Annotated in this window: 53 protein-coding genes (2 of these 53 cut by a window edge); 20 read left to right on the top strand and 33 right to left on the bottom strand. The window is 51.3% G+C overall.

What is annotated here, in order from left to right; all coding sequences use genetic code 11:
- Positions 1-409, bottom strand: partial view of a DNA polymerase III subunit beta gene (dnaN, locus tag WCT94_RS15060; RefSeq protein WP_012772749.1) — the 5' end (the start) only. It extends 692 nt beyond the left edge of the window; 409 of the gene's 1,101 nt are visible here — the first part of the coding sequence; its start codon is at positions 407-409; the stop codon falls past the left edge of the window.
- Positions 410-413: 4 nt separating this feature from the next.
- Complete coding sequence (gene dnaA, locus WCT94_RS15065; protein ID WP_336870200.1) at positions 414-1,811, bottom strand: chromosomal replication initiator protein DnaA; 1,398 nt, start codon at positions 1,809-1,811, stop codon at positions 414-416.
- A 672-nt stretch (positions 1,812-2,483) separates the two neighbouring features.
- On the opposite strand from dnaA, the gene rpmH reads away from it, so the two are divergent.
- The 11 genes from rpmH to WCT94_RS15120 all read left to right on the top strand — a co-directional run bounded on the left by rpmH (position 2,484) and on the right by WCT94_RS15120 (position 16,512).
- Positions 2,484-2,624, top strand: coding sequence for a 50S ribosomal protein L34 (gene rpmH / locus WCT94_RS15070; protein ID WP_005976668.1), 141 nt, complete (start codon positions 2,484-2,486; stop codon positions 2,622-2,624).
- Positions 2,625-2,642: 18 nt separating this feature from the next.
- On the top strand, positions 2,643-3,002 hold the full coding sequence (rnpA, locus tag WCT94_RS15075) for a ribonuclease P protein component (protein WP_071821045.1): 360 nt from the start codon (positions 2,643-2,645) through the stop codon (positions 3,000-3,002).
- On the top strand, positions 2,966-3,223 hold the full coding sequence (gene yidD / locus WCT94_RS15080; RefSeq protein ID WP_071821043.1) for a membrane protein insertion efficiency factor YidD: 258 nt from the start codon (positions 2,966-2,968) through the stop codon (positions 3,221-3,223). The genes rnpA and yidD overlap by 37 nt, the downstream gene beginning before the upstream one ends.
- Positions 3,224-3,225: 2 nt before the next feature.
- A complete protein-coding gene (yidC, locus tag WCT94_RS15085) occupies positions 3,226-4,860 on the top strand; it encodes a membrane protein insertase YidC (RefSeq protein ID WP_336870201.1) in 1,635 nt (544 codons plus the stop codon).
- A gap of 129 nt (positions 4,861-4,989) precedes the next feature.
- Complete coding sequence (gene mnmE / locus WCT94_RS15090) at positions 4,990-6,354, top strand: tRNA uridine-5-carboxymethylaminomethyl(34) synthesis GTPase MnmE (protein ID WP_336870202.1); 1,365 nt, start codon at positions 4,990-4,992, stop codon at positions 6,352-6,354.
- Positions 6,355-6,630: 276 nt separating this feature from the next.
- The gene (locus WCT94_RS15095) at positions 6,631-9,429 is read left to right on the top strand and encodes a type I restriction endonuclease subunit R (protein WP_336870203.1); all 2,799 of its coding nucleotides are present in this window, start codon (positions 6,631-6,633) and stop codon (positions 9,427-9,429) included.
- Between the two features lie 28 nt (positions 9,430-9,457).
- Positions 9,458-10,327: a DNA damage-inducible protein D gene (gene dinD, locus WCT94_RS15100; RefSeq protein ID WP_336870204.1), complete on the top strand. Its 870-nt coding sequence runs from the start codon at positions 9,458-9,460 to the stop codon at positions 10,325-10,327.
- A 17-nt stretch (positions 10,328-10,344) separates the two neighbouring features.
- Positions 10,345-12,015 carry a type I restriction-modification system subunit M gene (locus WCT94_RS15105; RefSeq protein ID WP_336870205.1) on the top strand — a complete coding sequence of 557 codons (1,671 nt, stop codon included), beginning with the start codon at positions 10,345-10,347 and terminating at the stop codon, positions 12,013-12,015.
- Complete coding sequence (locus tag WCT94_RS15110; RefSeq protein ID WP_336870206.1) at positions 12,012-13,649, top strand: restriction endonuclease subunit S; 1,638 nt, start codon at positions 12,012-12,014, stop codon at positions 13,647-13,649. Before WCT94_RS15105 ends, WCT94_RS15110 begins: the two co-directional genes overlap by 4 nt.
- The gene (locus WCT94_RS15115) at positions 13,646-15,445 is read left to right on the top strand and encodes a restriction system-associated AAA family ATPase (RefSeq protein WP_336870207.1); all 1,800 of its coding nucleotides are present in this window, start codon (positions 13,646-13,648) and stop codon (positions 15,443-15,445) included. Before WCT94_RS15110 ends, WCT94_RS15115 begins: the two co-directional genes overlap by 4 nt.
- A gap of 5 nt (positions 15,446-15,450) precedes the next feature.
- Positions 15,451-16,512 (top strand): HNH endonuclease, encoded by a 1,062-nt coding sequence (locus WCT94_RS15120; protein WP_336870208.1) that lies wholly within the window; start codon positions 15,451-15,453, stop codon positions 16,510-16,512.
- A gap of 204 nt (positions 16,513-16,716) precedes the next feature.
- Here the strand turns inward: WCT94_RS15120 and WCT94_RS15125 are convergent, their stop codons facing one another.
- Complete coding sequence (locus WCT94_RS15125; protein WP_336870209.1) at positions 16,717-17,853, bottom strand: alpha/beta hydrolase; 1,137 nt, start codon at positions 17,851-17,853, stop codon at positions 16,717-16,719.
- Between the two features lie 212 nt (positions 17,854-18,065).
- On the opposite strand from WCT94_RS15125, the gene WCT94_RS15130 reads away from it, so the two are divergent.
- Positions 18,066-18,950, top strand: a complete 885-nt coding sequence (locus tag WCT94_RS15130; protein WP_431891895.1) for a LysR substrate-binding domain-containing protein — start codon at positions 18,066-18,068, stop codon at positions 18,948-18,950.
- A gap of 93 nt (positions 18,951-19,043) precedes the next feature.
- Here the strand turns inward: WCT94_RS15130 and WCT94_RS15135 are convergent, their stop codons facing one another.
- Positions 19,044-19,895 (bottom strand): SDR family oxidoreductase, encoded by an 852-nt coding sequence (locus WCT94_RS15135; RefSeq protein ID WP_336870211.1) that lies wholly within the window; start codon positions 19,893-19,895, stop codon positions 19,044-19,046.
- A 128-nt stretch (positions 19,896-20,023) separates the two neighbouring features.
- On the opposite strand from WCT94_RS15135, the gene WCT94_RS15140 reads away from it, so the two are divergent.
- The gene (locus tag WCT94_RS15140) at positions 20,024-20,419 is read left to right on the top strand and encodes a winged helix-turn-helix transcriptional regulator (RefSeq protein ID WP_336870212.1); all 396 of its coding nucleotides are present in this window, start codon (positions 20,024-20,026) and stop codon (positions 20,417-20,419) included.
- Positions 20,420-20,486: 67 nt separating this feature from the next.
- Here WCT94_RS15140 and WCT94_RS15145 read toward each other — a convergent pair whose 3' ends face one another.
- On the bottom strand, positions 20,487-21,038 hold the full coding sequence (locus tag WCT94_RS15145) for a TetR/AcrR family transcriptional regulator (RefSeq protein WP_336870213.1): 552 nt from the start codon (positions 21,036-21,038) through the stop codon (positions 20,487-20,489).
- A gap of 103 nt (positions 21,039-21,141) precedes the next feature.
- On the opposite strand from WCT94_RS15145, the gene WCT94_RS15150 reads away from it, so the two are divergent.
- A complete protein-coding gene (locus WCT94_RS15150) occupies positions 21,142-22,644 on the top strand; it encodes an MFS transporter (protein WP_336870214.1) in 1,503 nt (500 codons plus the stop codon).
- A gap of 122 nt (positions 22,645-22,766) precedes the next feature.
- On the opposite strand, the gene WCT94_RS15155 is transcribed toward WCT94_RS15150, so the two are convergent.
- The 3 genes from WCT94_RS15155 to WCT94_RS15165 are packed head-to-tail and all read right to left on the bottom strand — an operon-like array spanning position 22,767 to position 24,472.
- Positions 22,767-23,426: a DUF799 domain-containing protein gene (locus WCT94_RS15155; protein ID WP_336870215.1), complete on the bottom strand. Its 660-nt coding sequence runs from the start codon at positions 23,424-23,426 to the stop codon at positions 22,767-22,769.
- Positions 23,423-23,782, bottom strand: coding sequence for a DUF4810 domain-containing protein (locus tag WCT94_RS15160; RefSeq protein WP_015842353.1), 360 nt, complete (start codon positions 23,780-23,782; stop codon positions 23,423-23,425). The genes WCT94_RS15155 and WCT94_RS15160 overlap by 4 nt, the downstream gene beginning before the upstream one ends.
- A gap of 18 nt (positions 23,783-23,800) precedes the next feature.
- Complete coding sequence (locus WCT94_RS15165; RefSeq protein WP_336870216.1) at positions 23,801-24,472, bottom strand: CsgG/HfaB family protein; 672 nt, start codon at positions 24,470-24,472, stop codon at positions 23,801-23,803.
- Between the two features lie 427 nt (positions 24,473-24,899).
- Between WCT94_RS15165 and aegA the strand changes: the two genes are divergently transcribed.
- The 3 genes from aegA (at position 24,900) to WCT94_RS15180 (ending at position 28,375) form a co-directional block, all read left to right on the top strand.
- Positions 24,900-26,924: a formate-dependent uric acid utilization protein AegA gene (aegA, locus tag WCT94_RS15170; RefSeq protein ID WP_336870217.1), complete on the top strand. Its 2,025-nt coding sequence runs from the start codon at positions 24,900-24,902 to the stop codon at positions 26,922-26,924.
- Positions 26,921-27,442 (top strand): 4Fe-4S dicluster domain-containing protein, encoded by a 522-nt coding sequence (locus WCT94_RS15175; protein ID WP_336870218.1) that lies wholly within the window; start codon positions 26,921-26,923, stop codon positions 27,440-27,442. Before aegA ends, WCT94_RS15175 begins: the two co-directional genes overlap by 4 nt.
- Before the next feature lie 189 nt (positions 27,443-27,631).
- Positions 27,632-28,375, top strand: a complete 744-nt coding sequence (locus WCT94_RS15180) for a 4'-phosphopantetheinyl transferase family protein (RefSeq protein WP_336870219.1) — start codon at positions 27,632-27,634, stop codon at positions 28,373-28,375.
- Positions 28,376-28,430: 55 nt separating this feature from the next.
- Here the strand turns inward: WCT94_RS15180 and WCT94_RS15185 are convergent, their stop codons facing one another.
- The gene (locus tag WCT94_RS15185; RefSeq protein ID WP_336870220.1) at positions 28,431-29,768 is read right to left on the bottom strand and encodes an NCS2 family permease; all 1,338 of its coding nucleotides are present in this window, start codon (positions 29,766-29,768) and stop codon (positions 28,431-28,433) included.
- A gap of 343 nt (positions 29,769-30,111) precedes the next feature.
- Between WCT94_RS15185 and yieH the strand changes: the two genes are divergently transcribed.
- Complete coding sequence (gene yieH / locus WCT94_RS15190; RefSeq protein ID WP_336870221.1) at positions 30,112-30,780, top strand: 6-phosphogluconate phosphatase; 669 nt, start codon at positions 30,112-30,114, stop codon at positions 30,778-30,780.
- Positions 30,781-31,037: 257 nt separating this feature from the next.
- Here the strand turns inward: yieH and WCT94_RS15195 are convergent, their stop codons facing one another.
- The 5 genes from WCT94_RS15195 to WCT94_RS15215 form a co-directional block, all read right to left on the bottom strand.
- Entirely contained in the window at positions 31,038-31,766 is a 729-nt protein-coding gene (locus tag WCT94_RS15195; protein WP_336870222.1) for an amino acid ABC transporter permease, read from the bottom strand.
- A gap of 1 nt (position 31,767) precedes the next feature.
- Positions 31,768-32,511, bottom strand: coding sequence for an amino acid ABC transporter permease (locus WCT94_RS15200; protein ID WP_336870223.1), 744 nt, complete (start codon positions 32,509-32,511; stop codon positions 31,768-31,770).
- Between the two features lie 94 nt (positions 32,512-32,605).
- A complete protein-coding gene (locus WCT94_RS15205) occupies positions 32,606-33,442 on the bottom strand; it encodes an ABC transporter substrate-binding protein (RefSeq protein WP_180779450.1) in 837 nt (278 codons plus the stop codon).
- A gap of 124 nt (positions 33,443-33,566) precedes the next feature.
- A complete protein-coding gene (locus tag WCT94_RS15210; RefSeq protein WP_336870224.1) occupies positions 33,567-34,562 on the bottom strand; it encodes a VirK/YbjX family protein in 996 nt (331 codons plus the stop codon).
- Positions 34,563-34,805: 243 nt separating this feature from the next.
- Positions 34,806-35,990 carry a benzoate/H(+) symporter BenE family transporter gene (locus WCT94_RS15215; protein WP_336870225.1) on the bottom strand — a complete coding sequence of 395 codons (1,185 nt, stop codon included), beginning with the start codon at positions 35,988-35,990 and terminating at the stop codon, positions 34,806-34,808.
- Positions 35,991-36,080: 90 nt separating this feature from the next.
- On the opposite strand from WCT94_RS15215, the gene WCT94_RS15220 reads away from it, so the two are divergent.
- Complete coding sequence (locus tag WCT94_RS15220) at positions 36,081-36,647, top strand: helix-turn-helix domain-containing protein (RefSeq protein WP_336870226.1); 567 nt, start codon at positions 36,081-36,083, stop codon at positions 36,645-36,647.
- A gap of 61 nt (positions 36,648-36,708) precedes the next feature.
- On the opposite strand, the gene phoU is transcribed toward WCT94_RS15220, so the two are convergent.
- From phoU to glmU, 8 genes are all read right to left on the bottom strand, one after another.
- Positions 36,709-37,440 carry a phosphate signaling complex protein PhoU gene (phoU, locus tag WCT94_RS15225; RefSeq protein WP_225086345.1) on the bottom strand — a complete coding sequence of 244 codons (732 nt, stop codon included), beginning with the start codon at positions 37,438-37,440 and terminating at the stop codon, positions 36,709-36,711.
- A 12-nt stretch (positions 37,441-37,452) separates the two neighbouring features.
- On the bottom strand, positions 37,453-38,226 hold the full coding sequence (gene pstB / locus WCT94_RS15230; protein WP_010681437.1) for a phosphate ABC transporter ATP-binding protein PstB: 774 nt from the start codon (positions 38,224-38,226) through the stop codon (positions 37,453-37,455).
- An 86-nt stretch (positions 38,227-38,312) separates the two neighbouring features.
- Positions 38,313-39,200, bottom strand: coding sequence for a phosphate ABC transporter permease PstA (pstA, locus tag WCT94_RS15235; protein ID WP_319849758.1), 888 nt, complete (start codon positions 39,198-39,200; stop codon positions 38,313-38,315).
- Entirely contained in the window at positions 39,200-40,159 is a 960-nt protein-coding gene (gene pstC / locus WCT94_RS15240; protein ID WP_015842338.1) for a phosphate ABC transporter permease PstC, read from the bottom strand. The genes pstA and pstC overlap by 1 nt, the downstream gene beginning before the upstream one ends.
- 171 nt (positions 40,160-40,330) lie before the next feature.
- Positions 40,331-41,371: a phosphate ABC transporter substrate-binding protein PstS gene (gene pstS / locus WCT94_RS15245; protein ID WP_225086344.1), complete on the bottom strand. Its 1,041-nt coding sequence runs from the start codon at positions 41,369-41,371 to the stop codon at positions 40,331-40,333.
- A 211-nt stretch (positions 41,372-41,582) separates the two neighbouring features.
- Positions 41,583-43,010: a DUF4026 domain-containing protein gene (locus WCT94_RS15250; protein ID WP_336870227.1), complete on the bottom strand. Its 1,428-nt coding sequence runs from the start codon at positions 43,008-43,010 to the stop codon at positions 41,583-41,585.
- 168 nt (positions 43,011-43,178) lie between these two features.
- A complete protein-coding gene (gene glmS / locus WCT94_RS15255; protein WP_181847279.1) occupies positions 43,179-45,011 on the bottom strand; it encodes a glutamine--fructose-6-phosphate transaminase (isomerizing) in 1,833 nt (610 codons plus the stop codon).
- A gap of 197 nt (positions 45,012-45,208) precedes the next feature.
- Positions 45,209-46,579, bottom strand: a complete 1,371-nt coding sequence (gene glmU, locus WCT94_RS15260) for a bifunctional UDP-N-acetylglucosamine diphosphorylase/glucosamine-1-phosphate N-acetyltransferase GlmU (RefSeq protein WP_336870228.1) — start codon at positions 46,577-46,579, stop codon at positions 45,209-45,211.
- Positions 46,580-46,903: 324 nt separating this feature from the next.
- Here glmU and pelX point away from each other — a divergent pair, with 324 nt between their 5' ends.
- A complete protein-coding gene (gene pelX / locus WCT94_RS15265) occupies positions 46,904-49,138 on the top strand; it encodes a pectate disaccharide-lyase PelX (RefSeq protein ID WP_336870229.1) in 2,235 nt (744 codons plus the stop codon).
- Positions 49,139-49,308: 170 nt separating this feature from the next.
- Here the strand turns inward: pelX and WCT94_RS15270 are convergent, their stop codons facing one another.
- The 11 genes from WCT94_RS15270 to mnmG all read right to left on the bottom strand — a co-directional run.
- Positions 49,309-49,728: a F0F1 ATP synthase subunit epsilon gene (locus WCT94_RS15270; RefSeq protein ID WP_263058397.1), complete on the bottom strand. Its 420-nt coding sequence runs from the start codon at positions 49,726-49,728 to the stop codon at positions 49,309-49,311.
- 19 nt (positions 49,729-49,747) lie between these two features.
- Positions 49,748-51,130 carry a F0F1 ATP synthase subunit beta gene (gene atpD, locus WCT94_RS15275; protein ID WP_015842331.1) on the bottom strand — a complete coding sequence of 461 codons (1,383 nt, stop codon included), beginning with the start codon at positions 51,128-51,130 and terminating at the stop codon, positions 49,748-49,750.
- Between the two features lie 47 nt (positions 51,131-51,177).
- Positions 51,178-52,041 (bottom strand): F0F1 ATP synthase subunit gamma, encoded by an 864-nt coding sequence (gene atpG / locus WCT94_RS15280; RefSeq protein WP_015842330.1) that lies wholly within the window; start codon positions 52,039-52,041, stop codon positions 51,178-51,180.
- A 52-nt stretch (positions 52,042-52,093) separates the two neighbouring features.
- Complete coding sequence (gene atpA / locus WCT94_RS15285; RefSeq protein WP_005976551.1) at positions 52,094-53,635, bottom strand: F0F1 ATP synthase subunit alpha; 1,542 nt, start codon at positions 53,633-53,635, stop codon at positions 52,094-52,096.
- A gap of 12 nt (positions 53,636-53,647) precedes the next feature.
- Positions 53,648-54,181 carry a F0F1 ATP synthase subunit delta gene (atpH, locus tag WCT94_RS15290; protein WP_014917153.1) on the bottom strand — a complete coding sequence of 178 codons (534 nt, stop codon included), beginning with the start codon at positions 54,179-54,181 and terminating at the stop codon, positions 53,648-53,650.
- 14 nt (positions 54,182-54,195) lie between these two features.
- Positions 54,196-54,666 (bottom strand): F0F1 ATP synthase subunit B, encoded by a 471-nt coding sequence (atpF, locus tag WCT94_RS15295; RefSeq protein WP_010681466.1) that lies wholly within the window; start codon positions 54,664-54,666, stop codon positions 54,196-54,198.
- Between the two features lie 63 nt (positions 54,667-54,729).
- The gene (gene atpE / locus WCT94_RS15300; RefSeq protein WP_005976545.1) at positions 54,730-54,969 is read right to left on the bottom strand and encodes a F0F1 ATP synthase subunit C; all 240 of its coding nucleotides are present in this window, start codon (positions 54,967-54,969) and stop codon (positions 54,730-54,732) included.
- 49 nt (positions 54,970-55,018) lie between these two features.
- Positions 55,019-55,819: a F0F1 ATP synthase subunit A gene (gene atpB / locus WCT94_RS15305; RefSeq protein WP_015842329.1), complete on the bottom strand. Its 801-nt coding sequence runs from the start codon at positions 55,817-55,819 to the stop codon at positions 55,019-55,021.
- A 22-nt stretch (positions 55,820-55,841) separates the two neighbouring features.
- On the bottom strand, positions 55,842-56,225 hold the full coding sequence (gene atpI, locus WCT94_RS15310) for a F0F1 ATP synthase subunit I (protein WP_180743538.1): 384 nt from the start codon (positions 56,223-56,225) through the stop codon (positions 55,842-55,844).
- A 623-nt stretch (positions 56,226-56,848) separates the two neighbouring features.
- Positions 56,849-57,469, bottom strand: a complete 621-nt coding sequence (rsmG, locus tag WCT94_RS15315) for a 16S rRNA (guanine(527)-N(7))-methyltransferase RsmG (RefSeq protein WP_180743539.1) — start codon at positions 57,467-57,469, stop codon at positions 56,849-56,851.
- 82 nt (positions 57,470-57,551) lie between these two features.
- Positions 57,552-57,671: the final stretch of a tRNA uridine-5-carboxymethylaminomethyl(34) synthesis enzyme MnmG gene (gene mnmG / locus WCT94_RS15320; RefSeq protein ID WP_336870230.1), read on the bottom strand. The gene runs 1,770 nt beyond the window's last position; the window shows 120 of its 1,890 coding nt (coding positions 1,771-1,890); its start codon lies beyond the right edge, outside the window; the stop codon is at positions 57,552-57,554.

The following is a 57,671-nucleotide window of genomic DNA, read 5'->3' on the forward strand; positions in this document are numbered from 1 at the left end:
GCTTCATCGTCGCCTGCGGCAGAGAAAATTCAACGTCGCTCTGCCAGTCGTCCAGATTAGGGAAATCCGCCGCAGGTAGCGTAGACAGCGAGAAACGGCTGCGGCCAGAGCGCACCAGCATGCGATCGCCATCCAGCATGATGGTAATTTCCGCGCCTTCCGGCAGGCCCCGGCAAATATCAAACAGCTTGCGGGCAGGGACAGTCGTGGCACCCGGCTCATGCGGCTGCGTCAGCGCCACTTTCGCCACCATCTCCATTTCCAGATCGGTACCAGTCAGCGACAGTGCGTCTTCCGTCACCTGAATCAGCAGGTTGCCCAGAATCGGTAAAGTCGGTCGGCCGCCCAGCGGGCTGCTGACCTGTTGTAATGGCTTTAACAGACGTTCGCGTTCAACAATAAATTTCATAGTGTTATGACGATAGAGTTCTGATTAAATTGGAAAAATCTTCTTTGATGTCGTGGCTTTCTTCACGCAACTGCTCAATCTTGCGGCAGGCATGCAACACCGTCGTATGGTCACGCCCGCCAAAGGCATCGCCGATTTCCGGCAGGCTGTGATTCGTCAGTTCTTTCGCCAACGCCATCGCCATCTGGCGCGGACGCGCCACCGAGCGGGAACGACGTTTAGACAGCAGGTCGGCTACTTTGATTTTATAGTATTCCGCCACGGTCTTTTGAATATTGTCGATAGTAACCAGTTTTTCCTGCAACGCCAGCAAATCGCGCAGCGCCTCACGCACAAAATCAATGGTGATGGAGCGGCCGGTAAAATTGGCGTTAGCGATAACACGGTTCAGTGCGCCTTCCAGCTCACGCACGTTAGAACGCAGGCGCTTAGCAATAAAGAAGGCCACTTCGCCAGGCAGACGAATATCGTTTTCATCTGCCTTTTTCATCAGAATCGCCACGCGGGTTTCCAGCTCTGGCGGTTCAATTGCGACCGTTAACCCCCAGCCGAAGCGGGATTTCAGGCGATCTTCCACGCCATTAATCTCTTTCGGGTAGCGGTCAGACGTCAGAATGATTTGCTGGTTGCCTTCCAGCAGCGCGTTGAAGGTATGAAAGAACTCTTCCTGCGAACGCTCTTTATTAGCAAAGAATTGAATATCATCGATGAGCAGCGCATCAACAGAACGGTAGTAGCGTTTGAACTCTTCAATCGCATTGTTTTGCAATGCTTTCACCATATCCTGCACGAAACGCTCGGAGTGCATGTAGACCACTTTCGCATTGGGCTTGCGGGCAATGATGCCATTCCCCACCGCGTGTAACAGGTGCGTTTTACCCAGGCCGGTGCCGCCATAAAGAAACAGCGGATTATAGGCACCGCCAGGGTTATCGGCCACCTGACGCGCCGCCGCGCGTGCTAACTGGTTCGATTTACCCTCAACGAAGTTATCAAACGTATGCTTGGGGTTCACATTGGAACGGTAAGTATGCTCCGCCTGTACCGGTGAATTATCCCAGCTTGGGCGTACCGGCGCTGATCGCACCTGCTGCTGAGGCGCAGCGCTGACCTGCTTATGATGCGGTTGCGCGGGCTGGCTGATGGTCTGAACCAGCGGTTTACTCCCCACCTCGAAACGCAGTAAAGGAGCATCCATCCCGCAGAAATCATTCAGCAAACCATTGATATTATTTAAATATTTATCACGAACCCAATCCAGAACAAAGCGATTAGGGGCGTAGAGCGCCAGAGTGTTATCACTCAGCTCCGCCTGTAACGGGCGTATCCACATACTGAATTCTGTGGCAGGTAACTCATCCTGCAAACGGGCAAGACACTGCTGCCAAAGCGAAAGCGACACGGCGGACTCCACTCGAACAAGAACGATCAAAAAGAAAAGAATAAGACGTTATTTATGTAACTCATGATTTTTTGGCGCCTGCGTTATCCACACTTGCTTCATTCACAATTCAGACAGCAGACACACCACATAGCGCGGCGATTTATCCCGACGATCCACCAAAAGGATCGCTGACGGAACCGCGGATCATAACCTAATCCGCCAAAGAGATCTTCCCCTTCTGCACAGTTTCGATCCTTTTTATCCACAGGCTATTCTTATCGCGACTCCCTGCGGCACGCCAAATGAACGGCAGGTACATATTTTACCCACCCCTGATGAAACGCATTCAAGCATACCTCCGGAGACACGATCGTTACGGTGATATCGATCATGATCTTACCGGACAGATCGTTGGAGGATCCTTGCGCTTTGCAATAGAGTCCGTATAATTCCCTGCCCGCGCGTCTACGCCTTTCTGTGCTCTGGCAGGCAGAAATTCCAAAAATAATCGGAATGGCTGGCGTGTGAAGTGTGATGTTAATTGACTCAGGACTGTACAATTATTACAATCCTGCCTCTTTCCGTTATATAGACTGTGATATGCGATTGAGGCGTCGGTCATTTTCACGCCGAACAGCCAAACGCGTTTACTGTGAAGTTATAATTATCCAAGTTTAGGTAGAAATCGCCATGAAACGCACTTTCCAACCGTCCGTATTGAAGCGTAACCGTAGCCATGGTTTCCGTGCTCGTATGGCCACCAAGAATGGTCGTCAAGTTCTGGCCCGCCGTCGTGCGAAAGGCCGTACTCGTCTGTCTGTTTCTAAGTAATAAAAGCTAACCCACCGAGTGGTTAAGCTCGCATTTCCCAGGGAGTTACGTTTGTTAACTCCCAGTCATTTCACTTTCGTCTTCCAGCAGCCACAACGGGCTGGCACGCCGCAAATCACCATTCTCGGCCGCCTGAACTCGCTGGGGCATCCCCGCATCGGTCTTACCGTCGCCAAAAAGCATGTAAAACGTGCTCATGAACGCAATCGGATTAAACGCCTGACGCGCGAAAGCTTTCGCCTGCATCAACATTCATTGCCTGCAATGGATTTTGTGGTGCTCGTGAAAAAAGGGGTATCTGAGCTGGATAACCGCACCCTGACGGAAGCATTGGAAAAACTATGGCGTCGGCACCGTCGTTTGGCTCCCGACTCCTGATCGGGTTGATACGCGGTTATCAACTCGTTATCAGCCCGTTACTCGGACCACATTGCCGGTTCCGGCCAACGTGCTCGCAATACGGGATTGAAGCAATACGCAGGTTCGGCATGATAAAAGGCTGTTGGTTGACGCTTAAACGCGTATTAAAATGCCATCCTTTGAACCCTGGTGGTGATGATCCCGTACCGCCAAAAACCGACAATAACAGAGAACATTAACGATGGATTCGCAACGCAATCTTCTTCTCATCGCTCTGCTATTCGTAACCTTTATGCTTTGGCAGGCTTGGGAAACGGATAAAAATCCGCCAACCACCACGCAAGCCATACAGCAGGCGACGAACGCAGTGACCGGTGATGCTAACAACCAGGGCGTACCAGCCAGCGGTCAAGGCAAGCTGATCACGGTGAAAACCGACGTACTGTCGCTGACAATCAACACGCGTGGCGGCGACGTCGAGCAAGCGCACCTGCTGGCTTACCCGGATACACTGGGTTCAGATAAACCTTTCCATCTGCTGGAAACCACATCAGAGTTTGTCTATCAGGCTCAGAGCGGTTTGACCGGCAAAAACGGCCCGGACAACCCGGCTAACGGCCCGCGTCCGCTGTTTACCACCACACAAGATAGCTTCGAACTGGCTGATGGCCAGAACGAACTGCGCATTCCGATGACGTACACCGCTGCGGACGGCGTAACCTATACCAAAACGTTTGTTCTGAAACGTGGCGACTATGCACTGAACGTTGACTACAGCGTCAACAACACCAGCGCGCAGCCTCTGGAACTCACGCTGTTCGGTCAGTTAAAACAGTCTATCGAATTGCCTAAGCACCGTGACACCGGCAGCAGCAACTTTGCACTGCACACCTACCGTGGCGCGGCGTTTTCTTCCAGCGAAGACAAGTACAAAAAGTACAGCTTCAGCGACATGGACGAAAACCTGAACATCACAACCAACAGTGGTTGGGTGGCGATGCTGCAACAGTACTTCGCAACCGCGTGGATTCCAACGACGGCAGGCGCGAATACGTTCTATACCAATAAACTGGGCAACGGTCAGGCTGCGATTGGCTTCAAGGCTGCACCCGTTGTGGTTGCCGCGGGCAGTCAACAGAATCTGAACGCGACCCTGTGGGTCGGCCCGGAAATTCAGGACAAGATGGCTGCTGTCGCGCCGCATCTGGACCTGACCGTAGATTACGGCTGGCTGTGGTTTATTTCTCAGCCGCTGTTTAAGCTGCTGAAATTCCTGCACGGCTTTATCGGCAACTGGGGCTTCTCCATCATTGCCATTACCTTTATCGTACGTGGCGTGATGTATCCACTGACGAAAGCGCAATACACCTCAATGGCGAAAATGCGCTTGCTGCAACCTAAATTGCAGGCAATGCGTGAGCGTATTGGTGATGACAAACAGCGCATGAGTCAGGAAATGATGGCGCTGTACAAGTCAGAGAAAGTGAACCCGCTGGGCGGTTGCTTCCCGCTGCTGATTCAGATGCCAATCTTCCTGGCGCTGTATTACATGCTGATGGGTTCCGTTGAACTGCGCCACGCACCGTTCGCGCTGTGGATTCATGACCTGTCTGCACAAGACCCGTACTACATTCTGCCGATCCTGATGGGCGTGACGATGTTCTTCATCCAGAAGATGTCACCAACCACCGTGACCGACCCAATGCAGCAGAAGATCATGACCTACATGCCGGTCATCTTTACGGTCTTCTTCCTGTGGTTCCCGTCAGGTCTGGTTATGTACTACATCGTTAGTAACCTGGTTACCATTCTCCAGCAGCAGTTGATCTACCGCGGTCTGGAAAAACGTGGTTTGCATAGCCGCGAGAAAAAGTAATCCGGTTGATGGCTAACCGATAGAAAGCGTAAGGCGGTCATTGACCGCCTTATTTTTTTAATGGCTGTTTTATCAGCCAACGATACGTAAAATAGCCTGCCAGACAGGCATCAATGCAGAGAGAACATCATGAGTAATACCGACACCATCGTCGCCCAAGCCACGCCACCGGGACGCGGAGGCGTGGGTATTTTACGCGTGTCAGGACGGGCCGCCGCCGAGGTAGCACAGGCCGTTCTGGGTAAGCTCCCTAAACCACGTCACGCCGATTACCTGCCGTTTCGCGATGCCAACGGCACCACGCTCGATCAGGGTATTGCCCTCTGGTTTCCCGGCCCGAACTCCTTTACCGGTGAAGACGTACTAGAACTTCAGGGTCACGGCGGTCCGGTTATTCTTGATTTGCTCCTGCAACGTATTCTGACCCTGCCCAACGTGCGCATTGCACGCCCCGGCGAATTCTCCGAGCGTGCCTTCCTGAACGACAAACTCGATCTTGCGCAGGCAGAAGCTATTGCTGACCTGATTGACGCCAGTTCGGAACAGGCCGCTCGATCAGCGCTGAACTCTCTGCAAGGCGTATTCTCCACCCGTATAAATCAGTTAGTGGAAGCACTTACTCACCTGCGAATCTACGTCGAGGCTGCCATCGACTTCCCAGATGAAGAGATCGACTTTCTCTCCGATGGCAAAATTGAAGCGCAGTTAAATGGTGTGATGGCCGATCTGGATGCCGTCCGAGCCGAAGCACATCAGGGGAGCCTGTTGCGTGAAGGGATGAAAGTCGTAATTGCAGGTCGCCCTAATGCCGGTAAATCCAGCTTACTCAATGCGTTAGCAGGCCGTGAAGCCGCCATTGTGACGGATATCGCCGGAACCACGCGTGACGTACTACGTGAACACATCCATATCGACGGCATGCCGCTGCATATCATCGACACCGCCGGGCTACGCGATGCTAGCGATGAAGTCGAACGCATTGGTATTGAGCGCGCCTGGCAGGAAATCGAACAAGCCGATCGTGTGCTGTTCATGGTCGATGGCACCACCACGCAGGCGACCGAACCTGAGCAAATCTGGCCGGAATTTATGGCTCGCCTGCCAAAAACGCTGCCGATTACCGTGGTACGCAACAAAGCCGACGTAACGGGTGAAATGCTCGGCATCGAAGATGTGAATACTCACTCACTTATCCGACTGTCCGCCCGTACAGGTGAAGGCATCGATACACTGCGCGACCATCTCAAGCAAAGCATGGGATTCACCAGCAACACGGAAGGCGGTTTCCTGGCTCGACGTCGTCATCTGCAAGCGCTGGAACTGGCTGCACAGCATCTGATTCAGGGGAAAGAACAACTGGTGAGCGCCTACGCGGGCGAACTGCTGGCAGAAGAACTGCGGCTGGCACAGCAGTCCCTGAGTGAAATCACCGGCGAATTCACCTCCGACGATCTGTTAGGCCGTATTTTCTCGAGCTTCTGTATTGGGAAGTGACGCTGAGTTCGTAAGCGTCCATTCACTTCCGCTGATCTCGCATAGCTGATTGTTATGCGAGATTTTTTGTTCCATTGACAGCAATCAAAACCTGCTTAGAACCAAGGGTTTTTGTGTCGGTGGATTAATTCAGCTCCTGTGGCTAGTGTAAAACAGCAGACAATGGGTTAGTTTCACTGTAACACGGTGTCAGTTACGTTCAGGCGACCGAATTTCTGGCGATGCTGGATGATATACATGGAGATACTCTGTCAATGAACCAGGAAGATTCTAGGCATGTCTAAAACCGAGGCACAGACACGCGCCGCCCTGATTGACCAGCAGCTCGCACAGTCAGGTTGGAACGTCAAAGACCCGACCCAGGTCATCGAAGAATTCAACATCCTCACGGTCAAACCTACGGGAGTTGCCGAGCCCTCCCCTTCCTATCAGAGTCATCAGTTCAGCGATTACGTCTTGCTGGGCAAGGATGGCAAGCCTCTGGCCGTGATCGAAGCCAAGAATATTGGCCGTGATGCAGCATTGGGGCGAGAGCAAGCCAAACAGTATTGCTACAGCATCCAGAAGCAACTGGGAGGAGAACTACCATTCTGCTTCTACAGCAACGGCCTTGAACACTATTTCTGGGAGCTTGAGAACACTCCACCCCGCAAAGTCGTTGGCTTTCCAACACGCGACGATCTGGAGCGTTTTGCCTACATCCGCCGTAATCGTAAACCGCTCACACAGGCCTTCATCAACACGTCGATTGCCGGACGTGATTACCAAATCCACGCCATTCGCGCGGTACTTGAAGGCATCGAGCAGAAAAAACGCGATTTCCTGCTGGTAATGGCTACGGGTACAGGTAAAACACGCACCTGCATTGCCATGGTCGATGCGCTGATGCGCGCAGGCCACGCCGAGAAGGTGTTGTTCCTGGTCGACCGCATAGCTCTGCGCGAGCAAGCCTTAGCAGCATTTAAAGAACATTTGCCCAGTGAACCACGGTGGCCTAACGTGGGCGAAAAAATTATCGCCAAGGATCGTCGCATTTACGTAGCCACCTACCCAACGATGCTCAACATCATCCGCGATGAAGCCCAGCATTTATCACCGCATTTTTTCGACGTCATCATCGTGGATGAAAGCCACCGCTCCATCTACAACACCTACGGCGAAGTCATTAATTATTTCAAAACGATCACCCTAGGTCTAACAGCTACACCGACTGATATTATTGACCATAACACCTTTGAGCTCTTCCATTGTGAGGATGGCCTCCCCACCTTTGCCTACACGTTCGAAGAAGCTGTCGACCGTAAACCACCTTATCTCTGCAACTTCCAGGTCATGAAGATCCAGACCAAGTTTCAGATGGAGGGCATCAGCAAGCGCACCATCTCGCTGGAAGACCAGAAAAAGCTCATTCTGCAGGGTAAAGACATCGAAGAGATCAACTTTGAAGGTTCCCAACTTGAAAAACAGGTGATCAACAAAGGTACCAATACCCTAATCGTCAGGGAGTTCATGGAAGAGAGCGTCAAAGATGCCAACGGTGTATTGCCCGGCAAGACGATCTTCTTCTGCACTTCCAAGGCCCATGCCCGCCGTGTCGAAGAAATATTCGACAAACTCTATCCACAATACCATGGTGAGCTGGCGAAGGTCCTGGTATCAGATGACCCACGTGTCTATGGCAAGAACGGCCTGCTGGATCAATTTACCCACAACGACATGCCACGCATCGCAATCAGCGTAGACATGCTCGATACGGGTATCGACGTGCGCGAAATCGTTAATTTGGTGTTTGCCAAACCGGTATATTCCTACACCAAGTTCTGGCAGATGATCGGGCGTGGTACGCGTCTGCTGGAAACCAGCAAACTCAACCCCTGGTGTACAGAGAAAGAGGTATTCCTAATCCTCGACTGCTGGGACAACTTCGAATACTTCAAGCTGCAGCCCAAAGGCAAGGCGCTCAAGGCTCAGTTACCACTACCCGTGCGTTTGGTGGGTCTACGTCTGGACAAGATCGACAAAGCCATTGCGTGTGACCATGATGACATTGCCACACGCGAAATTATAAAGCTGCGTCAGCAGATCTCAACATTGCCCAGTAACGCCGTGGTGATCAAGGACGCCGCTACTGCATTGGCTCGGCTGGAGGAAGAAAATTTCTGGAAAAATCTGACGCCTCAGAAGCTAGAATTTCTGCGAGCCGAGATCAAGCCGCTGTTCCGCATCGTATCGGAAACTGATTTCAAGGCCATGCGTTTCGAGCGCGATGTGCTCGAATACTCACTGGCGATACTCAACGAAGACAAAGAGCAGGCCAACACACTCAAAGATGGTATCGTCGAGCAGATCGGCGAGTTGCCGCTGTCAGTCAGCTTCGTCAAGCAGCAGGAAACGTTGATTCATACCGCGCAGACCAGCCACTACTGGGCCAAGACTGATGAAGATACTTTCGATGAACTGGTGGCAAAACTCGCCCCGTTGATGAAATTCCGTGAACAGAGCACAAGTTCCGGGCCAGTACATCTGGATCTCACTGATGTTCTGCATAATAAAGAAATGGTCGAATTCGGTCCGCAGCATGAAGCCATCAGCACCAGCCGCTACCGTGAGATGGTCGAGGCGATGATAGCCGAACTTACCGCACACAACCCAGTGCTGCAGAAAATCAAGAATGGCGAGGTAGTGAGCGAAGAGGAGGCCGGCCAACTGGCCGAGCTGCTGCAGGACGAGCATCCACACATCACTGAAGATCTTCTGCGCCAGATCTATAAGAACCGCAAGGCACGCTTCATCCAGTTCATCCGCCATATCCTCGGTATCCACGTGTTGCAGAGCTTCCCAGATGAAGTCAGTGCTGCATTTGATCAGTTCATCCGAGCCCACACCACCTTGTCTAGCCGCCAGATGGAATTTCTCAATCTATTGAAGAACTTCATTATTGAGCGCGAAAAAGTGGAGAAGAAAGACCTGATCGACGCCCCCTTCACAGTTATTCACCCACAAGGCATTCGTGGCGTATTCAATCTGGCAGAAATCAATGAAATTCTGCAACTGACCGAGAATCTGGCAGCGTGATGGCAAATGACACAACAGGAGAAACTGAATGGAATCCCATATTATTCAACAGCTAAAAAGTCACTTTGATGACTTGAGCCACATCATCCCCGAAGATGGGATCGAGTTTTGGTTTGCCCGCGATCTGATGGAACCGCTCGGCTACGCCCGCTGGGAGAACTTCCAAACGGCAATCATGCGGGCAATAGAGTCATGCAAAACAACGGGCTATGAAGAAACAGACCATTTTCGTGGCGTCACGAAAATGGTCAGAATCGGGAGTGGCGCAGATCGATCGGTCGAAGACTTTATGCTCACCCGCTATGCCTGCTACCTCATTGCCCAGAATGGCGACCCGCGCAAGGAAGCCATCGCCTTTGCCCAGAGCTACTTTGCCATCCAGACCCGCAAGCAAGAATTGATAGAAGATCGCATGCGCCTGCAAGCCAGGTTGGATGCTCGCGAGCGCCTGAGGGAGTCAGAAAAAACGCTGTCGCAAAACCTCTATGAACGCGGCATTGACGACAAGGGCTTTGGCCGCATCCGCTCCAAAGGCGATGCCGCACTGTTCGGTGGCAACACTACGCAGATGATGAAAGATCGTTACGGTATTACTCAGGCCCGTCCACTGGCAGACTTTCTGCCAACGCTGACCATTGCAGCCAAGAACCTTGCCACCGAGATGACCAACCACAACGTTATGCAGGAACAACTGCATGGTGAACCGACGATCACCCGTGAGCATGAGCAGAACAACCGCAGCGTGCGCGACATGCTCGGCCAACGCGGCATCCAGCCCGAACAACTCCCTGCAGAAGAAGACATAAAAAAGCTGGAGCGTCGCGTTAAGGCGGAAGAAAAGAAACTGCTCAAGAAAACCGGTAAACTCCCGGCTTATAAACACCAAGACAAAGACTGAATCGAGAAACCGGAACCATGCTGCAAAACAACCCTGACCTGCAAAGCGCCATCAAACGTCTCTGGGACAAATTCTGGAGCGGTGGCATCAGCAATCCACTCACCGCCATCGAACAGATCACCTATCTGCTGTTCATGAAACGACTGGACGAGTTGGATCAGAAACGGCAGGCCGATGCTGAATGGACCAATGATAAATACACCTCCAAGTTCGCTGGCACTTGGATTCCCCCTGAATACCGCAATCAGCCTAATGCAGAGCAATTTGCTATCGACAAGAGCGAACTGCGTTGGAGTAGCTTTAAACGCAAACATGCTGAAGAAATGCTCCAACTAGTTCAGGGCAAGGTATTCCCCTTTCTGAAAGACCTGAACAGCGCTGAATCCAATTTCACTCGCCATATGAAGAATGCGGTATTCATCATCCCCAAGCCAACGCTGCTGGTGGAAGCGGTGAAAACCATCGACGACATTTTCGAAATAATGGAGAGGGACTCTCAAGAAAAAGGCCAAGCCTTTCAGGACATCCAGGGGGATGTCTATGAATTCCTACTGTCAGAAATTGCCACCTCCGGCAAGAACGGCCAGTTCCGTACCCCGCGCCACATCATCAAGCTGATGGCCGATCTGGTGCAGCCGAAACTGGGCCAGCACATCGCCGACCCGGCCTGCGGCACTGGCGGCTTTCTGCTGGGCGCTTACCAGTACATCGTCACCCAGTTGGCTATAAAAGATGGTAAACAAGACCTCACTCCCGATGAAGATGGTTTTATCCGCACCTCGGTAGCAGCCGGATTAACCCGCAAGGTGCAGCTCTCTTTGCAGGAAAGTCTGTACGGCTACGATATCGACGCCACCATGGTGCGTCTGGGCCTGATGAACCTAATGATGCACGGTATCGACGAGCCACACATCGACTATCAGGACACTCTGAGCAAGGGCTACACCGAGGAAGCCAAATACGACATCGTGCTAGCCAACCCGCCGTTTACCGGCAGTATCGATAAGGGTGACATCAACGAAAATCTGCAACTCTCCACGACCAAGACCGAGCTGCTGTTTGTCGAGAATATCTATCGTCTGCTGAAAAAAGGCGGCACCGCCTGCGTGATCGTACCGCAGGGCGTACTGTTTGGCTCCGCTAAGGCCTTCAAAGATCTACGCCAAACGTTGGTGGAACGCTGCGACCTCAAGGCTGTCATCACCGCGCCCAGCGGCGTGTTCAAACCCTATGCCGGGGTCAGCACCGCCATTTTGCTATTCACCAAGGTCTGGGGGCAAAAGGACAAAGTTGCCAAACCCGCTACGGAGCATGTCTGGTTCTATGAGATGGCCGCAGATGGCTATTCGCTGGATGACAAACGCACTAAACAGGAAGGTTATGGCGACCTGCAGGACATCATTGCCAAGTACCACGCCCGCGATGCAGCGGCTATTCCTGATGACAAAAGCGACCGTACCACCACGTGTTTTATGGTGCCGCGAACCGAAATTGAGGCAGAGAACTACGATCTCTCTCTATCGCGCTACAAGCAGGATGTATTTGAGGAAGAACAGTACGACAAACCAAGTGTGATTCTGGATCGGCTGATTCAGGCAGAAGTGGGCGATGTGAAAGAGACAGACCTGGCCAAGGTGCAGAGCGGCATCATGCGTGAGTTGCTGGAACTGAAGGGGATGGTGGGATGAGGATTGACTCTCTTTCGACTGTCATTGCAGCCCTTGAATCGGGAAAACGGCCAAAAGGCGGCGTATCTAGCGCAACCGGCACGGTTCCAAGCCTTGGTGGAGAACACCTGAACAACGACGGTGGCTTCCGCCTAGGGAATCTTAAATATATTGACGAGGAATTCTTCACGAACCTGAAAAGCGGAATCGTAAGAAAGAATGACATTTTGATAGTTAAAGACGGTGCAACTACGGGTAAGGTAAGTTATGTCAGTTCGGATTTCCCTTTTGAACGAGCAGCCATTAATGAGCACCTTTTCGCGCTCACTGTCGACAGTGCGATTGCACATCCTCGATACGTTTTTAGCTTCTTGAAATCTCCACAAGGCCAGAAGGAAATTCTGAAGGATTTTCGAGGTGCTGCAATTGGTGGTATCTCTCGAGGCTTTGCTAAATTAGCAAAAATCCCCCTACCTTCCCCCAACGACCAAATCCGCATTGTCCATCTGCTTGACAAGGTGGAGGGGCTTATAGCCCAGCGCAAACAACACCTGCGACAGCTCGATGAGCTGCTCAAAAGCGTGTTTCTGGAGATGTTTGGCGATCCGGTGCGGAATGAGAAGGGGTGGAATAATATTCAATTTTCCGAATTACTCGCCGAAATTGAAAGTGGAAAGAGTCCTAAGTGTGAAGCCAGAAGAGCCGAACCCGGTGAATGGGGGGTGCTCAAACTGAGCGCAGTAACACATTGCAAATTCGATGAGACTGAAAATAAAGCACTGCCAAACGACGTAGCCCCATCATCACGTGATGAAATCAAAGCAGGAGATTTGCTGTTTAGCAGGAAAAACACCTACGAGTTAGTAGCTGCTTGCGCTTATGTTTTTAGTACTAGGCCAAAGCTTCTGATGCCAGATCTCATTTTCCGCTTTATTTTCAAACAGGGCGTAGGAATAAATCCAATCTTTATATGGAAACTACTTACTTGTGATTCACAACGTAAGGCCATTCAATCGCTAGCAGCGGGCGCTGCTGGCTCGATGCCAAATATTTCAAAGACGAATCTAAAGACAGCCAGTTTGCCGATCCCCCCGTTAACTTTGCAAAACCAATTCGCCACCATTGTCGAAAAAGTAGAAAGCATAAAATCCCGCTACCAACAAAGCCTCACCGAGCTGGAAGCCCTTTACGGCGCACTCAGTCAGCAGGCCTTCAAGGGCGAATTGGATCTGTCGCGTGTGCCTCTCCCCGATCAACCAGTTCCCCCAGTTACCACCCGAATTCACGTCGCCAAGCCGGAAGAAGAAGCGCATGCTATCCACTTACCTGCTCCTGACAACCTACCAGCAACATTGCAAAATATCGAAGCTCGCAACACATTGATAACACAATGGTTGGAGGTTTATCTTAGACAACTTTCCAGCACACCGTTTTCAGTGCAAGACTTTATGGCAATGGCACAAGAACGGCTGGTCGAACTGAACCCAGACAATGACATCAAACTAGGCGCAAGCGACTACGAGAGCATCAAAAAATGGGTGTTCAAAGCGATAGATGCAGGCCGTCTTAAACAGACTCAAAACATCGCTTACTATAGCGAAAATGGATCACCAGTCTTAGGTAACGCTATCGAATTAAAGGCCGTTTCAGCATGAAGCTGCTACGCCTCAAGATCACGGACCCGGCAGGCTTTCGTAGCCTGCCTTATGGTTTTGAACACCACTTCCGTACCGAATGGGGCTTACAGGAAGAACTAGCCCAACCTGAAGGTTTCGAGCCCTTCATCTGTGCAGGCCTCAACGGCAGCGGCAAATCCAACCTACTTGAAGCGCTAGCAGCGATCTTCTTTCAGTTAGAAGTGCAGCGAGTACGCCGCAATTTTCTGCCTGAAACTTTTCAGTACGACCCCGATGACAATCCTGAGGGCATAAAAGATCATGAAGGCAATCCCAACGCCTATGAGCTGGAATACCTCATCACGTTGCCGGAAGAATACCGCTCTTCCGGCAGCCCAGCATTCGCCCACGTAGTCGTCATTAAAGAGCCGGACAAATCGCCTTGGCTAGGCAGGAAGAAAAATGAAGCGTCGCCGGTTGAGGAGTTTTCTTTCAGCCGATTCAATGATGAAGAACGCGACTTACTGCTGCCGCAGTATGTTCTGGGCTACTCCTCTGGTGAAAACGAGATTCTCAGCCTGCCGTTTTTCAAGATGCGTTTCATCCAGTTTGATGAATACTGGGATGCCTTAACTAGAAAAAGTTCTTATCCCGGCCATCCCGATACACGGCTAGCCTATCTGGACAACGGTTTCAGCCAGGCCATCCTATTGTGCAATCTGCTGTTTCAAGATGAGACTACGCTCCAACCCTTCCGTGAGGATGTCGGTATCGAGGAACTGCGGGAATTCCGCATCATTCTGCGCCGCAGCGTACCGATCACGCATCAGCAGCTTGCAGACTTCACTTCAGGTGAGCACGTGTTGCCTACTGAAATACAGGATGGTCACTTTACCGATAGCGATATGGTTTATCGTGATCTGGAAACTGGCGATTACCGGCTTAATTTGCTTCAGGGGCTTGAGGCCGATGAACGCACCGCTATTGTAGGAAAGCTTAAACGTTGTGCCACGCTGCATTTTCACGATGAAGCGACGGATACGTTAATTCTGGACTACAGAGTGAATGGCGCCACCCGACAGGCTTTTCAAGAAAACTTCGATGGTTCGGCACTGGCGCTATTCCAGGCATTTCAAGTATTGCTATCGCTCAATCTTTATACGGTGAGTGATACGCTCAAGGCCGATCTGTATCGTTCAAACAGCCACTACGTCAGCGAAACGGTGCCAACGCTAGCCTCCGATCAGCGCATCATGCGCTTTAAAAATTTTTACTTTACGAAGCAAGGCGTAGAAAAACCGATGCTGCTCAAGGAACTGTCTGACGGCGAGCACCAGTTGCTGCACAGCCTCGGTCTGTGCCTGCTGTTCCGCGAAACCAACAGCTTGTTTCTATTAGACGAACCCGAAACACACTTCAACCCGCACTGGCGTGCCAGCTTCATCACCCGCCTGCGTCAATGCCTGTCGTCTACGGGGAAGGCAAATCAGGAGATGCTGATCACTACCCATACGCCTTTCCTGATCTCCGACAGCAAGCCAGAAAAGGTACTGGTGTTTGCCAAGGACCAAGCCAGCGGTACGGTCAGCATTAGCAAGCCGACCTACAACACGCTGGGGGCGTCGATCAACAAGATCACGCATGAAACTTTCGGGAAACATGAAACTATTGGAGAAGTTGCTCAACAATTATTGGAACAATTAATCAGTGATCCGATGTCGAAAACCGACCCTTATGGCCTTGCTCGCAACATCATGAAGACTATAGGAGACTCAATTGAACGTACGCTAGCCGTACATACCTTGGTACAGGCGAAAAAAGTCGATAAGGAGTAGGACTGATGTTATTCCCTTATAAGCGTCCTCGTCACCCTATGCGCGCCATGCACGGTTTTGTTGCTTACATCTTTGACAGGGTGTGGTGTTGTGCACCACATAAGGAATACAGCCTTGAACTGTTCAAGGGATTGCCTGCTTTATATTCCATCATGGAGGAACTACATCGGGCTGATTTGGCTGGCATAGAGAAGGGAGCCGGTGCATTTTTTTATCGCCACGTAAACCAAATCTTCCAAGAATTTAAACAGCTTAGTCCTGAAGATATCCGATCTTATCGACAAATCTTCATGGCCAATAATGATATCCAAGCGCTTTGTGAGGGAAAAAAAGAACCCAGTCGCTACATCGCAAAAACTAAAAATGTATTGATGCAAGCGATAGAAGTTTTTTTCAGTAATCTCTATAGCTGCGGCTTCTTTGAACTAAAAGTAGTTAAACAACATGTTGGTGCGGACTTGCAAGAGCACTACAAAACATTTTCCGCTCTAAATGATATTCCTTGTTGCCCATTTTGTGGTCTTATGCCGATAGATTCTGAGTTTGATCCAACCCGTGAGGCTTACGACCATTACCTGCCTGCAAGTAAATACCCATTTAATTCAGTCAATCTTAGAAATCTGGCACCCGCATGTTACAAGTGTAATTCACAAAATAAAGGGGCAAAAGATCCGCTTCAAGATGAGGCTGGAGTCAAGAAAAAGGCTTTTTACCCTTATGCAGCTGCCAGCTACCCAATTAAAGTATCGGTATATTTCAACTCGGTTGACCAGATTCCAGCGACTACGCAGGAAATTAGCATTGATCTGAGTTGTGCAGGGTATGACGAGGAAATCGAAACCTGGAATAGGCTTTACAAAATACGCGAACGTTACACGGCTAAATGTCTTTCTTTTGGAACGAAATACTGGTTACAGCGCGTACTAGACGAAAATGAAAACTACAAGCAAATTTCTCAAGATGCTTTAAACAAAGAGCTAGAACAATGCGAGAAATACCCTTGCTATGAAAGTAATTTTCTTAAGGGCGCTTTTCTCGATGCTTGTCGGCAGATCGGGATTTTTTGACAGTTTATTGGTTGCCAATAAGTTAGCTGCGGGCCTCTGGAAGATCGAACTTCGATGAGAAAACCGCGAACATGGGTTAAAACGATCCCATGAACCGCTCTGCCTATTTGTTTATGTTCGTGTAGCCTCGGCAAAAACAAAGGCTACACGGTGTATAGCGGGGTGAGATTGTTGGCGCTAATGCTTTCTCACCCTCGATGGTATTTACCGCAAGCTTGTTTTGAAAAATTGTTCAAATTTATCAAACGGTATTTTGCCTGCCTGATTGTCGTACAGGTCCACATGATTGGCATCCGGTATCACTACCAGCTCTTTACGCGTGCTGCCGACTAATTTGTAGGCATCTTCAGCAAAATAGCGCGAATGAGCTTGTTCACCGGTGACGACCAATGTCGGGACAGTAATTTCGCTCGCATAGCTCAGGAGCGGCATATTCATAAACGACAGCGGCATTGTCGCCTTCCACGCGCTTGTTGAGTTGACAGAGCGATCATGGAAGCCGCGAGGTACACGATAGTAGTCAAAAAACTCTTTCAGTACCGGATGCGGATTTTCTGGCAGCGCTTCCGGCAATATACGGCTAGCCGCCGTGACCTTCCCGTCTTTATCAACATAAAGATCGTGCCCACCAGTCGCAAAGGTGCCACTTTCCGCATCTTTCCAACGCTGTTCGCTGAGGTATTGCAATACAGCACGGCGATCGGCAGTCGTATAGCGATCCTTGCCATCACCCACACCATGCCCCATCGCACGGCTCATGTCGTACATCACGCTGGTGGCTACCGCTTTCACCCGCGTATCGGCTGCTGCCGCATTTAACGCCATGCCACCCCAGCCGCAGATACCCAGCAAGCCGATCCGGTTGCGATCGACCTCTTTTTGCAGGCCAAGGAAATCAACGGCTGCACTGAAATCTTCAGTGTTGATGTCAGGCGAGGCAACGTTGCGTGGTTGGCCACCGCTTTCACCGGTATAGGAAGGATCAAACGCCAGCGTGATAAAACCTTGCTCAGCCAGCGTTTGTGCATATAAGCCGCTTGATTGCTCTTTCACTGCACCAAAAGGCCCACTCACAGCGATGGCGGCCAGCTTACGATCTCCCCGGTTTTTCGGGATGTAGAGATCGCCCACGAGAGTAATCCCGTAACGGTTCTGGAAGGTCACCTTACGGTGGTCGACGTTATTGCTTTGAGCAAACGTCTTATCCCATTGAGTCACCATGGAAACGGGCTGATTAGGATTGGCGTTTTGTGCATACGTCATAGTGGAAACTCCGGTTAACGCGACACTCAGTAACAAAGCAGACGCGATGGCTGTCAGCTTCTTAGGAAGGACATTCATGATAAATTTCCTTTAAAAACAGAGTATTGATTCGTGGTTGTTTGGTATGGGGTTGGTGGTTTTGTGACCCATGAGATTTATTTTAGTTAGAACAACCGGTGATGATTAGACGCTTAAATTAGATAACATTAATGTTCATATGTTATAAATCTTTGTAGTGAAGCGCTCAAAAGCAATACCATTCCAGTCTGAATGTATAGGTGTGGATGAACATGACAGGCCGAGAAAACTACAACGATCTCTACGTGTTTATGCTGGTTGCGCGTGAAGGCAGCTTTACCAAAGCAGCAAGCATGCTTGGTTTGGCTCAGTCTGGTGTCAGCCGCACAATACGCAATCTGGAAAATCGTCTGGGCGTGCAACTCCTGACGCGGACCACTCGCAAGCTGTCGCTGACTCAAGCGGGTGAGCAACTTTACCGAACCACGGTAACCAGTTTTCAATCACTGGATATCGGCCTAACTACGCTTGCTCATTTCCGTGATACTCCTTCAGGCACCGTACGGATTAACGCCAGCCAGCACGCGATTGATAAGGTGCTGCTGCCCAAACTGGCGATATTCAGACAACGTTATCCCGATATTCGGCTGGAACTCATTAGTGAAAGTCGCTTTGTCGACATCATCAATGAACGGTTCGATGCGGGCGTACGGTTAGGTGGAGAAGTCGATGAAGGCATGATTGCTGTGCGCATTGCGCCTGATATGGAGATGGTTGTCGTCGCAACACCAGACCACTTTTTCCATTATGGCTTTCCACAAACGCCAGCCGATTTAGCGGTACACCCTTGCATTGCCTATCAGTTTGCTGATGGCAGTCTTTATCAGTGGGAATTATGGCAGGAAGGCAATCAGATAAAACATAGGCCACAAGGGCAGTGGGTGTTTTCCGATAGCTACATGGAAGCCGAAGCGGCAAGACAGGGACTAGGGCTGGCCTATGTTCCAGAGGAGCTGGTAAGAGAAGATCTGGTGCGTGGCACGCTTATACGTGTACTGACACGTTATAGCCACCGTCTCGCCGAATTACACCTGTATTATCCCCATCGTAATGTGTCACCAGCCTTGAGAATGGTGATAGATACATTGCGGATATAAGCGAATTACATCAGGCAATAAACTCTCATTTACTTAAAAACCATCGGCCCAGAATGATCTCTGAGCCGATTTTTAAACGTTACTTTTTAAGTATTATTTCAACGTCGCTTTCACGACAGCTGACAGCGGCGTGGTTGGGCGACCAATCAGACGGCTCAGTTGCTTACCGCCATCGAACAGCCCACCTTTGGATGCGCCGACGTCGGAATCCGCAATAATCTGCGCAAAAACATCGGGCAGTCCAGCGGAAACCAGTGCAGCGGTGAACTCCGCTTCAGACAGGTTTTGATAACCGATAGATTTACCAGACTGTTTACTAACTTCCGCCGCCAGCTCTACCAGCGTGTAAGGCTCGTCGCCAGCCAGTTCATAAACCTTGCCTGCCTGCCCTTCCTGCGTCAGTACCGCGACCGCAGCGGCGGCAAAGTCTTCACGGGTTGCAGAGGTAATTTTGCCTTCGCCCGCGCTACCGATAAACACACCGTGTTCCAGCGCCGCAGGGATGCTGCCCGCATAGTTTTCGGTATACCAGCCGTTGCGCAGCAGGACATGCGGTAAACCAGAGTCCTTCAGCAAGGCTTCCGTTTGACGGTGTTCTTCCGCCAGAGCCAGAGGGGACTTATCCGCGTGCAGTAGGCTAGTGTACGCCACCAGTTTCACGCCAGCTTTCACTGCGGCTTCAATGACGTTGCGGTGTTGCGCCGCACGCTGACCAACCTCACTTGAAGAGATCAGCAGCACTTTATCCACACCTTGCAAGGCGGAAGCCAGCGCTTCAGGTTGATTATAATCCGCCGCTTTCACCTGTACGCCTTTTGCAGACAGATCGGCAACTTTATTGACATCACGCACCAGCGCCACGATGTCGCCCGCCGGAACCTTCTCTAACAGTTGTGCAATGACTAAACGGCCCAGTTGGCCAGATGCACCAGTAATAGCAATCATCTCAAGCTCCTTTTATTGACTGTCTTTCATTAACCATCTTTTGTTAACCGTCTTTTGTTAACAACAACTGGATGGCATAATATCGGCAAAGCTAACTTTAAGTAAGTACACACATAAAGGTAAGTATAGTGAGTCAATCTAAAACGCCTATCGATTTATTGCCGCCCATTCTGCCAACTGGTGATGTCTTCGCTGAAAAATGTCCCTCTCGCCAGATACTTAACCACGTTACCAGCCGTTGGGGCGTACTGATTCTGATTGCATTACTTGATGATACGCATCGTTTTAGTCAACTGCGTCGACGGATTGGCGGCGTGAGCGAGCGCATGCTGGCGCAGACTCTACAATGGTTGGAAAGTGATGGCTTTGTCCTGCGAACGGCCTATCCGGTTGTCCCGCCACATGTTGAGTATAGCCTCACCCCATTAGGCAAAGAGGTTGGTGTGCGGGTAAAAGAGCTGGCGATATGGGTAGAAGGGAATCTGGACGAAATTATGGCGGCACAGCAGGCCAGCGAGCAATAATCCGCCAAACCTGACATCATCAGACCATCATCAATCAAACCCTGCGTCTCCAGAATAGAGGTTCTGCTCAGGAGGGGGCGCGATCGGGCAGCAGGCGGGAAATGTCAGAGAAAATGGCTTTCCAGGTCTCATCATCGACCGCCATAAAGCCAAAATAGCGCAGCAGGAATGCCCCTTCGGATGCCAGAAACGCCAACCGAGCGTCCCGCCCTTCCTGGGAATTCAGGTCAAGCCCGGCCAACTGGCTGTCGTACCACGCCTGTGATTTAGCAAGATGCTCAGGCGTATTCAACAACGAGGCCATCATGCCCGCCGCTCGATCGCCTTCTGCAGCATCCGTCCGATAAGTGATATCAACGTGCGCACGCACTCTGGCTTCCCTACTATCATCTGTACCGATGCACACGGCGGCCATCTCATCAAACTCATCTTCCCAGCGCTGATACATCGCGTGAATCAACTCGTCCTTCGTCCCGAAACACGACTGAATACCGCCTTTTGTCACACCCGCAGCTTTAGCAACCGCATCAATCGTCAGCGCAGCCGTTCCCTGCGTGCGGACAATCTGCTCCGCCGCATCCAACACGCACGCACGATTAATGCTCTTATGACGCCCCATGTCTTCCCCGATTTAAAATACGTTTGTATTTAAAAAGCAATTCTATATCATCAGAACGCTATCCAACAGATGAAAAATGGAAGATCAAGGTAGAGATCCTGTTATGCAATCACCAAAGAAATGGCTGATCCTGGCCATTGTTTCCAGTGCACTGTTCCTGATTGTTATCGACATGACGGTGCTGTACACCGCACTCCCGACACTGACTCACGATCTGCACGCTACTGCATCGGAAAAGCTGTGGATCGTTAATATCTATGCGCTGGTTGCCTCCGGTTTACTGCTGGGGATGGGCACGCTGGGCGATAAGCTGGGCCATAAACCTCTATTTATTTCCGGGCTGGTAGTCTTTGGTGCAGCGTCACTGTTTGCCGCTTATTCTCCCGCACCCAGTATGCTTATCGCTGCTCGTGCGTTGCTCGCGGTCGGTGCCGCAATGATGATGCCCGCTACACTGTCGATTATTCGTCTGACATTTACTGATGAACGGGAACGCGCACTGGCGATCGGTATCTGGGCTGCGGTGGCATCCGGTGGCGCGGCGTTTGGCCCGGTCATGGGCGGAATACTGCTTGAGTACTTCTGGTGGGGATCAGTTTTCCTCATTAACGTACCGGTCGTTTTGCTTGCGCTCATCATGGGAATTACCGTGATTCCACACCGGCCGGGCAACGCCTCCCACCGCTGGGATTTCATCGGTTCCCTATTAATTATGGTTGGTTTAATTGGTGTAACCTATGCCATAAAAGAGCTGGGTAAGCGGGTTCCGTCTTATGAAGATGCGCTAATCGCGCTGCTGATCGGCGTGGCGTTTATTACCCTGTTTGTGCGGCGTCAGCGTAACAGCAAGCATCCCCTGGTCGATTTCTCTCTCTTCCGCCTGCGGCCTTTCAGCGCAGCCGTGGCCGCGGCTATCGTAGCGGCCGCTGCATTGATCGGTATGGAGCTGGCTTTCACCCAGCGGCTACAGCTCGTCGTTGGACTGTCTCCGCTACAGGCCGGGCTGTTCATTTTGCCTCTGTCATTGGCGTCCTTTATCTCTGGCCCGTTAACCGGAAAGATACTGCCGCGCGTGAATAGCGGGACAATGCTAGCCGCTGGACTGTTGATTTCGGGACTCGGAATGGGAAGCTATCTGCTGCTCCACAATGCGCCCACCCTTATACAAATCATCAGCCTAACCGTTATTGGCGCAGGCGTAGGCTCCACCATGACGGCCGCATCGAGCACCATTATGCAGGTTGCTCCAGCGTCAAAAGCAGGGATGGCGGCCTCAATCGAAGAAGTGTCCTATGAATTAGGGGGCGCGACGGGCGTGACGCTGATGGGCAGTTTGCTGTCTTTCGCGTATTCTGCGACGTTTATGCTGCCCGCAGGGTTTACCGCACCGGACACTGCCTATGACAGTCTGGATGAGGCATTAATTTTTGCCGAATCCTTACCGGAAAATATGCAGCGTATTCTTACCACACAGGCACATTCCGCCTTTGATTCGGGTTTTTCCATTGTGCTGGCCGCAGCCACGCTGATCCTGCTGCTGACCGCGGCCCTCGTTTGGACAACCCGCCATAATAAACAGCATCGTCATCAGGCCGCTGATGTATAGCACCACCGACTCATCAGTTAAAACAATAAAAAACGCCGTTCAATCACGAACGGCGTTGATGATGTAGCGACGTCTTACACTATAACGACGTACTGCAAGGTAACGATGTACTACCAAGAAACTTAGTAGGTTTCTTTACCGTATTGCAATGAGCGAGGCCCGTACAGCATCCCGCGTGGATGACCCGCCGCCAGCAGGCGCGTGCTAGTCACGCCAGCAACATCATGACCTTTGTCGGAGATCGTGTCCGCGATTTGATTCACCGCAGCCTGCACCAGAATACCGATGATGCCGCCGTTAGAATTTGATTGCTGTTCGTTGCTGGACGCCGTTGCGCTTCCGCTCCACAGCAGTTTTCCGGTACGCAGATCCACCAGGCGCGCATCCGCAGAAACGCGGGTTTCGCTATTAATCACGATGTATGACGTGCCGTACTCTTTTACGTCCAAATACAGCGCAGCATCAGCACCAAAGATTTGATGCAGCTTCGTCGTACTCAGTGCATGAATATCCGCCGCGGTCGACAGACCATTCTGTTTGAACGTTTCGTCCACGACAGCGACAGGCAAGACGTAATAGCCCGACTCCGCCAGCGGATAGGTGACCTGAGAAAGCAGGCTATAGCTCGCTTTCACATCTGGGGAATGGTTAACCGGCGGCAATACCAGAATGGACTTAGGCTTGCTCTGCTTAAATGCCGCGTAGTCATAAGGCACGGGTTTAGCACAGCCGGTCAGTACCAGCGCAAAAACCAGACCACATAATCCTAAGAAACGATTCATTTAATGCTCCCTTTATTTTTACTCAACAGGAAGTCCATAAAAGGTGCTGATTCAGGGAATTTCGCTTTTTCAGTTTCAAACTGTTGGCGAGCTTCGCTATCACGGCCAGTGTTGGCATACAGCAACCCAAGTTGAGCATAGAGTCCCGGCGGGACAGGTTTATTGGCGGCTTTGGCTTTTTCGATCGATTCATTCAAAGCAAGAATCTGCTGCTCTGGGCCAACTTTATCTTGTTGATAGTAATCGTAAAGAGCCGGCTGATATTTTTCCCAGCTGTAAATGGTTTTTGGCTGGGACGCACAGCCAGCCAGTACTGTCGCTGCAAGCAGCAGGACAATTTTCTTATGAGATAACATGGTTATATTCCTATTCCATTAGTTCGTTGGGCGCCAGGCACCACTTTCAATTCCCGCAACCAAATTATTGACGGCTTCACGAATAGCCAAATCCAGTACTTTACCGTTCAGCGTCGAGTCATAGCTGGCCGTACCGCCGAAACCGATAATTTCACGGTTGGACAAGGTGTACTCGCCCGCACCCTGTACGGAATACACCACTTCAGACGTTTGCACGTTCACGATGTTCAACGTGGTTTTTGCGTAAGCAACCTGTGTTTTACCGCGGCCAAGGATGCCCCACAGCTGATGGTCACCCACTTCTTTGCGACCAAACTCGGTCACATCACCGGTAACAACATAGGTAGCGCCTTTCAGCGTCTGCGTTTGCCCTTTAATACCCGCTTCTGCTTTCAGCTCTTCCATATTGGTGCGATCCAACACATTAAAGCGGCCGCTCTGCTGAAGATGGCTCACAAGAATGGTCTTGGATTGATTACCTAAGCGGTCAACCCCATCGGAAAAAATCCCGTTCATGTAGTTAGAACGGTTTTCAAATTTTCCGACGGAAATCGGGCTGCGAACGCCCTGATAAGGCGTACTGTAAGAAGTGACTTTTTGTGCTTCTACGGTACGGGAAGACTCTGTAGCACATCCGCTCAATAACGCTGCTGACATGAATACAGAACAAAGAACGACTTTTTTATTCATAACACTATCCCTTAGTGACAATCCATTAACCCTGAGCAACGCTCTGTTATTGATTCATAATGAAAATGCCGTAAAAACGTTATTTAGCTGCAACACTGTTTTGCTGCGTTTAAATAGCGTTCGACATTATGAGGGGCGTAAGGAAAAGTAACGAGTTATTTCATGAGAAAATTAACAAAAATCATGAAAACCAGAATTTTCACCTGGAATAAATCGCTGTAAACCGGATAAAAAACAAGGTTATATGCAACCATGCCATTACTTTCACATAACATTACAACTTACTGAAACGATTCAATAATTTCATTAATAACCTGAGTGAGATTTAACATTAACCGACTTTTTACCTGCTCTATATCAAGGTCAGGGAGCTATCCAGCTATTAGGATAAAGGCCACGAACGAGGGATCCAGGGTGGGAGAAGGTAATGAACCGATTTGTTATTGCCAGTACTCAAGACTGTATGGGGTGCCATGCATGCGAAATCGCCTGTGTCATTTCACACAACGATGAGCAGTATCCAGATAGCACCACGGTGTTTCAGCCCAGAATCAAGGCATTCAATACGCCAACATTGCGGGCTGCCGTGACATGCCGTCACTGTGAGGATGCCCCCTGCGCCAGCGTGTGTCCAACGCAGGCCTTGATCAGAAAAGACAATAGCATTCAGCTCGTTCAGGAAAAGTGCATTGGCTGTAAAAGCTGTGTGCTGGCGTGCCCGTTCGGTGCGATGTCCATGGCGACAAACCCTGTGGACAATAGCACCGTCGCCCATAAATGCGATCTCTGCGCCGATCGTCCCGAAGGGCAAGCGTGTGTAGAAGCCTGCCCGACGCAAGCCTTGCAGTTAGTCAGCGAACAAACGTTAGCAGCCCGCCGCCAGGAAAAACAGCAGGTGATGGCGCTGCGTTCGGCCTCCCACTGGCAGCGTGAAACGCCCGTGATGAAAGCGCTGATGACCAATCCGCTCGGTAAAAGGAAAAACTGGCCGCGCCGGGATGCCGAGAAAAAGCCGCTGACCCAGAGAACCTCCACGTTTGATGAAATCTATCATGGCTTCTCCGTACAGCAGACGGAAGATCAGGCAGACCGCTGCCTTTCCTGCGGCAAACGCGCAGTCTGCGAGTGGACCTGCCCGCTGCATAACAATATTCCTGAACTGCTGAGTCTGGCGAAGCAAGGGCGGATTCTTGAAGCCGTCGAGTTATCGCACCAAACCAGCAGCCTGCCAGAAATCTGCGGCCGGGTGTGCCCGCAGGATCGGCTATGCGAAGGAGCCTGTACGCTGGGTAAAGAGTACGGCGCGATTACCATCGGCAATGTTGAGCGCTACATTACCGACACTGCGATAGAAATGGGCTGGTCGCCCGATATGACGCATGTTGTTCCCAGCGGCAAACGCGCGGCGATCGTCGGTGCTGGCCCGGCAGGGTTAGCCTGCGCCGATGTGCTGGCGCGCAACGGCGTGCAGGCTGTCGTATTCGACCTCCACCCGGAAATTGGTGGACTGCTCACATTCGGGATTCCGTCGTTCAAACTGGATAAAGAGGTGCTGATTCACCGCCGTGAAGTGTTCAGCGCGATGGGAATCGAATTCCGGCTGAATACTGAAGTGGGGAAAGATATTTCTCTGGCTCAGCTTCTGGATGACTATGACACCGTTTTCCTCGGCGTAGGCACCTACCGCTCCATGAAGGCCAACATTGATAATGAAGAGGCTCCCGGCGTCTTCGATGCGCTCCCTTTCCTGATTGCCAATACCAAGCACGTCATGGGGCTACCGGAATTAGAGGATGAACCTTATATCTCGATGGCGGGCAAACGCGTCGTGGTGCTCGGCGGTGGGGATACCGCGATGGACTGTCTGCGCACGTCTGTTCGGCAGGGGGCGGTCTCCGTCACCTGCGCGTACCGCCGTGATGAAGCCAACATGCCCGGCTCAAAAAAAGAGGTGAAAAACTCCCGCGAAGAAGGCGTAGAGTTCCTGTTTAACGTTCAGCCGCAAAAAATCTGCCTCAATGAGCAGGGCGACGTGTGCGGCATTAGTCTGATTCGCACCGAACTGGGCGAACCTGACGCCAGCGGCCGTCGTCGTCCGCGCCCGATTCCCGGTTCAGAATTCGTGCAGCCCGCGGAAGCCGTGATAACCGCATTTGGCTTTCAGTCACACAGCATGCCGTGGCTGGAAGACGCCGACATCGGTCTGGATAACTGGGGCTACATCACGGCTCCCCTTAATAGTCAGATACCTTGCCAGACCAACCATCCGCGTATTTTTGCTGGCGGCGATGCCGTACGCGGTGCCGATCTGGTGGTAACCGCCATTGCCGACGGGCGCAAAGCCGCATTGGGCATGATTGCGACAATGGGGCTGACTGCCGTCACGGGTGCTATTCCCGCACACCCGCAACGTCCCGAAACGCACGCCACTCGCGAGGAGCTCCGCTCATGAATCAATTTGTTATCGCCGAAGCAGAAAAATGTATCGGCTGCCGGACCTGTGAAATCGCCTGTGCGGTCGCCCATAGCGGAGGCCAAAGCGCGCAGTTGAAGCCTTCTCACTTCTTTCCGCGCCTAAAAGTCGTTAAAAGCGCCAGCGTCAGCGTACCCGTTCTGTGCCGACAGTGTGAAAATGCACCCTGCGCCAGCGTGTGTCCAAATGACGCGCTGGTGCGCGATCGGGACAGCATTCAGGTGATTCAGTCCCGCTGCATCGGCTGCAAAAGCTGTGTGGTCGCCTGCCCTTTCGGTGCCATTAATGTGGTGACAAAAGCGTCGAATGACGAGGGGGAAACGCATCTCACCCAAAGCGAGGTTCACAAATGCGACTTGTGCGTGGATGTTGCCCAGAGCCCTTCCTGCGTTAGCGTGTGTCCGACATCGGCGCTGCGATTAGTGACGGCGGATGAGTTACGCAAGCAGACGCTGGAAAAACAGCGGCGTTCTGCACTGGGGTGGCCGAGCCATTAAAACAAACGGGAAGGTGGTGGGCAGGGAGGGAACACCACAAAACACACGATGCAGGAAATTCGTTGTGCCTAATTAATAATTATCGCCGATTTATCCATCGATTTTTCTTTAGATCACATATTAGTCTGATAATATGCATTGGTAATGCCGGATAGGTTCCCATCTTTTATCACGATCACGGAGTGAACAATGACCTGCCATTTTGTCAGGTGGACAAGCACGGAAGCGCTTCCTGACTTACAAAGACTGCCCGATAGGCTCATCTCATCAACACAGGGTTTTTCAGCCAAACGCCGCGAGCGTTATCTGAAAAGTCGCGTGCTGCTGGCAGAGATGATGTTCTATTTTTTCGGCTATCCACTGTTACCCACACTGCTGGAGTCCCCTGAAGGGCGCCCTTATTTTGCCGATCCCAACATGCCCAATTTCAGCATCGGCTATGCAGGCAATACCATCGCTATTCTCCTGAGTGAAGAAGGGAACGTGGGTATGGATATCGAAATCGTTCATGTCAGGCCAACAAATCAGGCTGTTCCACAGATGCAGGCGCAGACGCAGGCCGAACAGGCGTGGATCGACGCGCAGCGCGATCCGCTGGAAGCAGCAACGCAGCTCTGCACCATTCGCCAGTCATTGATGAAAATCCCTGGCGTAAACAGCCATCCTCCCAATAACCTGAAGCTCCACCCCGCCTCTGGCAGACTGCGTTCAACCTGCACCCCCGCCGTAGAAGTGATGAGCGATGTTGATGATTATCTTGCCTGGGCCTGCGCCCATATCCCTACACTTAACCGATTGATCATGTGGAAATATACATCGGCATCGGGCATGAGAAAATCGGGAGAAATTCTACAGCAGCAGCGCCAGTCTTTGCGCTATATGAAATTAACCAGCCATACGATAGAAAAAGCCATCTCTACCGCCTCACAGTAGCCAGCCACCGCGACACAGGCTGAGGCTCCGGGAAAGCCCCGGAGCCACGAACGGATTAATGCGCGTCGATAAACACGATTTTCAGCAGGAACAGCAGCGCAACCACAACCACACATGGGCTGATTTCACGCCAGCGTCCCGTCGCCAACTTCATCACACAGTAAGAAATGAAACCCAGCGCGATCCCTTCGGTAATCGAGAAGCTGAACGGCATCATCACCGCGGTAATAAAGGCCGGAACGGCTTCCGTCAGGTCATCCCACTTCACACGCGCCAGGCTGGATGTCATCAGAACGCCCACGTAAATCAGTGCGCCCGCAGCCGCATAGGCAGGCACCATCCCCGCCAGCGGTGACAGGAAGATCACCAGCAGGAACAGCAGACCCACCACCACGGCGGTCAGACCGGTACGCCCACCGACGGACACGCCAGAGGAGCTTTCAATATACGCCGTAACGGAGGAAGTGCCGATAAACGAGCCGGCCACAGAGCTAACGCTATCAACATACAGCGCCTGCTTCATACGCGGGAACTTACCGCGAGCATCGACCAGGCCGGCTTTATCCGTTACGCCAATCAGCGTACCAGAGGAGTCAAACAGGTTAACCAGCATGAAAGAGAAAATAATGCCGGACATCCCGAGGTTCAGCGCCCCCGCCAGATCAACCTGACCGACCACAGACGTTACGCTTGGCGGCATAGAGAACACGCCAGCAAACTTCACATCACCCAGCAGCAGGCCAATCGAGGTGGTCACGACGATGGAGATCAGCACCGCGGCGTGAATATTGCGTGAAGCCAGCGCCACAATAATGAAAAAGCCCAGCGCACCCAGCAGCACGCTGTGTGACGTCAGGTTGCCAATTGTCACAAGTGTTTCAGGATTAGGAACGATAATGCCGGCATTTTTCAGGCCCATCATGGCAATGAACAGCCCGATACCGCTGGCGATCCCCAAACGCAGGCTAAGCGGGATATTGGCGATCATCCAATAGCGAATCTGGAAGATGGTTAGCAACAGGAAACCGATTGCGCCCCAGAAAATAGCACCCATCGCAACCTGCCATGGCAGGCCCATCGCACCCACAACAACAAACGCGAAAAACGCATTCAGCCCCATAGCCGGAGCCAGCGCCACAGGCAGGTTAGCCAGCAACCCCATCAAAATACTGCCGAATGCAGCAATCAGACAGGTGGTCACAAAGACCGCTTTGGTATCCATCCCCGCCACACCCAGAATCTGCGGGTTAACAAAAACGATGTAGACCATCGTCAAAAACGTCGTGAAACCGGCAATCGTTTCCGTACGTGCTGTCGTGCCGTGTTGTTTAAGTTTAAACACACGCTCCAGCAGGCCCTGCTCGGTAGCAAGACCGGGTTGTGATTTATTCATTAGTAACAATCCAAAGAAGGGAATAACTGTCGTCGGGTATCCTATAACAAAACGCTACGTTTTTACGTTGATCCCACATTTTTTTTCATCGAATAAGAAGAACCTATTAACGTCATCGTTTTCTCTCGGTTAAATCCCCCTGATTTTACGCAAGATAGCGCTAAAAATGGCTTTGTAGGTCGCAATATCGGGTCAATTGGTTAAAGTAAGGAACGTCTTCTCATTCTGATCGTTTAAGAACCGAGATACCGGGGCGACCACGGTGCGAGGTGTCCCTACGGGAACCTCATCACCGTGTTTCCCCTAAAGCTATACTTAACTACTTCATCGATAAGGATTGGTCATGCCCCGTATTGAATGCGTCTTCTTCGACTGTGATGGCACGCTGGTTGATAGCGAAGTGCTGTGTTGCCAGGCTTATGTGAATATCTTCATCCCGTATGGGGTGAACTTATCGCTGGAGGAGGTGATAAAAACCTACAAGGGCGTGAAGCTGTACGAGATTATTGCCCGCATCAGCCAGCAGCATGGCTTAACCGTATCGGTAGAAGACGCGGAGCGTCATTTCCGGCAAGAGGTGAAACGGCTGTTCGATGAATCCCTGCAACCTATCGAAGGCGCACGTGAGCTAGTGCAATCTATCACCGTTCCGATGGCCGTGGTTTCTAACGGCCCGGTCAGTAAGATGCAGCATTCGCTCGGCCTAACGCACATGCTCGATCTGTTTGGCGACCATCTCTACAGCGGCTACGATCTGAAAAAGTGGAAGCCCGATCCAGCAGTGCTGTATCACGCCGCCGAGCAGCTACAGCTTCCCATCGAGCACTGCATTCTGGTTGAAGATTCCGCCGCTGGCGTACAGGCTGGCATCGCGGCGGGTATTCCGGTGTTCTATTACTGTGCCGATCCCCACAACCAGCCGATTCATCATCCGCTGGTCACGATGTTCGACGACATGCGCGAACTACCGCAAATCTGGCGCGAAAAAGGCTGGAATATCACCGCACAATAACCGCATTTCAAACTTATGTCATACCACCATCAAATCTATTTACGGAACGAAAACGGTGGTAATGGAATAGAAGAGTAAAGCGTTTGCGCCATGGACAAAAGCGTCAGGAGCGCTTTTGAACGTCGCTTGCGACGGCCCTGAAAGGGTGAATCTCAGGGATGAGATTCATATCTGCGCAAGTCGAGCGTACATGGACGTATTCACAGCGTCTTTACGATCTATCCATTACCACCGCACGACGCACGTGATCGGCATCCTCAGGCTGGCTTATTCCGCCACCATAGCAGACGGCGCTTCGGCGGGTTTTCCTGCTGGCTAAAACGGGCATTAACCCGGTTAGCCAGCAGCTCCAGCGACAGGCAAAACACGAAGTAGACCAGCGCGACAAACAGGAAAACTTCCATCGGGTAGACCATGCTGCGGTTATTGACCTGCGTAGCGAGAAACGTCAGTTCGCCGACGCCAACAATGTAGGCCAGTGAGGTGTCTTTAATCAGGGAAATCCACTGGTTGATGAAAGAGGGCACCATCATTCGCAGCGCCTGCGGCAGGACAATCTGCCACAGCACCTGCCAGCGGCTTAATCCCAGCGAGAGTCCAGCCTGCCACTGGCCGCGCCCAATCGCGACAATGCCCGCCTTCACGCCGTGCGCCAGATACGCCGAGGCGATCAGCGCCAGTGCGCACACCACGGTAGTGATTTCAGGGATATCGACGCCAAAAACGATCGGCAACAGGAAGTAGGTCCAGAAAATCAGCATGATGACGGGAATCGCCCGGAAGAACCCCAGCACCATCGCCAGCAGCGCGCTCCACACGCCTCGCGACATCGCCAGCGCCACGCCCAAAATCGTCCCCAGAACAGCAGACGCGACGCCCGCCAGCAGGCTCATCACCAGCGTCAGCGCCGCACCGCCCAGCGGGCCATCCGGGAACGTACCCCACATCAAATAGCCGAGGTTATCGGTGATAACGGTAAAATCCATCTCAGTGTCTCTCCGCCAAACTACGCTGCTGACGCCACATACCCCAGCCTTCCATCACGGCAATAATCACGATGTACAACACCGTCGCCACACCAAATGCCTGAAAGGTGCGTAAGGTTTCCGTCTCCACCTGACGTGACGCGTAGGACAATTCAGCGACGCCAATTGCCATCGTCAATGATGAGTTCTTAACGATATTCATGTATTGCCCCAGCAGCGGCGGCAGGGCGATTTTTAGCGCCTGCGGCAGCACCACATAGCGCATGGATTGCCAGCCTGTTAACCCCAGAGCGTGCGCCGCGTACTTCTGTCCGCGCGCCACACCGCGAATACCGGCGCGAATTTCCTCGGCAATAAACGCGCTGGAGTAGAGCGTCAGCCCCGCCAGGCCAGCCAGAAATTCAAAAGAGGGCCACGCTAACGTCATGCCAAACAGCGAAATAACATGCGGAGTGTTCAGCCATTGCATCATCTCTGAGGGGAAAAGCTGACCGGCACCGAAATACCAGAAAAACAGCTGTACCAGCAGCGGCGTATTACGGAATAGCGAGCTGTAAGCGACAACGATGCTGCTCAGCAGCCGAATCTGGCTGTCTCTGGCGGCAGCCAACAAAAAGCCCAGCACCGTAGACAGGACGATCGTACTCAGGGAGATGCCCAGCGTGATCAGGAAACCGTGCCACAGCCAGGTGAGGTATTGAGGAGCCAACAGCCACGACTCAAGCAATTGCAGCGCCGTATCCATGCGTTTTATCTCTCTTTATCATTATTACGAGATACAAATAGAAATGCCCTCTGCATGCAGAGGGCTAAGATCATAGCACTGAAGATGTCAGCTATCAGGATTTAGGTTGCTGATCCAACGGGGCAAAGGTGAAGTCGCCGCGCGGCTGAGCCGATTTCGTGCTTGGCCCAAACCAGCGATCGTAGATCGTCTTCGCTTCGCCCTGTTTTTCCAGGTTAATCAGCGTGTCGTTAATCTTTGCTGTCAGGCGCTCTTCGCCCTTCGGAATCCCGACGCCCTGATACTCTTTAGTGATGCTGAACGGAGAGATTTCAAACTCCGCTTTCTGGGCATCTGGCACATTAGCCAGCAAGCCGACTAGCTTGGCATCGTCCTGCGTGATGGCCTGAACGTTACCGTTACGCAGCGCAGCGAAGGCCAACGGCGTATCGTCGTAGGAAATCACTTTGGCAGTCGGGTAATGTTCACGCAGGGTAATTTCCTGCACGGTGCCTTTATCCGCGCCGATACGCAGCGTTTTGATGTCTTCCGGCGTTTTCAGCACGCCTTTACGGGCGATGAATTTTTGTCCGGTGGCGAAGTAAGGAATACTAAAGTTAACCTGCTTGGCACGCTCATCGGTAATGGTGAAGTTCGCAGCGATCAGATCGACTTTCTGCGAGCTTAACAGCGGAATGCGGTTAGCCGGGTTCGTCGCGCGCAGTTCAACCTTCACGCCCAGCGCCTTACCAATCGCCTCGGCGATATCCACGTCATAACCCACCAGCTTTTTGCTCTGCGGATCGACATAGCCAAACGGCGGGTTGCTGTCGAAGACAGCGATTTTCACCACGCCCGCCTTTTGAATGTCATCTAATTTATCTGCCTGTGCAGCACCAGAAACGGAAGCCAACCCGGCCAATAAAGTCACTGTCAAAATCTGCTTTTTCATTCCTTGCCCCTTAATTATCGCTGTATTAACAGCAGGCTATCAGCAGGGTGAAAACGCGGGAAATAACATAAATAGCTATAATATAACCTTATGTTACTTCGGTATTCTGGCAGATTATCCTGATTCAGGTACGGCTGGATAGATTGATGGAAAGCGGCAAACTTCCGGCGAGTACGTCATTAATCTGACAGGCTACCTCATCAAAGAGCGCATAGCGGCGGCGGTATTCCGCCCGTTTGCGGCTGGGAATGTCCTGTTCAGACTTTCTCGGCAGGGATAACGGCAGCGCAATGTTGCCATCAGGTCGCGGTTGACCGCCGTGGGCGAAGAGGAACGCATTGTAGTCGGCCAGAAAAACATGGCGTTTCTTACTGCGATAGCGCCAGTGTTTATAGATATGCGTTTCGTTACTGACCGCGATAACGTGCGCCAGATTAAGGCCTCGAGCCAGGTTAAGCAGGCCTTCCAGAAGAAGGCGTTTGGGAAACAGACTATGGCAATCTCGCGTCGCGCCCTGAATAACCTGATGCGGCGTTTGTGCATCCGATCCCTGAATCCCACCGATAAACAGGCCCATTTCCCCTTCAATGCGCAGGATGGAAAACGTCATCTGTGCCAGCACGCGCTCGCTGTTCTCAAGCTGTAGGGAGAGCTCACCTTCCTTACACATTTGATCGTTAGTCATCAGGCGAAGCGTATAATTTTCACCGCTTTTTCCCTGAAAACTAGCCAGCACGTTACCGCCTCCGTCCTGGCTATATAACAAGCGCTGGCGATGTAACGGTAACGTTTGAATAAAGCGGTAATGATCCATTAAGGCCGTACAGGTTTGATGTGTCGGTAGCGACGCCATCAGGTAGGGGCGCTGGAGCTTGCTGTACAGCTGATTTCCGTCACGTCGAAAAATATCCTGTTCGGGATAATCGACGATAAAGCTGAGCCATTTCATGGTCAGCAGCGGGTGAAGCATCACTCGGGCGGTATATTTTATACGCCACTGGAGACTCTCCCAGCGCCGATCCGGCTTGTGTTTACCGGTTGCCAATGCCAGCAACAGAGAAAATGCGGCCCGAAACTGGGTTTTCGTACTGCCAAGTGATTGTGTAGAAGTAATGTCCATGAATGCCACCATGATTAAGATGACGAAATCGTAGCGGGACATTCATCAATGAAACTAAAATCGCGACGCCTAAAAAGCAGCGTTCTCTTATCCGTTGAGGATTAATTTAAGATAGCTGCTCGCCTAATGGCGATCGTTTAAGCATCGAGATACACGAGGCGAGGCCTCCCTGCGGCCCCCCTGGGTTTCTCTAACAACGGGCTTAAGTGGCCAGAATTAGACTCACCTGTATTCCTGATGCCATCAGCGTGGCGTCGCTTTTCCCCCAGACAGCACCAGCCAGGTCATCATCCCCCCAATCAGCCCCCAAAACGCCGCGCCAATTCCCCACAGCGTTAATCCTGAAGCAGTAATCAGGAAAGTGACCACCGCCGCATCACGCTGTTGTTCATCCAGTAAAGCGCGATACAAACTACCCGAAATGGTGCTAAGCAGCGCCAAACCGGCGATAGCGTGAATCAGCGGCGGCGGCAGCGCCGTGAAAAGCTGCCCGATAGACCCGCCGAAAACGCCCGCCAGCAGATAAAATCCACCAGCAGCAACAGCGGCAAGATAGCGTTTTTTCGGATCGGGATGCACATCCGATCCCATACAGATCGCGGCAGTAATCGCGGCGATACAAACGGAAAAGCCACCGAACGGCGTCAATATCAGCGCGATTAATGCTGTAATGGCGATCAGCGGTGACACGGGAACCTGATAGCCAGCGGCTTTCAGCGTGGCAACGCCCGGTGCGTTCTGCGACGCCATGGTGACAATGAAAAATGGAATACCGACGCCCAACAGCGATGCCCACGAAAAATGCGGCGTAATAAACGCCGGTACGGCAAACACCAGCGGCGAATCAGAGACCGCAATTTGCCCGCGCCATAAAGCCAGCAACAGGCCAGCGAACAGCGTTAACACAATGGCAAAACGGGGCAACAGCCGACGGCTGAGCAAATAGGTCACGCACATCGTGAAAGCCAGCCAGAAATCCTGTTGCAGGGCAAGAAAGGCATCCGCACCAAAGCGCAGCAAAATCCCCGCCAGCATCGCGGCAGAAATGGCCTGTGGAATCACATTCATCAGGCGGGCAAAAAGACCGGTGATCCCGCAGATAAAGATAAGCGCGGAAGCAAACAGGAACACGCCAATCGCTTCATTGAGCGATGTACCCGGCAGGCTGGTAACCAGCAGCGCCGCTCCCGGTGTTGACCAGGCAGCCAGTATCGGCGCACGGTAATAGAGCGACAGGCTAATGGACGCCAGCCCTTGCGCAACCCCCAGCACGCTTAACCAGCCACCGATTTGCACCGCGCTGGCACCCGCAGCTTCCGCCGCCTGAAAAATGATGGCGGCCGAACTGGTGTAGCCCACCAGTACCGCAACAAAACCGGCGATAAAGGCAGAAAAAGTGACATCTTTTAGCGCAAATGACACAGGCATGATATACCTTCACTCTTATCGTGCGCTATAACGCACAGAAAGCGTTAACATAGCAGCGTGCGTTATAACGCACAAGCAGGAGTCGCATTGATGTCTGATGAACTAACCCACCGTATTGGCAATACCTTAAAAAGGTTAAGGCAAGAGAAAGGCTGGAGCCTCACACGCGCGTCAGAAGAAACCGGCGTGAGCAAAGCGATGCTGGGTCAGATCGAGCGGGGCGAATCCAGCCCAACGGTCGCCACCCTGTGGAAAATTGCGACCGGAATGAATGTGGCGTTCTCTACCTTTATTGAACCGACGCTCACAGATGAAGACGTGACGTATCGCTCGGGAGCAGGTTCGGCATTCAGGGAAAACGAGGCGGGAATGCACGTTGTGCCGCTCTTCCCCTTCGACGAAAAACTGCGTTTTGATATGTTGGTTATTGAGCTGGCGGCGGGTGCCAGCAGCACCTCATCGGCGCATGAAAGCGGGGTGATCGAGCATATTATTATGCTGGAGGGCCAACTGGAAATGACCGTTGATGGGCAGACGCATTTGTTATCTGCTGGAGATGCCCTGCGCTTTGCCGCCGACAGAGAACACCGCTACCACAACCCTGCCGATACCACTGCGCGCTTCCACGATCTGATTCACTATCCTGATAAAAACTAAATCGTGATAAAAAATAACGCCCTGCAAGCAGGGCGTTAGCATGATAAGCGTAAGAACGGGCTTACTCTTCCGCTTTTTTATCTTTCTGCGCCAGCAGCTTTTCCAGCGCATCGCCACCCAGGTGACGGAAGTCCTGACCTTTGACGAAGTAGAAGATAAATTCGCAGATGTTCTGGCAACGGTCACCGATACGCTCGATAGAACGGGCGCAGAACAGCGCGGTCAGTACGCTTGGGATGGTGCGGGAATCTTCCATCATGTGAGTCATCAGTTGACGCACAATGCCTTCGTACTCTTTATCCACTTTCTTGTCTTCGCGATAAATACGAATCGCTTCGTCCAGATCCATACGGGCAAAAGCATCCAGCACGTCATGCAGCATTTGCACGGTGTGGCGCCCTAATGACTCCAGGCTAACCAGCAGCGGCTGATGCTGATGGGAGAATTTCTCCAGCGCGGTGCGACAGATTTTATCCGCCACGTCACCGATACGTTCCAGTTCAGAGATGGTTTTGATGATCGCCATCACCAAACGCAAGTCGCTCGCGGTAGGCTGACGTTTCGCGATAATGCGCACGCAGGCTTCATCGATCGCCACTTCCATCATGTTAACTTTGGCATCGCCTTCAATGACCTGCTGAGCCAGCTCCGCGTCCTGATTATGCATCGCGGTAATCGCGTCAGTCAGCTGCTGCTCCACCAGCCCGCCCATTGTCAGGACCTGCGTGCGGATATGTTCCAGTTCGGCGTTAAACTGACCGGAAATGTGTTTGTTCAGATTCAGATTATCCATGATGCTTCCTAATCAACCGTAACGGCCGGTGATGTAATCTTCAGTCTGTTTCTGCCGTGGAGCAGTAAACAGGGTATCAGTATCGCTGAACTCAATCAGCTCACCCAAATACATAAACGCCGTATGATCGGAACAACGCGCCGCCTGCTGCATGTTATGCGTCACAATGACCACGGTGTAGTCTTTTTTCAGCTCGGAGATCAGCTCTTCAATGCGGCCGGTAGAAATCGGGTCGAGCGCAGAACAGGGCTCATCCAGCAGCAAGACATCCGGGCGGATCGCAATACCGCGTGCAATACATAAACGCTGCTGTTGACCACCAGACAGGCTATAGCCGCTCTGGTGCAGTTTATCTTTCGTCTCTTGCCACAGCGCCGCTTTGGTCAGCGCCCACTGCACACGCTCATCCATATCAGCGCGGGACAGCTTTTCAAACAGGCGAACACCAAACGCGATGTTATCGTAAATGGACATCGGGAACGGGGTCGGTTTCTGGAACACCATGCCGACCTTGGCGCGCAGCAGCGCGATATCTTGCTTATCCGTCAGGATGTTATTGCCATCCAGCAGGATATCGCCTTCGGCGCGCTGCTCAGGGTAGAGCTGATACATTTTGTTCAGCGTACGCAGCAGCGTGGATTTACCACAGCCGGACGGGCCGATAAACGCGGTAACCTGATTCGCGGCAATATCCAGCGTAATGTTTTTCAATGCGTGGAATTTTCCGTAATAGAAATTCAGATCGCGTACCTGGATTTTGTTGGATGTCTCAGTAGCCATACTCATCAAGACTTCTCTCTTTTTCCTGGCGCTGACTAGCAGCGCCTTGAATTTATTTAATGTTTCTCAGAAAACGACTATTTCTTAGCGAATTAGTGCTTCTTGGCAGAGAAAATAACGCGCGCCAGAATATTCAGCAGCAGCACACACAGCGTAATCAGCAGTACACCCGCCCAGGCCAGCTGTTGCCACTCCACAAACGGGCTCATGGCAAACTTAAATATGGTGACCGGCAGGTTAGCAATCGGATGCATCAGATCCGTGCTCCAGAACTGATTCGACAGAGACGTAAACAGCAGCGGCGCGGTTTCCCCCGCGATACGCGCGATAGCCAACAGCACCCCGGTGATGATGCCCGATACCGAGGCCTTCAGCGTAATCGCAGAAATCATTTTCCATTTCGGCGTACCCAGCGCATAAGCCGCTTCACGCAGGCTATCCGGCACCAGTTTTAGCATGTTCTCGGTGGTACGAATCACAATCGGCACCTGCAACAGCGCCAGCGCAATCACACCCGCCCAGCCGGAGAAGTGCTGCATCTTTGCCACCACCAGCGTGTAGACAAACAGGCCAACCACAATCGAAGGGGCGGATAGCAGAATATCGTTGATGAAACGAATCACTTCGGCGATCCAGGATTTACGACCGTATTCCGCCAGATAGATGCCCGCCATAATCCCCAGCGGCGTACCCAGCAGCGTCGCCCACAGGATCAGCAATCCGCTACCAACGATGGCGTTCGCCAATCCACCGCCTGCCGTATTCGGCGGCGGCGTCATCTCGGTAAACAATGCCAGAGACATGCCGTCTACGCCTCGAGTCACCGTCGAGAACAGGATCCAGATCAACCAGAACAGGCCAAATGCCATCGTGGACATGGATAAGAACAGCGCAATACGGTTTTTCTGGCGACGCCAGGCCTGCATTTTACGCCGCGAGCGTGCCAGTGCGGCTTCTTGCTCTATGCCTAATGTTGCCATTAGCGTGCTCCCTCATTTTTTGCCAGACGCATCACCATCAGCTTTGAACACGCCAGAACAATAAAGGTGATCACAAACAGAATCAGACCCAGCTCCATCAGCGCCGCCGTGTGCAGACCCGATTCGGCTTCGGCAAATTCATTCGCCAACGCAGAAGTAATACTGTTGCCCGGCATATAGAGCGATGCGCTGTCGAGCTGGTAGGTGTTACCAATGATAAAGGTGACCGCCATGGTTTCCCCCAAGGCGCGCCCTAATCCCAACATCACCCCGCCGATCACGCCGTTTTTGGTGTAAGGCAGCACAATGCGCCAGATCACTTCCCACGTCGTACAGCCGATGCCGTAGGCGGACTCTTTCATCATGACTGGCGTTTGCTCAAACACATCACGCATGACCGCCGCAATGTACGGGATAATCATGATGGCAAGAATGACGCCAGCGGCCAGAATACCGATTCCGAACGCCGGGCCGGAGAACAGTGCGCCAACAATAGGAATGCCGGACAGGACGTTGCCTACCGGCTGTTGGAAGTATTCGGCAAATAGCGGAGCGAAAATGAACAGCCCCCACATGCCATAAACAATACTCGGTATGGCCGCCAGCAATTCAATCGCCACGCCAAGCGGGCGCTTCAACCATGCGGGTGCCAGTTCGGTGAGAAATAACGCAATCCCGAAGCTAATCGGGATGGCAATAATCAGTGCGATCAGTGAGGTCACGACGGTACCGTAAATTGGCACCAGTGCACCAAACTGCTCTGCGGGCGCATCCCACTCTTTCGTCCACAAGAAGGCAAAACCGAACTTCTCGATGCTAGGCCAAGACGCCACAATCAGGGAAACAATGATGCCTCCCAAGAGCAGTAGCGTGACCAGCGCCGCCAGTTTTACCAGCGTGCTGAAGAGGATATCGCCATATTTTCCCGGGGCTTTGATAGTTGGCTTGTACTCAGCCATACGTCTCTCTTCTCATTTTTAACTACATATGAAAGGCAGAGAGGTTATGATTACCTCTCCGCCCCGATACGACTTGTTATTCCACTACGTATTTCCCAGAACCTGACAACCTCATCACGCTCTGGTTATCAACACGACGGCTGTCGATGCAATACGTTGTTGATGCAATAATTAGTACAGCGCTTTACCGTTGCTGTCTTTTACCTGGGTTTTCCAAGCAGCACGGATTTGCTCAACCACTTCTTTTGGCAGTGTGGCGTAATCCAGAGCAGTAGCCTGCTCGCCGCCTTTCTTGAACGCCCAGTCGAAGAATTTCAACACTTCAGCGCCCTGCTCAGGTTTATCCTGCTTGGTGTGAACCAGGATGAAGGTGGTTGAAGTGATTGGCCACGCGTCCGCGCCTTTCTGGTTGGTCAGATCCTGAGCAAAAGATTTGCTCCAGTCGATCTCTTTAGCCGCGTTGCTGAAGCTCTGTTCAGTCGGGCTAACTGGCTTGCCATCAGCAGAAATCAGTTTGGTGTAAGCCAGGTTGTTCTGCTTGGCATACGCATATTCTACGTAACCGATAGAACCAGGCAGACGTTGTACGAACGCCGCGATACCATCGTTGCCTTTACCGCCCAGACCGGTTGGCCAGTTCACGGTAGAGCCAGAACCGACTTTCTCTTTCCACTCGGCATTCACTTTCGCCAGATAGCTGGTGAACACGAAAGACGTACCAGAACCGTCAGCACGACGAACAACAGCGATATCCTGATCCGGCAGCTTGGCATTCGGGTTCAGTTTGGTGATCGCTGGGTCGTTCCATTTTTTGATGTTGCCCAGGTAGATATCACCCAGTGTTTTACCATCCAGCGTCAGTTCGCCAGATTTGATACCAGGAACGTTCACTGCCAGTACCACGCCACCGATAACGGTAGGGAACTGGAATAAACCATCCTGTGCTAATTTGTCGTCAGCCAGCGGCGCATCAGAAGCACCGAAATCTACCGTTTTAGCGATAATCTGTTTTACACCGCCAGAAGAACCGATTCCTTGATAGTTAACTTTATTGCCGGTTTCTTTTTGATAAGAGTCAGCCCATTTGGCATAAACAGGCGCAGGGAATGTCGCACCGGCACCGGTGAGGTTAGCAGCAGCAAAAGCAGAGAATGCCGTCAGAGAAAAGGTTGCCGCAACAACACTGGCAAGAGTGGTACGCATCAGTTTCATAATCCCTCCTGTGGGATAATCGACGTGTCGACGTGGAGTCGTTATCAATCAGAGTTATCAAATCAGAGTGTAGTTCGCAGGAGGAAAAATAGGACAATTTGGTGACAGTAAAATGTACGCAATATGACAGTTTTATGACAAAGAGGCCGTGAGCGGGAAAATCCAGGGACAACCAGCCAGAACACGCATTCTGACTGGTAAAGAAGCAAAGTCAGTGAGTCTGGCTATGGCTAAGCAGTTTGTAAATCGTATCAGGCTTATAGCTATCGCCCTGATAATAAATCGCCCAGTCAGTTACCCGTGATATATCAACGGAATACACACCACCTTCCTGCATATCCTCAACGTAGAACGGATGATTGATTAATGTTCCCGTGACGACAGTGTCGTGGATTTTTTCAGGTATAAACCACATGTGCTCACGCTCTTCTCCCTCTTCGCCATGAGGAATGCCAAATTTCACCATAAAGCGCCATTCACTTTCGACAGGCTTAGGTGATTTTTTTAGTAGCTTAGCTAAAAATCCCTGCTTAGCCGGTTCGTCACTCACATGGTAGTTTTTAAACATATTGACGAAATAACGCCAGCGCAGCTGCGCCTTACGCGACATTTCTGCCGTCTCCGCATTCGTACGCCAGAACATGATGGCATTCTGCTCATCAAACCCTTTAAAGAACGTTTGCAGTACCGGGTTTTCTTCGTTGGTACGAAACAGCATACAGGAAGGTTCCTGATGCACATCATCTCGATCGGCGCGATCGCCCAGAAACACGCCTTCCGGCGTCCCTTCCAGATCGTAGCGCATCTCTTCCAGAGGCCGTAGTTGGTCAATCGGCGTGGATTGATTCACATGCCGTAGCCCTTCTTCAAACGGCAACGCCACCAGATATTCATAGCCGCTGTCCGTTTGCCCACACAGAATCGGCTCATTAAAGGCAATTCGCTGATTTTGAATGGCATTATTAACAAAGCTTCTGAATAAATCCGGGATGCCATAATACGAACTCAGCGTCTCTGGAATGACTAATTCCGCTTCCGTCAGGCCGCATCGCGCCAGACCATGCGTGTGAAACCAGAATGTCGTTGGTGGATCGTTCTCGGTGTCGTACACGGCATGAATGGTATACAGCGATTCAATTTCCGGCAGGACATCATCCTCTAGCTGAAAATTCAGCCATTCGCGGGTAAATACGTTACCCGCGGCAGAAAGATCGATCCCCAAGAGCAAATCCGGTACCACAACACTTAATAAACGAAGCTGATGAACGTAGTCTTCCAGCGGATTTGGCCCCAAAAGACACTCAACCATCACTTCCTGCGTTGCCGCATTAGCCTGCGCCAGCAGCTCGGGCGAAATCGGGTCAGTTGAATGTATCGGCGTGATTTTATTCTCAGGATCGCGCTCCGATACCTCAAGATAAAAGGTCAGCTCTCTATCCTGATGACGACAGGTATAAAAGAATCCGCCCTGCCCTTGTTCGGTATAGCTTATTTCACCCTCGGTAAAGAATGACTGCGCCTCTAACAGGCTTTCCAGTAGCGGATAGTTCATCTCTCGTGAGGAAAAAGCCACCATCGTTGAAGGCGCTTTTTCGCCCTTTCCCTCGGCGATATCCAGGTATTGTTGTTTGTTATTCATATTAAGAACGAGTCAGTATTCAATATGGGTAAACCAATATACCGAATAAATTTTAATGAGGAGAGTTAGGTGAGCGTAAAAAGAATGGGGAATAGAAAACGAGCCGTAATATAAAAAAATAAACGAAGGTAAGTAGCGCCAAGGCTATTTACCTTCGTTTTTTTAAAATTATTCTACCGTAACGGATTTCGCCAAGTTACGCGGCTGATCGACATCGGTGCCTTTAATCAGCGCGACGTGATAAGACAGCAACTGCAACGGCACCGTATAGAAGATTGGTGCAATCACTTCTTCGATATGCGGCAGTGGAATAATCTTCATATTCTCGCTGCTGGTGAAACCGGCATCTTCGTCAGCGAAGACATACAGTTCACCACCGCGTGCCCGAACTTCTTCGATGTTGGATTTCAATTTCTCCAACAGTTCGTTGTTCGGCGCCACCACCACAACCGGCATGTCCGCATCGATCAGCGCCAGCGGGCCATGCTTCAGCTCGCCTGCCGCATAGGCTTCCGCGTGGATGTAAGAGATCTCCTTCAGCTTCAGCGCGCCCTCCATTGCGATCGGATACTGATCGCCACGGCCAAGGAACAGCGCATGGTGCTTGTCAGAGAAACCTTCTGCCAGAGACTCGATGAGCTTGTCCTGAGACAGCATCTGCTCAATACGCGCAGGCAGCGCCTGCAAACCATGAACGATGTCATGCTCAATCTGCGCATCCATACCGCGCAAACGGCCAACGCGCGCCACCAGCATCAGCAAAACGGTAAGCTGGGTGGTAAAGGCTTTGGTCGACGCCACGCCAATCTCTACGCCCGCTTTGGTCATCAGCGCCAGATCGGATTCACGCACCAGCGAGGAACCAGCAACGTTACAGATAGCCAGAGACCCCAGATAGCCCAGTTCTTTGGACAAACGCAGCGCCGCCAGCGTATCCGCCGTTTCACCGGACTGAGACAGGGTAATCATCAAGCTATTCTTACGCACCGCAGGCTTGCGATAGCGGAATTCTGAGGCGATTTCTACATCGCACGGAATTCCCGCAAGCGCTTCAAACCAGTAGCGGGAAACCATACCGGAGTTGTAGGACGTCCCGCAGGCGATGATCTGAACATGCTCAACCTTCGCCAGCAGTTCATCCGCTTTCGGGCCTAATTCAGAAAGATTAATTTCACCGTGACTGAAACGCCCTTCGAGGGTGTTCTTGATCGCCATCGGCTGTTCGTAGATCTCTTTCTGCATGTAGTGACGATACGCGCCTTTGTCACCGGCATCGTAATTCACTTTTGATTCGATTTCTTCGCGTGTGGCAAGTTGGCCGGATTTATCAAACACGCGCACGTCACGGCGGGTGATTTCTGCCACGTCGCCTTCTTCCAGGAACATAAAGCGACGCGTCACGGGCAGCAGCGCCAGCTGATCGGAAGCAATGAAGTTCTCACCAACACCACGGCCAATCACCAGCGGGCTACCAGAACGCGCGGCAACCAGTACGCTTGGGTCACGGTTATCCAACACCACCATGCCATAGGCACCGCGCAGCTGTGGGATCACACGCTTAACCACCTCAACCAGCGTTCCACCATTTTGCTTCTGTTCAAAATGAACCAAATGGGCGACCACTTCCGTATCGGTTTCAGAAACAAAACGATAGCCGCGGCCGATCATCAGCTCGCGCAGCGGTTCGTGGTTTTCGATAATGCCGTTATGGACGATGGTGATATGTTCAGAAACATGCGGGTGAGCGTTCTCTTCAGAAGGTTCACCGTGCGTTGCCCAACGGGTATGGGCAATACCCGTACCGCCGTGCAGATCGCTTTCTTCAGCAGCCTGAGACAGTACCTGTACTTTCCCCAGACGGCGTAAACGGGCGACGTTGCCTTCGCTATCAACAACCGCTAACCCCGCAGAGTCATAGCCGCGATACTCAAGACGACGTAAACCTTCCAACAAAATTTCAGCAACATCACGTTGCGCAACTGCGCCTACAATTCCACACATCGATGGTATTCCTATAAAAGTGACATATTGTGTCACCAGGGATGTCTTAGACCTGATTGTTCCGGTTTTTCCGGGTTCCCCGAGCCTTGTAGAGAGTTGGGGATTATTATGTTTTGTTCTGTACGCTGGGAGACCCTACGGGGGATCGGCCAACGTACAGGACAAAACTACCTCCGCCACTGCGGAGGCATAGTATGCTATTTCTTCTTCACCGGACGTTGCCAGCCGGAAATATGCCGCTGTTTCACGCGGCCAACCACCAGTTCATTCTCTGCCACATCGCGCGTAACCGTCGTTCCCGCGCCGATTGTCGCGCCGTTGGCTACGCTAACGGGTGCCACCAGTTGACTATCCGAGCCGACAAACACGTCATCACCAATTACCGTCTTGTGTTTATTCGCGCCGTCATAATTGCAGGTGATCGTTCCCGCGCCAATATTAACACCGGAACCGATATCCGCATCACCCAAATAGCTCAGGTGACCCGCTTTTGATCCTTTACCTAAACGCGCCTTTTTCAATTCGACAAAGTTACCGACATGGGCACCTTCAGCCAGCTCAGCGCCTGGGCGCAAACGGGCAAACGGGCCAACGGTACACTCTGCTTCTAACACCGCGTCTTCCAACACAGAGTAAGGACTGATCTCACTGTCGTCGCCAATAATACTGTTTTTGATCACACAACCCGCGCCGATTTTCACCCGGTTGCCTAGCTTAACATTGCCTTCCACGACAACATTGACATCAATCACTACATCACGACCGTGAGTCAGTTCGCCACGCAGATCAAACCGTGCCGGATCGAGCAGCATGACACCAGCCAGCAGCAGTCTATCCGCCTGTTCACGCTGATAAACCCGCTCCAGCGCCGACAGTTGCAGACGGTTATTGACGCCCTCAACCTCACTCAGTCGCTCAGGATGGACCGCTTCAACACGCTGACCTTCTTCCGCTGCCATCGCAATAATATCGGTGATGTAAAACTCGCCCTGCGCGTTGTTGTTATTCAACTGGCTTAACCAACGTTTCAGATCTTTGCCGTTCGCAATAAGAATGCCGGTATTGATCTCGCTAATCTGACGCTGTTCTTCGCTGGCATCTTTGTGCTCGACGATCCCGACTACGGCGTCGTTTTCACGCACAATACGTCCATAGCCCGTTGGATCGTCCAACTTCACCGTCAACAGGCCGATACCGCCCTGCGGCTTAGCCTCACGTAAACGCCCCAGCGTTTGCGATGAAATCAGCGGCACATCGCCGTACAACATCAGGATGTCTTCATCATCGGCAAAATGGGGCGCGGCTTGCTGCATCGCATGCCCGGTTCCCAGCTGTTCCGCCTGCAATACCCAGTTCAACGCCGGATCGGCCAATTCACGTTTTAGCAAATCACCGCCGTGGCCATAAACCAGATGAACGTGCTGCGCGCCTGTTGTCATGGCAGCGTCAATAACGTGCTGGACCATCGGCTTACCCGCCAGTTTATGCAGCACCTTGGGAAGGTCGGAATACATACGGGTTCCTTTACCCGCAGCAAGGATAACCACACTCATCGCACTATTTGACATAAGCATCCTGACAGTACGGAGCCACCGCTCCGCAAGAATAAAATGACCAGCCTGTTACGGCATGAATAACCAGAGTTTACCGAAACTACTGCGTAACGCGGATACTTTTTGGTGAGTTTTTTCTGAAAATCTCTCTCAAAACGACGAATGTTCACGAGAAGAAGATACAAGCACCATACTCTCAACCTAAACAGAAATGACACAGGGTTTCATAAAAAACAGACTTTGTTTTTAAGTATTTCCATTTGTGACACACACAAAAGAAACAGCGTTTCATTTATAGCAATATACGCGGGCGAATAATTCAATAACGAAGGAGACACAATGAAACGTTGTTCTTCACCAAAATGTCATTCTTTACGGAAACACCGTTCTTCACACCTCGCAGCCGTCGCGTTGACGAATGCATTACTTTTCAGCTTCAGCACACATGCCGCGACAGAATCAACGCCAGTCTGGCACGGTATCGCCTTTGGTCAGTCAACAGACGTAAACTTTTCATCCAATGTCCTGCCGGAAAAAATTGGCGTCAACGATGTCACCATTAACGGCAAGAAACTAACCCCGGGGGATAATGCTGATTTGTCCGCCCCCATCACGATTGAGAGTCGTGGCGGAAAGATTGCCAACACCCATGACGGGCTGACGTTCTTCTATACGCAACTGCCTACCAATGTGAATTTTACGCTTCAGTCTGATATTACCGTGGAACAGTTTGGGCCAGAAAACGGCGCCAAGCCGGCGGCTCAGGAAGGGGCGGGGATTCTGGTGCGCGATATTATCGGCGTACCGCGTCAGGAACCGCTGAAAGAAGGGTATGAGGAGTTCCCTGCGGCATCCAACATGGTGATGAACGCCATCATGACGCAGGATAAAAAATCGCATACCGAAGTAAAACTACAGGCCATTTTGCGCAATGGTGTGACACAGCCGTGGGGCAACGCAGGCGCGAAGATTACCAAAACCAGCTATCAGGAAAATGTGAATCTGGAGCAAACGCCGACGTTCCGCCTGAAACTGGAGCGCACCAACGACGGCTTCATTACCTCTTATGCACCGAAAGGCACGGATAACTGGGTATCAAAAGAAGTCAAAGGCGCGGACGTCGTTACCAAGCTGGATAAAGACCACTACTACGTCGGTTTCTTTGCCTCCCGTAACGCCAAAATCACCGTTAGCAATGCACAGTTGACCACCACGCCGGCGCAAACCAAAGCGTCACCTGAGTTTAAGGCTAAGGATTATGATCCTTTGCTTCAGGTGATGTCATCGCCTAAAACCACCAGCGAACACTATGTTGTGCAGGCGAAAGCCAATTACAACGGCACGATCGCAGTATCACAAGATGGTAAATCTCTGGGCGATGCCAAGCAGGTAAAAGCAGGAGAGACCTTCTCTCTGCCAGCGAAAATTGCCAGTAACGGTGCTGAGTTCAAGATCGCCTACCAGCCTGTGGAAGGGGATGATAAAGCGGTAAAAGAGAGCACATTGAAAGTTGAAAGAGTGGCTTATGCAGACGCTAAAAATCTGTATGTTTCGCCACAAGGTTCAGCCAGCAATGATGGCAGTAAAAATGCCCCGCTCGATTTAGCCAGCGCCGTCGCCGCTCTACCAGCAGGCGGCACCATTTGGCTCAACGATGGCGATTACAGCGCGTCTGAAATCCCTGTCAGCGCCAGCGGCCAGCAAAAAGCCGTCAAGAACCTGTTTGCTGTCGGTAATAAAGCCGTCATTCACGGCCTGCAACTGAAAGCGAGCCATTGGCATGTTAAAGGGATTGAAATCACCGAGAAACCGTTCCGTATCGAGGGGAGCTACAACACCATCGAACGCGTTCTGGCGCACCACGCTGACGATACCGGTATTCAGGTGACCTCGACGGCCGATGTAGGCAGACCGCTGTGGGCCAGCCATAACCTGATCCTGAATTCAGAATCTCACAGTAATCAAGACCCAGGCAAAATTAACGCCGACGGTTTCGCGGTGAAAATGCGTGTCGGTGAAGGCAATGTGATTCGCGGCGCGTTCTCACACAACAACATCGATGACGGCTTCGACCTGTTTAACAAAATCGAAGACGGCGCAAACGGCGTTGTGGTGATCGAGAATTCAATTGCCATGAACAACACCAGCAACGGCTTCAAAATGGGTGGGGAAGGTCAGCCGGTGGCGCATCAGGTTAAAAACAGCATTGCTGTGGGTAACAAACTTGATGGTTTCACTGACAACTTCAACCCTGGCGCCTTGATCGTTGAAAACAACATTGCGTTAGATAACGAACGCTTTAACTTTATTTTCCGTCCAAGCCCTTACTCTGGCCCGGAAAAACAAGGTGTCTTCAAGAACAACATGTCGCTGAAAACCAAAGCGGGTAAATATGATGATGCAGTTGTCGGCAATATCGATAACACCAACTATTTCATCAAAGGCGACCGCTCTGTTAACGCGCAAGGTAAGGAAATCACAGTAAATAATTTCGTTTCAGTAGCCATCCCTGAAACGTTTACGCGTGATGCCAAAGGCAATCTGGTACTTGGCGACTTCCTGAAGAAAAAATAAGGGCTTCAAGCCCCCCGCCTAACAAGGTGGGGGGCTGACAAAGCGTAAATAGATTTATCCGCGATCTTAATGCCTGCTTTCGCAGGCATTTTTATATGTAACATAGACTTAAATGCAAAAAGGCCAGTCAGTGTGAACTGACTGACCTTCAATTATTGCAAGCTTATCTGTTACATCGCTTTTCTGGTCAGCTCGATAACGCGCAGCTTCGCAATCGCTTTGCTTAGCTCTGCTGAAGCCTGAGCATAATCCACATCACCATGCGAGTTACGGATATGATCTTCAGCTTTGCGTTTCGCTTCCAGCGCACGTGCTTCGTCCAGATCCTGCCCACGGATAGCGGTATCTGACAGAACGGTAACGGCGTTCGGTTGCACCTCAAGGATGCCGCCAGAAAGATAAATATACTCTTCCTCACCGTGCTGCTTAACGATACGAACCATACCAGGCTTAATGGCAGTAAGCAGAGGGGCATGTCCCGGATAAATACCCAGTTCGCCTTCGCTCCCCGTTACCTGGATCTTCTGCACCAGACCGGAGAACATTTGCTGTTCTGCACTCACGACATCCAGATGGTAAGTCATAGCCATGTCACCCTCCTACAAGGCGTTACAGTTTCTTGGCTTTTTCCACGACTTCGTCAATGGAACCAACCATGTAGAACGCCTGCTCTGGCAGGTGGTCGTATTCGCCTTCCATAATCCCTTTAAAGCCACGGATGGTGTCTTTCAGGGCAACGTATTTACCCGGAGAACCGGTAAATACTTCCGCTACGAAGAACGGTTGTGACAGGAAGCGCTGAATTTTACGCGCACGAGATACCACCAGCTTGTCTTCTTCAGACAGCTCGTCCATACCCAGAATCGCGATGATGTCTTTCAGTTCCTGATAACGTTGCAGAATAGACTGCACGCCACGAGCAACATCATAGTGTTCCTGACCAACAACCAACGGATCCAGCTGACGGCTGGTGGAATCCAGCGGGTCAACGGCCGGGTAGATACCCAGAGAAGCGATCTGACGGCTCAGTACCACGGTTGCATCCAAGTGAGCAAAGGTGGTGGCTGGAGATGGGTCAGTCAAGTCATCCGCAGGAACGTAAACGGCCTGAACGGAGGTGATAGAACCGGTTTTGGTTGAGGTGATACGTTCTTGCAGAACACCCATCTCTTCCGCCAGCGTCGGCTGATAACCTACCGCAGAAGGCATACGACCCAACAGTGCGGATACTTCCGTACCGGCCAGGGTATAACGGTAGATGTTATCGACGAACAGCAGTACGTCACGACCTTCATCACGGAATTTTTCCGCCATGGTCAGACCGGTCAGTGCTACGCGCAGACGGTTACCTGGTGGCTCGTTCATCTGGCCATAAACCAGTGATACTTTGTCGATTACGTTGGAATCGGTCATTTCGTGGTAGAAGTCGTTACCTTCACGGGTACGCTCACCCACGCCTGCAAACACGGAGTAACCGGAGTGCTCGATCGCGATGTTACGGATCAGCTCCATCATGTTTACGGTTTTACCTACGCCCGCACCACCGAACAGACCCACTTTACCGCCCTTGGCAAACGGACACATCAGGTCGATAACCTTGATGCCGGTTTCCAGCAGTTCCTGTGAGTTTGACAGCTCTTCATAGCTCGGAGCTGCGCGGTGAATAGCCCAACGCTCTTCTTCGCCGATGTCGCCTTTCATGTCGATGGGTTCACCCAACACGTTCATGATACGACCCAGCGTTGCTTTACCTACCGGCACTTCGATCGGGTGGTCCAGGTTATTCACGTTCAACCCGCGACGCAGACCGTCAGAAGAACCCATTGCGATACAGCGAACAATACCGCCGCCCAACTGCTGCTGTACTTCCAGCACCAGTTTTTCAGCGCCGTTCTCTACCTCAAGCGCATCGTACACCTTCGGTACGGCATCTTGCGGGAACTCGACGTCCACCACGGCGCCGATTACCTGGATAATCTTTCCAGTAGCCATCTTGAATCCTCTACGTAATTCGACAATACGTAATTCGTAAACCTGCTTTAAACCGCGGAGGCTCCCCCGACGATTTCGGTGAGTTCCTGGGTAATGCTGGCCTGACGAGCTTTGTTGTATACCAACTGCAGCTCTTTGATCAGGCTACCGCCGTTATCGGTCGCGGCTTTCATCGCAACCATTCGCGCGGCCTGCTCACTGGCCAGATTTTCTACGACGCCCTGATAAACCTGAGATTCTACATAACGGCGCAGCAGGGTATCCAGCAGCGACTTAGGATCGGGTTCATACAGGTAATCCCAGGATTTCTTCTTCAACTCACCGTCATCCGAAGGCGGTAACGGTAACACTTGAACAACAAGCGGTTCCTGAGACATGGTATTGATAAACTTGTTGCTTACGATATACAGCTTGTCCAGACGACCTTCGTCATAGGCTTGCAGCATAACTTTAACCGGGCCGATCAATTCTGATACGGAAGGGTTGTCTCCCATACCGGTCACTTGAGCAACAATGTTTCCGCCTACCGAACCGAAAAAAGAAACCGCTTTGGAACCAATCAGCGCTAAATCAGTTTCAACGCCTTTGTCGCTCCAGGATTTCATATCAGCCAACAGTTTCTTGAACAGGTTAATGTTCAAGCCACCGCACAGGCCACGGTCAGTAGACACCACCAAATACCCAACGCGCTTAACGTCGCGTTCTTCCAGGTACGGGTGTTTATATTCCAGATTTCCTAACGCAAGGTGACCAATCACATTGCGTATGGTTTCCGCATAAGGACGGCTGGCCGCCATACGATCCTGCGATTTACGCATTTTGGAAGCGGCGACCATTTCCATTGCTTTGGTGATCTTCTGCGTATTTTGGACGCTTGCGATCTTACTACGTATCTCTTTTGCGCCGGCCATCTTTGCTTCTCCTCAAAGCCTTGCGGCCTGCTTTACAGCAGGCCACCGGGCGTTACCAGGACTGGGTTGCCTTAAAAGTATCGAGGATGCCTTTAAATTTGCCCTCGATCTCATCGTTATAAGCGCCAGTTTGGTCGATTTGTTGCAGAAGTTCGCCATGCTCACGATCGGCGTAAGCCAGCAGTGCCGCTTCAAAGCTACCGACTTTCGACAGCTCAACATCTTCCAGATAACCACGTTCCGCCGCAAACAGAACCAGAGACTGCTGTGCGACAGACATCGGCGCATACTGTTTCTGCTTCAACAGCTCGGTCACTTTCTGACCGTGGCTCAACTGCTTACGGGTTGCATCATCAAGGTCGGAAGCGAACTGAGAGAATGCCGCCAGTTCACGGTACTGTGCCAGAGCGGTACGAATACCACCGGACAGTTTCTTCATGATCTTGGTCTGTGCTGCACCACCCACACGGGATACGGAGATCCCTGGGTTAACCGCAGGACGAATACCGGCGTTAAACAGGTTGGATTCCAGGAAGATCTGACCATCGGTAATAGAAATTACGTTGGTCGGAACGAACGCAGAAACGTCACCTGCTTGCGTTTCGATGATCGGCAGAGCGGTCAACGAACCGGTTTTCCCCTTCACTTCACCCTTGGTGAATGCTTCAACGTAATCGGCGTTAACGCGCGATGCACGCTCCAGCAAACGGGAGTGGAGATAGAAAACGTCACCAGGATAAGCTTCACGACCTGGCGGACGACGGAGCAGCAGAGAAATCTGACGATAAGCAACAGCCTGTTTAGACAGGTCATCATAAATAATCAGCGCATCTTCACCGCGGTCACGGAAATACTCGCCCATTGCACAACCGGCATATGGTGCCAGATATTGCAGAGCAGCAGACTCAGACGCGGTAGCAACGACAACAATGGTGTTTTCCAGTGCGCCATGCTCTTCCAGTTTACGCACCACGTTAGAAATCGTGGAGGCTTTCTGGCCGATAGCGACGTACACACATTTGATGCCGGAATCACGCTGGTTGATGATGGCGTCGATAGCCAGAGCAGTTTTACCCGTCTGACGGTCACCGATAATCAGCTCACGCTGACCACGACCAATTGGAATCATGGCGTCAACGGACTTATAGCCCGTTTGTACCGGCTCATCAACGGATTGACGTTCGATAACGCCAGGCGCAATCGCTTCAACCGCAGAGAAACCGTCGTGATCCAGTGCGCCTTTGCCGTCAATCGGTGCGCCCAGCGTGTTGACCACACGACCCAGCAGGCCACGGCCAACTGGAACTTCAAGAATACGGCCGGTGCATTTTACTTTCATGCCTTCAGCCAGATCCGCATACGGGCCCATAACTACCGCACCAACGGAGTCGCGCTCCAGGTTCAGTGCGATCGCATAACGGTTACCCGGCAGAGAGATCATCTCTCCCTGCATCACGTCTGCCAGACCGTGGACGCGGATGATTCCGTCGCTGACGGAAACAATAGTACCTTCATTGTGAGCTTCGCTCACCACATTGAACTGAGCAATGCGCTGCTTGATCAGTTCGCTGATTTCGGTGGAATTCAGTTGCATGCTCCAGTCCCCTTAAGACTGCAAGACGTCTGCCAGACGTTCCAGACGACCGCGAATGCTGCCATCTATCACCATATCGCCCGCGCGGATAACCACGCCGGCCATGACAGACTTATCAATTTTGCAATTCAGCTTCACTTTGCGTGACAGACGTTTTTCCATAGCGGCAGCGATCTTCGACAGCTGCTGCTCACTCAACGTGTTGGCAGAAATCACATCGACGTCAACCGTCGATTCCAGTGCTGCCCGCAGTTGAATAAATTGTTCCAGTACTTCAGGAAGTACCGGTAAACGTCCGTTTTCGGCCATCACCTTAATCAGGTTCTGGCCGGCTTCATCAAGTTGATCACCACAAACGGCAATAAACGTTTTCGCCAGCTCAATCGGTGCAACCGCACCGGAAAGCAGCTCGGCAATCTGCTCATTGCGCGCTACTTCGGCCGAAAACGCCAGCATGTTCTGCCAGCGATCCAAGGCCTGATTCTCAACCGCAAAGTCAAAAGCTGCTTTGGCGTAGGGGCGAGCTACCGTGACAAATTCAGACATCAGCCCCTCCCTCCTTACAGTTCAGCGACCAGTTTATCAACGATGTCGCTGTTAGCAGCTTCATCCACGGAACGTTCAATAATTTTCTCGGCACCAGCAATCGCCAATACGGCAACTTGCTTACGCAGCTCTTCACGAGCGCGCTTACGTTCGGCTTCAATTTCAGCCTGCGCCTGCGCCACAATCTTGTTACGTTCAGCTTCCGCTTCAGCTTTCGCCTCATCCAGGATCTGAGCACGGCGTTTGTTCGCCTGCTCGATGATAACCTGAGCATCCGCTTTGGCTTTCTTCAGTTGATCTGTCGCATTGGCCTGAGCCAAGTTCAAATCTTTTTTGGCACGTTCAGCAGAAGCCAGACCGTCAGCAATTTCTTTCTGACGTTTCTCGATGGCTGCCATCATCGGCGGCCATACATACTTCATGCAGAACCAGACAAACAGGACGAACGCAATGGCCTGGCCGAGGATTGTTGCATTAATATTCACAGCACAATGCCTCTTTCAAAGTTAAATAAGTTGATGTTTTAACCTCAGCAGAAAACATTCTGCTTAGGCCACCGCAAACATCACATACAGCCCCAGACCAACAGCGATCATCGGGATGGCGTCAACCAGACCCATGACGATAAAGAACTGTGTACGCAGTAAAGGAATCAGGTCAGGCTGGCGAGCAGCACCTTCCAAGAATTTACCACCCAGAATGCCGATACCGATCGCAGCACCGATTGCCGCCAAACCCATCATTAACGCGGCAGCCATGTACAGCAGATCCACACTCAGGTTTTCCATGACAGTCTCCAGTTTGTTTCAGTTAAAAACGTTATTTGTTGAAAGAAAATCAATGCTCTTCAGATGCCATCGAGAGATAAACAACCGTCAGAACCATGAAAATAAAAGCCTGAAGCGTAATAATCAAAATGTGGAAAATAGCCCAAGGCACATTTAACAGCCATTGTGACCACCACGGCAACAGACCGGCAATCAGGATGAAGATCAACTCACCCGCATACATATTGCCAAACAGTCGCAAGCCTAAAGAAATAGGTTTGGACAGCAGGCTGACACCTTCAAGAATCAGGTTAATAGGAATAAATACTGGATGGTTGAACGGCTGCATGGTCAGTTCTTTAACAAAACCACCGAGACCCTTCATTTTGATGCTGTAGAACAGAACCAGAATAAACACCCCAAGCGCCATCGACAGCGTAATGTTCACGTCAGCGGTCGGCACGGCACGCAGATACGCATGCGCCGGATCGTATCCCAGCAGACTATAAATACCAGCCCAGGCTTGCGGCAACAGATCGATAGGCAGCAGGTCCATCAGGTTCATCAGGAAAACCCAGACGAAAATGGTCAGCGCCAAAGGAGCAATCAGTTTGCTTTTGCCATGGAACATATCGCGCACGGTACCATCAACGAAACCGATAATCAGTTCGACGGCCGTTTGCAGCTTACCTGGCACACCGCTGGTTGCGCGCTTAGCGACACGGTGAAAGATAACCAGAAAGAGGATCCCAAGAGCGATGGAGAAAAACATCGAATCGACGTTGATCGACCAAAAACCCGTCCCTACCTGCAAATGGTGCAAGTGGTGACTGATATACTCTTGCGGAGTAGAGATTTCTCCAGCAGCCATGATGTCCCTTACCCTTTTGTTGTTAACTACGGTAACGATTAATTACGGCCGGTGCCACGATCTGCATAATCAGCACCGATAAATAAGTCAGGCCAAGCGGAAAAAATGCCGCTTTAAACACGCCTAACGCCACCACTAACAGTGCAATGGTGATAAATACCTTGAGCGCCTCGCCAATTGCGAATGACCAGGCCACACGCCCATCAGCGGGCTTGTGCGACTGATGACGCAAGGCAAACAGCACAAACAAAACATTCGGCAACCAGGCTGCCAATCCCCCGCCTAATGCAGAAGCGGCAGCATTGACGCTATTGAGGCTGAAAACAGCACTCAACAAAGCAAAAGTCACTAACTGTAACAACAGCAGCCTGAAGGCTACTTTTCCGCTGTAAAGGGATACAGGCATGACGTTTGCTCTCTCCGTACCTTTTCAGAGGTATACCGAATGACGTATAAAACTGCCTTTGCACCACTGAGTCAAGCAGCAAAAAACGAGCAAATTATACGGGTCATACCTGCGAATTCAATCGATAAGTAGCGAAAAGGTGAACAATTATTTAAATTTCTTTCTGAAGCCCCGTTTTTACTAACAATCATCCCTGCTCATGTCTGGTGTAATTAATTTCTAAAGGCCTCTAATCTGTGATGTGACTCACATAAAAGGCTTTACGACTATTTACAACAGAACGTGTTTTTTTTTGTCTCTAGCAAAATAAGCTATTTATTTCATTTAACTTCAATAAGTTATGAAAATACCTATTCAAAAAACGCAACAAACAACCTTTCAACCGACTATTGACATTATTGATATCGTTTTTTTACTCAATTAACACAAAAATAACTAAATTTTGATGCCGATGATTTATTTTCGTTCGTTATTATTCAGTGCGAAAGCAAAAGGACAACGCTGAAAAAACGAAGATGTAAAATTTCAGTGATCGTGATGCGCTCTGGAGCGCTGCCACCGATAAACGAGATGGCAACTTCACACGCAATATTTAGTTATAATTTTTTTGATAAAAAACAAAATTAGTTTGGTTTAAGCACGACCAAATGGCGCTCACCTTCCAGTTCGGGGACAGATAAGCGAACGACCTGATCCAATAGGACACCTTGCGGCAAAGATGACAATTCATCCTCTGGAAGTACGCCTTTTAGAGCATAAAATCGGCCTGTCGATCTGGCCGGAAGATGGTTGCACCAGCTAATCATGTCATGCAGAGAGGCAAATGCCCGACTGATCACGCCATCAAAAGGCGGCTCTGCTGGAAATTCTTCAACGCGACTTTGCACCGGCGTGATGTTTTCAAGCTGCAGTTCATGCTGAACCTGGCGCAGGAAACGTACGCGCTTACCCAGACTATCCAGCAAGGTAAAATGCGAATCAGGGCGAACAATCGCTAATGGAATCCCCGGCAACCCTGGTCCCGTTCCCACATCGATAAAGCGTTGCCCGTGTAAATGCGGCTCAACCACGATACTGTCCATGATGTGACGGACAAGCATTTGCTGCGGATCGCGTACAGACGTCAGGTTGTAAGCTTTGTTCCACTTATTCAGCATATCAACATACTGTATCAGAAGATTTTTTTGCTTATCTGAAATCACAATACCAGCCGCGTTTAGCAGATTATCGAGTGTGTTGCGCACAATAAGATCCCGATGAAAAATATGAGGTTAATAATAAAAATAGCCGGATAACCGGCTATTTAGGGGATAAGTTTACCTTAAATCAGGCGCTGCGGCGCAGCAGACCCTGTTTTTTAAGCCAGATCAGCAGAATGGAAATTGCCGCAGGCGTAATACCGGAAATTCGTGAAGCCTGACCGATAGACGAAGGTTTGTGATCGTT

Origin of the sequence: Pectobacterium sp. 1950-15 (assembly GCF_037136835.1) — a bacterium.
GTDB lineage: Bacteria > Pseudomonadota > Gammaproteobacteria > Enterobacterales > Enterobacteriaceae > Pectobacterium.

Bases quoted from the DNA above. Each gene is read 5' to 3' on its own strand.
- rpmH (WP_005976668.1), top strand. From the start codon at position 2,484: ATGAAACGCACTTTCCAACCGTCCGTATTGAAGCGTAACCGTAGCCAT.
- WCT94_RS15125 (WP_336870209.1), bottom strand. From the start codon at position 17,853: ATGAATGTCCTTCCTAAGAAGCTGACAGCCATCGCGTCTGCTTTGTTA.
- pelX (WP_336870229.1), top strand. From the start codon at position 46,904: ATGAAACGTTGTTCTTCACCAAAATGTCATTCTTTACGGAAACACCGT.
- aegA (WP_336870217.1), top strand. From the start codon at position 24,900: ATGAACCGATTTGTTATTGCCAGTACTCAAGACTGTATGGGGTGCCAT.
- glmS (WP_181847279.1), bottom strand. From the start codon at position 45,011: ATGTGTGGAATTGTAGGCGCAGTTGCGCAACGTGATGTTGCTGAAATT.
- pstS (WP_225086344.1), bottom strand. From the start codon at position 41,371: ATGAAACTGATGCGTACCACTCTTGCCAGTGTTGTTGCGGCAACCTTT.
- atpI (WP_180743538.1), bottom strand. From the start codon at position 56,225: ATGCCTGTATCCCTTTACAGCGGAAAAGTAGCCTTCAGGCTGCTGTTG.
- WCT94_RS15135 (WP_336870211.1), bottom strand. From the start codon at position 19,895: ATGATTGCTATTACTGGTGCATCTGGCCAACTGGGCCGTTTAGTCATT.
- WCT94_RS15210 (WP_336870224.1), bottom strand. From the start codon at position 34,562: ATGGACATTACTTCTACACAATCACTTGGCAGTACGAAAACCCAGTTT.
- atpE (WP_005976545.1), bottom strand. From the start codon at position 54,969: ATGGAAAACCTGAGTGTGGATCTGCTGTACATGGCTGCCGCGTTAATG.
- WCT94_RS15120 (WP_336870208.1), top strand. From the start codon at position 15,451: ATGTTATTCCCTTATAAGCGTCCTCGTCACCCTATGCGCGCCATGCAC.
- atpD (WP_015842331.1), bottom strand. From the start codon at position 51,130: ATGGCTACTGGAAAGATTATCCAGGTAATCGGCGCCGTGGTGGACGTC.
- WCT94_RS15115 (WP_336870207.1), top strand. From the start codon at position 13,646: ATGAAGCTGCTACGCCTCAAGATCACGGACCCGGCAGGCTTTCGTAGC.
- WCT94_RS15270 (WP_263058397.1), bottom strand. From the start codon at position 49,728: ATGGCTATGACTTACCATCTGGATGTCGTGAGTGCAGAACAGCAAATG.
- WCT94_RS15150 (WP_336870214.1), top strand. From the start codon at position 21,142: ATGCAATCACCAAAGAAATGGCTGATCCTGGCCATTGTTTCCAGTGCA.
- pstB (WP_010681437.1), bottom strand. From the start codon at position 38,226: ATGAGTATGGCTACTGAGACATCCAACAAAATCCAGGTACGCGATCTG.
- yidD (WP_071821043.1), top strand. From the start codon at position 2,966: ATGGCGTCGGCACCGTCGTTTGGCTCCCGACTCCTGATCGGGTTGATA.
- phoU (WP_225086345.1), bottom strand. From the start codon at position 37,440: ATGGATAATCTGAATCTGAACAAACACATTTCCGGTCAGTTTAACGCC.
- WCT94_RS15200 (WP_336870223.1), bottom strand. From the start codon at position 32,511: ATGGATACGGCGCTGCAATTGCTTGAGTCGTGGCTGTTGGCTCCTCAA.
- WCT94_RS15130 (WP_431891895.1), top strand. From the start codon at position 18,066: ATGACAGGCCGAGAAAACTACAACGATCTCTACGTGTTTATGCTGGTT.
- WCT94_RS15155 (WP_336870215.1), bottom strand. From the start codon at position 23,426: ATGAATCGTTTCTTAGGATTATGTGGTCTGGTTTTTGCGCTGGTACTG.
- WCT94_RS15180 (WP_336870219.1), top strand. From the start codon at position 27,632: ATGACCTGCCATTTTGTCAGGTGGACAAGCACGGAAGCGCTTCCTGAC.
- WCT94_RS15185 (WP_336870220.1), bottom strand. From the start codon at position 29,768: ATGAATAAATCACAACCCGGTCTTGCTACCGAGCAGGGCCTGCTGGAG.
- atpG (WP_015842330.1), bottom strand. From the start codon at position 52,041: ATGGCCGGCGCAAAAGAGATACGTAGTAAGATCGCAAGCGTCCAAAAT.
- WCT94_RS15205 (WP_180779450.1), bottom strand. From the start codon at position 33,442: ATGAAAAAGCAGATTTTGACAGTGACTTTATTGGCCGGGTTGGCTTCC.
- mnmE (WP_336870202.1), top strand. From the start codon at position 4,990: ATGAGTAATACCGACACCATCGTCGCCCAAGCCACGCCACCGGGACGC.
- WCT94_RS15215 (WP_336870225.1), bottom strand. From the start codon at position 35,990: ATGCCTGTGTCATTTGCGCTAAAAGATGTCACTTTTTCTGCCTTTATC.
- WCT94_RS15160 (WP_015842353.1), bottom strand. From the start codon at position 23,782: ATGTTATCTCATAAGAAAATTGTCCTGCTGCTTGCAGCGACAGTACTG.
- WCT94_RS15165 (WP_336870216.1), bottom strand. From the start codon at position 24,472: ATGAATAAAAAAGTCGTTCTTTGTTCTGTATTCATGTCAGCAGCGTTA.
- yieH (WP_336870221.1), top strand. From the start codon at position 30,112: ATGCCCCGTATTGAATGCGTCTTCTTCGACTGTGATGGCACGCTGGTT.
- WCT94_RS15145 (WP_336870213.1), bottom strand. From the start codon at position 21,038: ATGGGGCGTCATAAGAGCATTAATCGTGCGTGCGTGTTGGATGCGGCG.
- WCT94_RS15195 (WP_336870222.1), bottom strand. From the start codon at position 31,766: ATGGATTTTACCGTTATCACCGATAACCTCGGCTATTTGATGTGGGGT.
- WCT94_RS15250 (WP_336870227.1), bottom strand. From the start codon at position 43,010: ATGAATAACAAACAACAATACCTGGATATCGCCGAGGGAAAGGGCGAA.
- WCT94_RS15220 (WP_336870226.1), top strand. From the start codon at position 36,081: ATGTCTGATGAACTAACCCACCGTATTGGCAATACCTTAAAAAGGTTA.
- WCT94_RS15105 (WP_336870205.1), top strand. From the start codon at position 10,345: ATGCTGCAAAACAACCCTGACCTGCAAAGCGCCATCAAACGTCTCTGG.
- WCT94_RS15110 (WP_336870206.1), top strand. From the start codon at position 12,012: ATGAGGATTGACTCTCTTTCGACTGTCATTGCAGCCCTTGAATCGGGA.
- atpH (WP_014917153.1), bottom strand. From the start codon at position 54,181: ATGTCTGAATTTGTCACGGTAGCTCGCCCCTACGCCAAAGCAGCTTTT.
- yidC (WP_336870201.1), top strand. From the start codon at position 3,226: ATGGATTCGCAACGCAATCTTCTTCTCATCGCTCTGCTATTCGTAACC.
- pstA (WP_319849758.1), bottom strand. From the start codon at position 39,200: ATGGCAACATTAGGCATAGAGCAAGAAGCCGCACTGGCACGCTCGCGG.
- dinD (WP_336870204.1), top strand. From the start codon at position 9,458: ATGGAATCCCATATTATTCAACAGCTAAAAAGTCACTTTGATGACTTG.
- atpB (WP_015842329.1), bottom strand. From the start codon at position 55,819: ATGGCTGCTGGAGAAATCTCTACTCCGCAAGAGTATATCAGTCACCAC.
- atpA (WP_005976551.1), bottom strand. From the start codon at position 53,635: ATGCAACTGAATTCCACCGAAATCAGCGAACTGATCAAGCAGCGCATT.
- glmU (WP_336870228.1), bottom strand. From the start codon at position 46,579: ATGTCAAATAGTGCGATGAGTGTGGTTATCCTTGCTGCGGGTAAAGGA.
- WCT94_RS15175 (WP_336870218.1), top strand. From the start codon at position 26,921: ATGAATCAATTTGTTATCGCCGAAGCAGAAAAATGTATCGGCTGCCGG.
- pstC (WP_015842338.1), bottom strand. From the start codon at position 40,159: ATGGCTGAGTACAAGCCAACTATCAAAGCCCCGGGAAAATATGGCGAT.
- WCT94_RS15095 (WP_336870203.1), top strand. From the start codon at position 6,631: ATGTCTAAAACCGAGGCACAGACACGCGCCGCCCTGATTGACCAGCAG.